This is a genomic window from Leptotrichia hongkongensis (assembly GCF_041538065.1).
GTDB classification, from domain to species: domain Bacteria; phylum Fusobacteriota; class Fusobacteriia; order Fusobacteriales; family Leptotrichiaceae; genus Leptotrichia; species Leptotrichia hongkongensis.
The window spans coordinates 1-57,671 of the sequence record NZ_JBGORW010000011.1; the positions used below are offsets into that span (position 1 = coordinate 1).

At 28.0% G+C, this 57,671-nt stretch carries 50 protein-coding genes and 2 pseudogenes (1 of these 52 running past the window's edge); 31 read left to right on the top strand and 21 right to left on the bottom strand.

The window, feature by feature from the left end:
• Nucleotides 1-845 precede the first annotated feature (845 nt).
• Complete coding sequence (locus tag ACEG17_RS08575; protein WP_372583383.1) at nucleotides 846-8,009, top strand: autotransporter-associated N-terminal domain-containing protein; 7,164 nt, start codon at nucleotides 846-848, stop codon at nucleotides 8,007-8,009.
• Between the two features lie 324 nt (nucleotides 8,010-8,333).
• Here ACEG17_RS08575 and mscL read toward each other — a convergent pair whose 3' ends face one another.
• The 4 genes from mscL to ACEG17_RS08595 all read right to left on the bottom strand — a co-directional run bounded on the left by mscL (nucleotide 8,334) and on the right by ACEG17_RS08595 (nucleotide 10,126).
• Nucleotides 8,334-8,735: a large-conductance mechanosensitive channel protein MscL gene (mscL, locus tag ACEG17_RS08580; RefSeq protein WP_372583384.1), complete on the bottom strand. Its 402-nt coding sequence runs from the start codon at nucleotides 8,733-8,735 to the stop codon at nucleotides 8,334-8,336.
• Nucleotides 8,736-8,922: 187 nt separating this feature from the next.
• Nucleotides 8,923-9,279: a hypothetical protein gene (locus ACEG17_RS08585; RefSeq protein ID WP_372583385.1), complete on the bottom strand. Its 357-nt coding sequence runs from the start codon at nucleotides 9,277-9,279 to the stop codon at nucleotides 8,923-8,925.
• Nucleotides 9,266-9,445 carry a hypothetical protein gene (locus ACEG17_RS08590; RefSeq protein ID WP_147005586.1) on the bottom strand — a complete coding sequence of 60 codons (180 nt, stop codon included), beginning with the start codon at nucleotides 9,443-9,445 and terminating at the stop codon, nucleotides 9,266-9,268. The genes ACEG17_RS08585 and ACEG17_RS08590 overlap by 14 nt, the downstream gene beginning before the upstream one ends.
• Before the next feature lie 21 nt (nucleotides 9,446-9,466).
• A complete protein-coding gene (locus ACEG17_RS08595) occupies nucleotides 9,467-10,126 on the bottom strand; it encodes an XRE family transcriptional regulator (protein ID WP_372583386.1) in 660 nt (219 codons plus the stop codon).
• A gap of 223 nt (nucleotides 10,127-10,349) precedes the next feature.
• On the opposite strand from ACEG17_RS08595, the gene ACEG17_RS08600 reads away from it, so the two are divergent.
• The 15 genes from ACEG17_RS08600 (at nucleotide 10,350) to ACEG17_RS08670 (ending at nucleotide 21,245) form a co-directional block, all read left to right on the top strand.
• Nucleotides 10,350-10,856 carry a PH domain-containing protein gene (locus tag ACEG17_RS08600; protein WP_372583387.1) on the top strand — a complete coding sequence of 169 codons (507 nt, stop codon included), beginning with the start codon at nucleotides 10,350-10,352 and terminating at the stop codon, nucleotides 10,854-10,856.
• Nucleotides 10,857-10,970: 114 nt separating this feature from the next.
• Entirely contained in the window at nucleotides 10,971-11,513 is a 543-nt protein-coding gene (locus ACEG17_RS08605) for a hypothetical protein (RefSeq protein ID WP_372583388.1), read from the top strand.
• Between the two features lie 46 nt (nucleotides 11,514-11,559).
• The gene (galU, locus tag ACEG17_RS08610) at nucleotides 11,560-12,462 is read left to right on the top strand and encodes a UTP--glucose-1-phosphate uridylyltransferase GalU (protein WP_372583389.1); all 903 of its coding nucleotides are present in this window, start codon (nucleotides 11,560-11,562) and stop codon (nucleotides 12,460-12,462) included.
• 128 nt (nucleotides 12,463-12,590) lie between these two features.
• The gene (gene folB, locus ACEG17_RS08615) at nucleotides 12,591-12,941 is read left to right on the top strand and encodes a dihydroneopterin aldolase (RefSeq protein WP_372583390.1); all 351 of its coding nucleotides are present in this window, start codon (nucleotides 12,591-12,593) and stop codon (nucleotides 12,939-12,941) included.
• 29 nt (nucleotides 12,942-12,970) lie between these two features.
• Nucleotides 12,971-13,459: a 2-amino-4-hydroxy-6-hydroxymethyldihydropteridine diphosphokinase gene (folK, locus tag ACEG17_RS08620; protein WP_372583391.1), complete on the top strand. Its 489-nt coding sequence runs from the start codon at nucleotides 12,971-12,973 to the stop codon at nucleotides 13,457-13,459.
• Between the two features lie 416 nt (nucleotides 13,460-13,875).
• Nucleotides 13,876-14,466, top strand: a complete 591-nt coding sequence (folE, locus tag ACEG17_RS08625; protein WP_372583392.1) for a GTP cyclohydrolase I FolE — start codon at nucleotides 13,876-13,878, stop codon at nucleotides 14,464-14,466.
• Between the two features lie 165 nt (nucleotides 14,467-14,631).
• Nucleotides 14,632-14,973 (top strand): SMI1/KNR4 family protein, encoded by a 342-nt coding sequence (locus ACEG17_RS08630; RefSeq protein ID WP_372583427.1) that lies wholly within the window; start codon nucleotides 14,632-14,634, stop codon nucleotides 14,971-14,973.
• An 89-nt stretch (nucleotides 14,974-15,062) separates the two neighbouring features.
• Nucleotides 15,063-15,203: a T6SS immunity protein Tdi1 domain-containing protein gene (locus ACEG17_RS08635; protein ID WP_372583393.1), complete on the top strand. Its 141-nt coding sequence runs from the start codon at nucleotides 15,063-15,065 to the stop codon at nucleotides 15,201-15,203.
• Nucleotides 15,204-15,270: 67 nt separating this feature from the next.
• On the top strand, nucleotides 15,271-16,650 hold the full coding sequence (locus ACEG17_RS08640; protein WP_372583394.1) for a bifunctional folylpolyglutamate synthase/dihydrofolate synthase: 1,380 nt from the start codon (nucleotides 15,271-15,273) through the stop codon (nucleotides 16,648-16,650).
• A gap of 67 nt (nucleotides 16,651-16,717) precedes the next feature.
• Nucleotides 16,718-17,800 carry a dihydropteroate synthase gene (folP, locus tag ACEG17_RS08645; protein ID WP_372583395.1) on the top strand — a complete coding sequence of 361 codons (1,083 nt, stop codon included), beginning with the start codon at nucleotides 16,718-16,720 and terminating at the stop codon, nucleotides 17,798-17,800.
• Nucleotides 17,801-17,940: 140 nt separating this feature from the next.
• Nucleotides 17,941-18,477: an NUDIX domain-containing protein gene (locus ACEG17_RS08650; protein WP_372583396.1), complete on the top strand. Its 537-nt coding sequence runs from the start codon at nucleotides 17,941-17,943 to the stop codon at nucleotides 18,475-18,477.
• Nucleotides 18,478-18,674: 197 nt separating this feature from the next.
• The gene (locus ACEG17_RS08655) at nucleotides 18,675-19,874 is read left to right on the top strand and encodes an ATP-binding protein (protein WP_372583397.1); all 1,200 of its coding nucleotides are present in this window, start codon (nucleotides 18,675-18,677) and stop codon (nucleotides 19,872-19,874) included.
• A gap of 39 nt (nucleotides 19,875-19,913) precedes the next feature.
• The gene (locus ACEG17_RS08660) at nucleotides 19,914-20,636 is read left to right on the top strand and encodes a hypothetical protein (protein WP_372583398.1); all 723 of its coding nucleotides are present in this window, start codon (nucleotides 19,914-19,916) and stop codon (nucleotides 20,634-20,636) included.
• A 174-nt stretch (nucleotides 20,637-20,810) separates the two neighbouring features.
• Nucleotides 20,811-20,999 (top strand): hypothetical protein, encoded by a 189-nt coding sequence (locus ACEG17_RS08665; protein ID WP_372583399.1) that lies wholly within the window; start codon nucleotides 20,811-20,813, stop codon nucleotides 20,997-20,999.
• Nucleotides 21,000-21,038: 39 nt separating this feature from the next.
• A complete protein-coding gene (locus tag ACEG17_RS08670; protein ID WP_299575840.1) occupies nucleotides 21,039-21,245 on the top strand; it encodes a hypothetical protein in 207 nt (68 codons plus the stop codon).
• A gap of 220 nt (nucleotides 21,246-21,465) precedes the next feature.
• Here the strand turns inward: ACEG17_RS08670 and ACEG17_RS08675 are convergent.
• Nucleotides 21,466-22,677, bottom strand: a pseudogene (locus tag ACEG17_RS08675) (ATP-binding protein).
• Nucleotides 22,678-23,398: 721 nt separating this feature from the next.
• Here ACEG17_RS08675 and hisH point away from each other — a divergent pair.
• The 13 genes and pseudogenes from hisH (at nucleotide 23,399) to ACEG17_RS08735 (ending at nucleotide 34,223) form a co-directional block, all read left to right on the top strand.
• Nucleotides 23,399-24,028 carry an imidazole glycerol phosphate synthase subunit HisH gene (gene hisH, locus ACEG17_RS08680; RefSeq protein ID WP_299574833.1) on the top strand — a complete coding sequence of 210 codons (630 nt, stop codon included), beginning with the start codon at nucleotides 23,399-23,401 and terminating at the stop codon, nucleotides 24,026-24,028.
• 80 nt (nucleotides 24,029-24,108) lie between these two features.
• Nucleotides 24,109-24,963: a hypothetical protein gene (locus ACEG17_RS08685; protein WP_299574836.1), complete on the top strand. Its 855-nt coding sequence runs from the start codon at nucleotides 24,109-24,111 to the stop codon at nucleotides 24,961-24,963.
• A 193-nt stretch (nucleotides 24,964-25,156) separates the two neighbouring features.
• Nucleotides 25,157-25,879 (top strand): annotated as a pseudogene (hisA, locus tag ACEG17_RS08690) (1-(5-phosphoribosyl)-5-[(5-phosphoribosylamino)methylideneamino]imidazole-4-carboxamide isomerase).
• 69 nt (nucleotides 25,880-25,948) lie between these two features.
• Nucleotides 25,949-26,137: a HisA/HisF-related TIM barrel protein gene (locus ACEG17_RS09970; RefSeq protein WP_443674898.1), complete on the top strand. Its 189-nt coding sequence runs from the start codon at nucleotides 25,949-25,951 to the stop codon at nucleotides 26,135-26,137.
• Between the two features lie 5 nt (nucleotides 26,138-26,142).
• On the top strand, nucleotides 26,143-26,694 hold the full coding sequence (gene hisF, locus ACEG17_RS08695; RefSeq protein WP_299574659.1) for an imidazole glycerol phosphate synthase subunit HisF: 552 nt from the start codon (nucleotides 26,143-26,145) through the stop codon (nucleotides 26,692-26,694).
• 556 nt (nucleotides 26,695-27,250) lie between these two features.
• On the top strand, nucleotides 27,251-27,463 hold the full coding sequence (locus tag ACEG17_RS08700; RefSeq protein WP_372583400.1) for a hypothetical protein: 213 nt from the start codon (nucleotides 27,251-27,253) through the stop codon (nucleotides 27,461-27,463).
• Between the two features lie 62 nt (nucleotides 27,464-27,525).
• Nucleotides 27,526-28,161, top strand: coding sequence for a M15 family metallopeptidase (locus ACEG17_RS08705; protein WP_372583401.1), 636 nt, complete (start codon nucleotides 27,526-27,528; stop codon nucleotides 28,159-28,161).
• A gap of 35 nt (nucleotides 28,162-28,196) precedes the next feature.
• Nucleotides 28,197-29,714 (top strand): NAD(P)H-hydrate dehydratase, encoded by a 1,518-nt coding sequence (locus tag ACEG17_RS08710; protein ID WP_372583402.1) that lies wholly within the window; start codon nucleotides 28,197-28,199, stop codon nucleotides 29,712-29,714.
• A gap of 173 nt (nucleotides 29,715-29,887) precedes the next feature.
• Entirely contained in the window at nucleotides 29,888-30,406 is a 519-nt protein-coding gene (locus tag ACEG17_RS08715) for a bactofilin family protein (RefSeq protein WP_372583403.1), read from the top strand.
• 191 nt (nucleotides 30,407-30,597) lie between these two features.
• On the top strand, nucleotides 30,598-31,599 hold the full coding sequence (locus ACEG17_RS08720) for a bifunctional riboflavin kinase/FAD synthetase (RefSeq protein WP_372583404.1): 1,002 nt from the start codon (nucleotides 30,598-30,600) through the stop codon (nucleotides 31,597-31,599).
• A gap of 7 nt (nucleotides 31,600-31,606) precedes the next feature.
• Nucleotides 31,607-32,341, top strand: a complete 735-nt coding sequence (locus ACEG17_RS08725; protein ID WP_372583405.1) for a segregation and condensation protein A — start codon at nucleotides 31,607-31,609, stop codon at nucleotides 32,339-32,341.
• Nucleotides 32,341-33,855 (top strand): murein biosynthesis integral membrane protein MurJ, encoded by a 1,515-nt coding sequence (murJ, locus tag ACEG17_RS08730; protein ID WP_372583406.1) that lies wholly within the window; start codon nucleotides 32,341-32,343, stop codon nucleotides 33,853-33,855. The genes ACEG17_RS08725 and murJ overlap by 1 nt, the downstream gene beginning before the upstream one ends.
• Nucleotides 33,856-33,857: 2 nt before the next feature.
• Nucleotides 33,858-34,223 (top strand): PBECR3 domain-containing polyvalent protein, encoded by a 366-nt coding sequence (locus ACEG17_RS08735; RefSeq protein ID WP_314115226.1) that lies wholly within the window; start codon nucleotides 33,858-33,860, stop codon nucleotides 34,221-34,223.
• Between the two features lie 396 nt (nucleotides 34,224-34,619).
• Here ACEG17_RS08735 and ACEG17_RS08740 read toward each other — a convergent pair whose 3' ends face one another.
• The 5 genes from ACEG17_RS08740 to ACEG17_RS08760 all read right to left on the bottom strand — a co-directional run bounded on the left by ACEG17_RS08740 (nucleotide 34,620) and on the right by ACEG17_RS08760 (nucleotide 42,946).
• Nucleotides 34,620-35,729, bottom strand: coding sequence for a tyrosine-type recombinase/integrase (locus ACEG17_RS08740; protein WP_372583407.1), 1,110 nt, complete (start codon nucleotides 35,727-35,729; stop codon nucleotides 34,620-34,622).
• Between the two features lie 413 nt (nucleotides 35,730-36,142).
• Complete coding sequence (locus ACEG17_RS08745; protein ID WP_372583408.1) at nucleotides 36,143-39,415, bottom strand: DUF3427 domain-containing protein; 3,273 nt, start codon at nucleotides 39,413-39,415, stop codon at nucleotides 36,143-36,145.
• Between the two features lie 63 nt (nucleotides 39,416-39,478).
• Complete coding sequence (locus tag ACEG17_RS08750; protein ID WP_372583409.1) at nucleotides 39,479-40,117, bottom strand: 3'-5' exonuclease; 639 nt, start codon at nucleotides 40,115-40,117, stop codon at nucleotides 39,479-39,481.
• 42 nt (nucleotides 40,118-40,159) lie between these two features.
• A complete protein-coding gene (gene lepA / locus ACEG17_RS08755) occupies nucleotides 40,160-41,956 on the bottom strand; it encodes a translation elongation factor 4 (RefSeq protein WP_021768582.1) in 1,797 nt (598 codons plus the stop codon).
• Between the two features lie 324 nt (nucleotides 41,957-42,280).
• The gene (locus ACEG17_RS08760) at nucleotides 42,281-42,946 is read right to left on the bottom strand and encodes a YdcF family protein (protein ID WP_372583410.1); all 666 of its coding nucleotides are present in this window, start codon (nucleotides 42,944-42,946) and stop codon (nucleotides 42,281-42,283) included.
• Between the two features lie 247 nt (nucleotides 42,947-43,193).
• Here ACEG17_RS08760 and ACEG17_RS08765 point away from each other — a divergent pair, with 247 nt between their 5' ends.
• Both ACEG17_RS08765 and ACEG17_RS08770 read left to right on the top strand, forming a co-directional pair.
• Nucleotides 43,194-43,448: a type II toxin-antitoxin system Phd/YefM family antitoxin gene (locus ACEG17_RS08765; RefSeq protein ID WP_372583411.1), complete on the top strand. Its 255-nt coding sequence runs from the start codon at nucleotides 43,194-43,196 to the stop codon at nucleotides 43,446-43,448.
• Nucleotides 43,438-43,695 carry a Txe/YoeB family addiction module toxin gene (locus tag ACEG17_RS08770; RefSeq protein ID WP_328586175.1) on the top strand — a complete coding sequence of 86 codons (258 nt, stop codon included), beginning with the start codon at nucleotides 43,438-43,440 and terminating at the stop codon, nucleotides 43,693-43,695. Before ACEG17_RS08765 ends, ACEG17_RS08770 begins: the two co-directional genes overlap by 11 nt.
• 75 nt (nucleotides 43,696-43,770) lie before the next feature.
• Here the strand turns inward: ACEG17_RS08770 and ACEG17_RS08775 are convergent, their stop codons facing one another.
• The 11 genes from ACEG17_RS08775 to ACEG17_RS08825 form a co-directional block, all read right to left on the bottom strand.
• Nucleotides 43,771-45,666: an ABC transporter ATP-binding protein gene (locus ACEG17_RS08775; protein WP_372583412.1), complete on the bottom strand. Its 1,896-nt coding sequence runs from the start codon at nucleotides 45,664-45,666 to the stop codon at nucleotides 43,771-43,773.
• The gene (locus ACEG17_RS08780) at nucleotides 45,666-47,405 is read right to left on the bottom strand and encodes an ABC transporter ATP-binding protein (protein ID WP_372583413.1); all 1,740 of its coding nucleotides are present in this window, start codon (nucleotides 47,403-47,405) and stop codon (nucleotides 45,666-45,668) included. Before ACEG17_RS08780 ends, ACEG17_RS08775 begins: the two co-directional genes overlap by 1 nt.
• Before the next feature lie 154 nt (nucleotides 47,406-47,559).
• Nucleotides 47,560-48,297 (bottom strand): esterase family protein, encoded by a 738-nt coding sequence (locus ACEG17_RS08785; protein WP_372583414.1) that lies wholly within the window; start codon nucleotides 48,295-48,297, stop codon nucleotides 47,560-47,562.
• 27 nt (nucleotides 48,298-48,324) lie between these two features.
• Complete coding sequence (locus tag ACEG17_RS08790) at nucleotides 48,325-49,530, bottom strand: ATP-grasp domain-containing protein (RefSeq protein WP_372583415.1); 1,206 nt, start codon at nucleotides 49,528-49,530, stop codon at nucleotides 48,325-48,327.
• A gap of 222 nt (nucleotides 49,531-49,752) precedes the next feature.
• Nucleotides 49,753-50,961, bottom strand: coding sequence for a pyridoxal phosphate-dependent aminotransferase (locus ACEG17_RS08795; RefSeq protein WP_372583416.1), 1,209 nt, complete (start codon nucleotides 50,959-50,961; stop codon nucleotides 49,753-49,755).
• Nucleotides 50,962-50,990: 29 nt separating this feature from the next.
• Complete coding sequence (locus ACEG17_RS08800; RefSeq protein WP_372583417.1) at nucleotides 50,991-51,959, bottom strand: N-acetylmuramoyl-L-alanine amidase; 969 nt, start codon at nucleotides 51,957-51,959, stop codon at nucleotides 50,991-50,993.
• Nucleotides 51,960-52,000: 41 nt separating this feature from the next.
• Nucleotides 52,001-52,630 carry a hypothetical protein gene (locus ACEG17_RS08805; protein WP_372583418.1) on the bottom strand — a complete coding sequence of 210 codons (630 nt, stop codon included), beginning with the start codon at nucleotides 52,628-52,630 and terminating at the stop codon, nucleotides 52,001-52,003.
• 3 nt (nucleotides 52,631-52,633) lie between these two features.
• Nucleotides 52,634-54,619: a tetratricopeptide repeat protein gene (locus ACEG17_RS08810; protein ID WP_372583419.1), complete on the bottom strand. Its 1,986-nt coding sequence runs from the start codon at nucleotides 54,617-54,619 to the stop codon at nucleotides 52,634-52,636.
• Between the two features lie 384 nt (nucleotides 54,620-55,003).
• Nucleotides 55,004-55,909 (bottom strand): hypothetical protein, encoded by a 906-nt coding sequence (locus ACEG17_RS08815; protein WP_372583420.1) that lies wholly within the window; start codon nucleotides 55,907-55,909, stop codon nucleotides 55,004-55,006.
• A 60-nt stretch (nucleotides 55,910-55,969) separates the two neighbouring features.
• On the bottom strand, nucleotides 55,970-56,854 hold the full coding sequence (locus ACEG17_RS08820) for a DUF7847 domain-containing protein (protein WP_372583421.1): 885 nt from the start codon (nucleotides 56,852-56,854) through the stop codon (nucleotides 55,970-55,972).
• A gap of 23 nt (nucleotides 56,855-56,877) precedes the next feature.
• On the bottom strand, nucleotides 56,878-57,671 hold the 3' portion of the coding sequence (locus ACEG17_RS08825) for a hypothetical protein (RefSeq protein ID WP_372583422.1). It continues 109 nt past the right edge of the window; only the last 794 of its 903 coding nucleotides appear in the window; its start codon lies off the right edge, out of view — the gene reads right to left on this strand; the stop codon is at nucleotides 56,878-56,880.

Consider the following 57,671-nt stretch of genomic DNA (forward strand, 5'->3'; position numbering starts at 1 on the left):
AGTGGACAACACAAGATTCGGAGTGACAGTAAATGGAGGATATGACACTAAAGGTAAGAACGTGAGAGCAGGAATAGGATTCAGAGCTATTTACTAGGCCTATATAATTTTGAAAAATAATAGCTTTAGGTAAATAAAAAATTAAAAAATTAAGAACAGCAGAATTTTGGTTTTGCTGTTTTTTTATTTAATTAAAGTTTAAACTAAATGAGTTATAATTTAAATAAAAGATTTATATAATGTTTTCATAAAAAAGTTGTATTTTTTTTAATAATCTGATATAATAAAACAGAAATAAAATTTGATTAAAATATAATCGCAACTATAATAAATTTATAAAAAACAGATGTAATTTAATATTACAATTGGGTTAAATAGATAAACTAAAATTAAAGAATTACGGCGATTTTATAATAACTATTTTAACTAAATATTTTTTTGTTATGAAGTAAATGCATAAAATTAATAAGACATATTGTATAAAAAAATTACTAATTTGATAGAATTTCCTATAAAAATGATTTATTAACAAAAAAGGAGAATAAAACGGCTAATAATTTGAGAAAAATTAAACAAGAAATTTAAAAATAATTTTAATTTATTTTTGTAATTTAAATATATTAATAAGAAATATGTTTGATTATGAAATAAAAAATAAAAATATTTTTAAAATTGTATTGATTTATCTTATTGTTTCTGATAAAATAAAAAAAAGAGCATATTATTTTATATCTGTAAAATATAAGAAGTACAAAAAAATAATAAATTTAATCTAAATATTAATTTTTGGAGTTAATTTTTTAGTCACTAGGTACATTAAAATATAAAAAGAAAGGAATAAAAAAATGACAAATAATTTACGAAAAGTTAAGCAGGATTTATGTTCATTAGCAAAAAGAACAAAAGATTTTAAATATACAGATTCTGCACTATTTATGTTTTTGCTAACAGGACTTGTTATGGTAAGAAATAACTTGTTTTCGACAACAGCAAATAAGGAGATTAAAACTCAAAAAGAAGAAATATTTACATCAATTAAAAATATACATCAGAAATTCAAAGAAACAAGAAAAGAAAATGATAAATTGTTAAAAGATGCAAATTTAGAATTAATTCAATTGATGGAGCAAGGAGACCATGTGGTAAAATCTCCATGGAGTTCATGGCAGTATGGAATGAACTATTTTAATAACAATTGGAATGGCACATATAAAGGGCGTGGAGATAAGAAAGAAAAATACCCTTATGAAGGCGTATTCCAGAGAAGTGATGATGCATTTGAAAGATACACTTCACTTTTAAGTTCAAAATATAAAGAGTTACCAACTTCAACAAATCCATATTCTGCATCTTCAAATGCAAGATTGGGATTATCAAACAAAGGATATGGAATTTCAAGTACTTCACCTAGACAGGAGCCATTATCTACATTAAACGTAGACGCTTCAATAAGACCAAAAGATGTGTCTAGAGATCCTGTGGAAGCACCAAGAGTATCTGTACCTGTACCACAATTAAGTGCGATTGGTGTGCCAAACTTATTGCCACCTTCATTGAATATACCAACGCCTGCTACACCGACAATAAGTCTAAACTTACCAACACCAAACACAAATCCATTTACGGATTTCTGTTTTACATGTGGAACGCAAAATGGAGTTCACCAAGTTGATAACACTAAGTCTTTTAATGATGCACGGCATAACAGTTCTGATGGAAATGATCCTGATAAAACGCCTAACTGGACGGATGGAGGTAACAATAAATTCTGGACAGGGTTTAATCCAGTTACAGGTTTATTAACTCCTAATTCTGGAATAAACGGAAATATAAGAAATTTTTCCTATTCAAGTGGAGGAAGAACTAACTGGACACCAAGAACTGCAGCAACACTGTATTTTAATAAGTCTTATGATACAAGAGCAAGAGCTAATACAGCTCAAGGACTATCAGCTGCAAATATGAAAAAACCAAAACCTGATCCAGTAGGATTTGAAGCAAGAAATATTGAAGTGTATGTTGCTGGAAATGTATCAGACAACGCTGGAAATAATGCAGGGAAAACTAATGGCAATCACGATGGAGCAATAGGAATACATACAGTTTGGGATGGAACACTTTCAAATATTAAAGGGCATCTATATGGAAGAGCAAATTTCCTTTCAATAGAGACTTGGCATTCAGGAAGGCTACAATTTAATAATGTATCAGTAAATATTGAAAGAGATGACAGCAAAGGAATAAAAGCAAATGAGAACACTTTATTCTATATCTATCCAGCAACTTATGATACAATAGCTTCTCATAACTACTGGGCAGGAGCACCAAAGCAACGTGGAGGATTTATTGGAAAAGTTGATGCAAAAATTACGTCAAATAAAAACATTGTATACTCTGTACTTGGGGCTCAAGGTTCGTTTGAAATAACTAGTACAGGTAAATACGAGTTAGAAGGAGCAGATAATATTGTTTATTCTGGATTGGGATATTCTCCTAACTTTAATAATTTAAAAGGTAGTGGAATAGTTCAAGATTTATACAACACTGGTTTAACTCCTTCATTAAAACTTGATAAAGCGCCAGAATCTTATGGTGATGGAAATGTTGTAATGTTATTCAATAATAGAATTAGTTTAGCTGGAAAAGCATTTTATGATTCTCCTACTAACAGTTCAAATCAATATATATCAAACGATGGAAATGGACCTGTTAGAAAAGCCAATTGGGAAAAATCAGGAGTTGGAATATATCAAGGGGAAATAAGAGCAAAAGCAATTATTGGTAATCAATTAAATATGGCAAATTCTGGAACTCAAACAGCAGCAGGAAATACAACTACTATAAGAAATGGTGGTATTGAAACAGAAAGAACAGGTGATGCCAACTATGTTGAAAATAATATAGGAATATATGCAAGATCTGGTCAAAGAGGAAAAGAAACAATTAATGGACAGGTAGCTGAAATTAAGCCTTCACAAGATTTAGGAGCTATAGATGCTGCAAGAGGTACTGACTTTAATAGAGATGAAGTTCATTCCTTACAAGTTAATGATATTGATATCAGTTTTGGTAAATATGCTAAAAATGGTATTATGATGGTTTCAGAAAATGGAACTGTTTTAGATGCAGCTATGAGTACTAATAAACATGAGGGTAGCGATACAACAACTGTACCTATAATGACAGGAGATATTAAAGATTACGGAACAGCAAATCTTAATGGAAAAATTTCATATAATGATGCTAGTAACGAGGCTGCAACTGGAACAATAATAGCTTATTCAGATGGAAAATGGCAAAATAGCGTTCACGGAATGATTTCGAATGAAGCTAAAAGATTTGAAGGAAAACCTAGTGAAATTAATATAGGACGTAATGTTGTTCTTACTGGAAGATATAAAAAGTTTGCTGATGGAACAGAGTCTACTCCAGTAGCTTATGTAGCGAAAAACGGCGGAGAAATTACTGCTCATGAAAAAACTTCAGCAAAAGGTTTTGGAGGATTATTAGCTTATGCTGAAGCAGGAGGTAAAGTTACATTAAAGAAAGAAGCTGACTCAGTAAGTGAATGGGCTAAGAAAGACCAGGAAACAAAGCCTTATCTGTATGAAAATATTGGAGGATATGCTAAAGGTTCAGGTTCGACTGTTACTTTTGAAGACAATCTGAAAATTAATGGTATGGCAGGTTTTGCTGATGGAACTGGAGCAGTTGTAAACTTGAATAAAAATGCAAATAAAGTGCAGACAGGTAAAAGTGGAGCGTTAGTAGCTCTTAATGGAGGATTGGTTAATTTTGGCGGTGGAGATATCTACCATGAAACTGAGGTAACAACTAACAGTGTTGGAACAGCTAATCAAGGTGATAATGCAGGAAATCATGCACAATCAACACCATTTTTTGCTGGAGCTAACTCAAAAGTAAACTTCACAGGCGCTACAACAATAAACATGTCAGATGGTATTTTAAAAGCTGGAGAAACTTCTGATTATACTGCAACAGCAGGAACAGCTACTAAATATAACGGTATGCAGAATGTTAGTGTTAAACTTACTGGAGACAATGTAGTTTTAGCTGCATATGATGGAAATACAACAAACTGGACTGGATCATCAGCAGGATCATCACAGGTTATGACTGAAATGAAAATAAATCCTTCCAATTTTAATTCTAACGGGAAAAAGTATAAAATATTCTATATTAATGGAATATTCAATTTAAATACTAACCTAGATTTAGATGATGCAACTAATGAATTTAACAAGAGTCTTGGTTTATCAAATGAAAAATTTAATATAGCAAATGGAATGACAGTAAGCTCTCTTACAGGTAAAGGGCTTGTTATGGGATCAAATACCAGTGCAACTGATAATACAAGCAACATGTATAACAATGAAGGAACTGTTGATATAAAAGGCGGAAATGTAGCGTCAACAACTGCGTTAAATGTAAGTTATGGAACAATTCATAATAAAAATCTGATAAATGTTGACAAAGGTATTGGTGCATATGGAATAAATGGAAGTAAACTGATAAATGATCAGAATGCCAATATAAATATAACTGGCGAAGGTGTAGGAATGGCAGCCTTTACTTCAGGAACTTCTTTACAGGATTATGGAACAGATAAAAATATTGCTAACGGTACATTAGGTACAGCAAAAACATTAGAAATATTAAATAAAGGAACGCTTACTGTAAACGGAGATACTTCTGTAGGAATTTATGGTAAAACTGATAAGTTAGCAGGTGCTCATGCAAGTACAAATATAACTAGAGCAAACGGGCTTATCAGTAACGAAGGAAAAATTATTATGACAGGAAATAAAGCTGTTGGAATTGTATCTAACGGATTAGGTAATACTGTTACATTGAATGGAACAGGAAGTTCTGACATAGTAATTCAAGGTACAGAAGGAATTGGAGTATATGCTGAAAATTCAGATGTTAACTTACTGACAAATTACGGAATAGAAGTTAAAGATAAAGGAACAGGAATATTTATAAAAGATGGAAGTAACGTTAGTGCAGGAACACTTGAACTGAAATATAGCGGATCAAATACTGAAACAGGAGTAGGATTGTTTTATGACAATGCATCTGGAGGAGTTAAGGTAAATAATACAAATGTAAATCTTGTCGATACAGTCGGAACAACAGGAGGCGTTGTAGGACTATATGTAAAAGGAAATGGTGGACTTCTGACAAATAATGGAAATGTATCAGGAGACAGGGGTTATGGATTAATTACAGAAGGAACAGAACTTGTAAATGCGGGTATAATTACATTGAATAACCCTGTTGATGCAGCAACCAAGAAACCAAGTGTAGGAATTTATACAAAAGCAACTGATAAAATAACAAATAACGGAACAATAACAGTGGGAGATAATTCAGTTGGGATATATGGACATGCAGTTGATAATAACGGAACAATAAATACTGGTGCAGGTGGTACAGGTATATATAGTTCAGGTGGAGATGTAAATCTTAATTCTGGAAGTATAAATGTAGGTACTGAAAAAGCTGCGGCAGTCTATACAAACGGAAGTGGTCAAACTGTAAGAGCACATTCTGGAAGCAATTTATCAATAGGAGATAATTCGTTTGGATTTATCAACGAATCAAAAACAAGTGGAACAGGAAATAAAATTATAAGTGATATTTCAAGTATAAGTAATCTTGGTAATGAAACAGTTTACATATATTCAGCAGATGCTAGAGCAGGTGCAGAAGTAATTAATAATACAAACTTAACTTCTACAGGTTCATATAACTATGGATTGTATTCAGCTGGAAAAGTAACAAACAATGCAGATATAAACTTTGGAAGCGGATTTGGAAATGTTGGAATATATAGTACTCATGGAGGAGAAGCAACAAATGCTGCAGGAAAGAATATTACAGTAGGCGCTTCGTTTATAGATGATAACAATCCATTGAATAATAGATATGCAGTTGGAATGGCTGCAGGATTTACTCCAACACAAAGTGAAATTGCTGCAGGTAAAAGAGCTTATACAGGAAATATTATAAATAATGGGACTATTAATGTGACAGGTCCATCTAGTATAGGGATGTATGGAACAGGTCAAGGAACAAAAGTAATTAACGCAGCAGGAGCAACAATAAATCTAAATGCAAGCAATACTACAGGAATGTATTTAGATAACGGAGCATACGGATACAACTACGGAACAATCAGATCAAATGGTACTGGACTTGAAAAAGTAGTTGGAGTGGTTGTTAAGAATGGTTCAACAATTGAAAATCATGGAGACATAATTTTAGATGCAAAATCTGCAGTTGGAATACTTGCTAAAGGAGATGTTGCAGGAAATAACCTTGGAATAATCAAAAACTATAAAACAATGATTATACAAGGTGAAGGTTCTATAGATGAAAAAGCAGATGGAAATCAAAGCAGCCTCGGAAAAGGATTGATGGGAGTATCGATAGATGTACCTAAGGGATCAAGTGTAGGAACAATAACAGTAAACGGAAATCCTGTAGTGCCTACGATTGCTACTTCATCAGCTGAAGAATATAAGGCAATGCAGACTTCTACAATAGGAATGTATATAGATACTTCGAGCAAGAGATTTACTAATCCTATTCAAGGATTAAGCGCATTAAGCGGCTTAGCTAAAGCGGATCTTATTATAGGTGCAGAAGCGGCAGAAAACACTACAAGTAAATATATTCAGCTGGATAAGAAAATACTGGATCCATACAATGAAATGATAAAGAAAAATCCTCAGATAAAAGACTGGAACATATACTCAGGATCATTAACTTGGATGGCAACAGTTGCACAAAATCAAACAGATGGAACAATAGAAAATGCATATATGGCTAAAATTCCTTATACTTTCTGGGCTGGAAAAGAACCTAATCCTGTAGAAGTTACAGATACATATAACTTCTTAGACGGACTTGAACAAAGATACGGTGTAGAAGGACTTGGAACAAGAGAAAAAACTTTATTTGATAAAATAAGCGGTATAGGAAACAATGAACAGGTTCTATTCTTCCAGGCAATAGATGAAATGATGGGACATCAATATGGAAATACTCAGCAAAGAATCAATTCGACAGGAAATATGCTAGACAAGGAATTCAACTATCTGAAAAAAGAGTGGAGAAATCCTTCTAAACAGAATAACAAGATTAAAGTGTTTGGCATGAGAGATGAATATAATACAGATACTGCAGGAATCATTAACTATACAAGTAATTCTTATGGATTCGCATATGTTCATGAAGATGAAGCAATCAAGCTTGGAAACAGTTCAGGATGGTATGCAGGAGCTGTGACTAACAGGTTCAAGTTCAAGGATATTGGAAAATCAAGTGAAAATCAGACAATGATTAAAGCTGGAGTGTTCAAGAAAATGTCACCTAAGAAAGACTATAACGGAGCATTGCAATGGACAATAGGCGGAGATGTATTTGCGGGACTTAATGAAATGAGACGTAGATATCTTGTAGTAGATGACATATTCGAGGCGAAATCTGACTATCATTCTTATGGAGCGGCAGTTAAGACAGATTTAGGATACGATATAAGAATGAGCGAGAGAACACATTTGCGTCCTTACGGAGCATTAAAGATGGAATATGGAAGATTCAACAATATCAAGGAAGATAATGGTGAAATGAGACTGGAAGTAAAAGGCAATGATTATTTCTCAGTGAAACCAGAAGTTGGTGTTGAATTTAAATATGTACAGCCACTAGCGGTAAGAACAAATTTATCAGTAGGATTGACAGCATCTTATGAAAATGAACTAGGAAAAGTTGGAGAAGTTAAGAATAAAGGAAGAGTAAGATATACGACGGCAGACTGGTTTAACATAAGAGGAGAGAAGGATGACAGACGAGGAAATGGTAAATTTGACTTAAACATAGGAGTAGACAATACAAGATTTGGAGTAACAGTAAATGGAGGATATGACACTAAAGGCAAGAATGTAAGAGGTGGAATAGGATTTAGAGCTATTTACTAGAATTTAAATAAGATATGTCTAAATATCTAAATAATAAAAAAATCAGGAGTTAATCTTTTTTGGATTTGCTTCTGATTTTTTTCTAGGGATTGTTTATTAATTTAAATATTTTATAGTAAAACTACTTTAAAACTAAACTCAAAAGTTATGACTATTTAACTCAAACCCTAAATTTATATAATTTTTATTAGTTAGATTTTAAATAAGTTTGAGTATATATTTAATTTTTTTTAATAAATTTAGTATTTTATCAAAAATTATGTAAAAACTAGAAACAAAAATCGGAAGTAAATCTAATATGAATAACTTCCGATTACTATTTTATTATTTATTTTTTAAAATATCTCTAATTTCAGCCAATAATGTTTCTTCTTTTGTTGGAACAGCTTCAATAACTTCTTCTACAGTTTTGGCGGCAGGTTTTCTTAATTTATTTACAAATTTTACCATTAAGAAAATAACAAATGCCATAATTAGAAAATTAACTATATTCTGAATAAATAATCCATATTTTACTGCAGCTTCTGGAGTTGTTCCAGTAGCAGGAGTAATAACTATTTTTAAATTTGAAAAATCAATTTTTCCTAAAATAATTCCAATAATAGGCATAATTATATCGTCAACCAATGAAGTTACTATTTTTCCAAAAGCAGCACCAATAATAACTCCAACTGCTAAATCCATTACATTCCCCTTTGAGATAAATTCCTTGAATTCTTTAAACATTAAAGTAATTCTCCTTTCAAAATTTTATACCGTTTATTATAATGTATTTTTTTTAAAATTGCAACTATTTTATTTAGAAAATAGCTAAAATTTTGAAAATTTTATTTATTAAATAGTTGGAGTTCAATAAACAGAAGATTCATAAGATTATTAAAATTAATTTATGCTATATAAATGGGAAATAGCATTAAGCTTCTTTTATATTTAATTTTTTATATTTTGCATTTTTTCTTATATCCAAAGCACGGAAAAATACTTTGTTAAGTGAGATTAAAAGTTTTTTTCTGTCTTCATCTTTTAGAATACCGTTATTGTTATATACAAAGCTATCAGAAATTAGACATTTGATATATTGGAATGTTTCTGACTTGTCTAGTAAAGCAACTCGTTTATCATTAGACAAATTGTATTTTTGGGCTTCCTTGCTTAACTTGTCAATACTATATTTTTTTATTTCTTTTAGATATTCTAATTTATCCTTTTTGAAATCAAAATTACCGTTTTCATCTATAACTGCAGAAATAGGACCTTTAACTAATGTCATTTTTCTTATCCTCCTTTATTTTATTATTTAAATTTTCAAGATATTCTTTTGCTCCGTCAACAAATGAGACTGTATCAGTCTCAGAATCTAAAGTGGATAAAATGGGTATTTTAATTCCATTTATCTCTATATATTCAAATTTTTCCTCTTGATTTTTATTAGACATCTTTATACCTCCATTTTATTTTTACCATTGATTTTCTACAAAAGTTCTGATTACTCTGCCTTTACAATATAATAATTCTGTATTCAAAACAATAATATCATCATAACCAGGATTAAATGAACGTAATCTGATAATTCCCTGCTTGTCTATTATTAACTGTTTTATATATGTCTCATCATTATATTCAAAAACACAAATTTTACCATTTAAACTTATTGGATTACTGCAAAGTTCAGGATCAACAATTGCAATAGCGCCATCAGGAATACTTTTATCAAGACCAGTCATACTTTCACCAGAAACTTTAATTGCAAAAATTCCTTTTCTATAAATGTTTTGCGGTACCGGATAACTGCCTATCTCTTCTGAAAGGTTAATATATCCTGTACCAGCACTTGCTTTTCCATACATTGGAATCTCCAATATTTCAATAGGAGTTAAAGACTCTGGAGCTGGATTTTTTATATCTGTAATTCCAGCTAAATAATTTAAGTCAATATTAAAAAATTTTGCATAAGCTGTAATAAACTTGCTGCTTGGCTCAGATAAATTGTTTTCCCAACGTGAAATCATACTTTTAGTTATATTAAGATTATATTCCCTATTTAATTTCTCAACAAGGGAATCCATTGATAGAGAATTTTCTTTTCGCAAATCCTTTAATCGTTTACCAATATTCATATTAATTCCTCCACATCTATATTTTTATTATAACATATTTGTTCCTAAAATGCAACAAAATATAAAAATTATATTTGAAATCATTGTTTTTATAAAATTAGTTGCTTAATAGGAATTGTAATAGTAAAATTTTTTATAAAAATTTAAATTTTCTTTGCGTAATTTCTAAAAACATAGTACAATTAATTGTATAAAATATTGATTCAAGAAAGGAAACATAGATATGAAAAGCTTGAAGGATATAAAGGAAATGCTTTCAAAATCAGGGTCATTAATTTTAGGAACAAAAAAAGAAGTTAAAGAGCTGACAAATATTATTAATAATGATGAGATTATTACTTATGCGACTTCAGGAGTGTATGATGGGCATACATGGCTTGTTGTTTCAACTAATAAGAGAATTATTTTTTTGGATAAAGGAATGCTTTTTGGAGTTAATCAAATTGAGATTCCTCTTAGCAAGGTAAATGCTGTGAAATATAAAAAAGGTTTATTTATAGGCGAGATAGAAATATGGGATGGAGCTTCTATGTTTAGAGTAAAAAGTGTATTGAAAAAAACACTTATTCCATTTATAAACGCTGTAAATAATTCAATAGAAGAGATGAAAAAAACACAAAATTCTCCAAAATTATCTGTAGCTGATGAAATTATGAAATTTAAAAGATTACTTGATGAGGGAGCAATAACACAAGAAGAATTTGATAAGAAAAAGAAAGAACTCTTGTAATAGTAAATGTTGAGAATTTTAATAATTTTTCAAAAAATTTATTACAATTATTTACTAAATTATGATATAATTAGACATATTGATAAATTAGAGATGTGGAAGGACGTAGATAAAATGAAGAAACTAATATTTTCACTTATATTTTTAGTTGGAGTGCAAGGGTTTAGTGATACGTGCAGTTTTGCTCCTAATCCTGATACTTTTTTAGAAAGAGTTATAAAAAAGATACAATCTGAAAAAAGAACAAATGATATTTTTTGCGATAGAGATAAAGTAAAAATGGCATATTACACAATTGAAGATGAGGATTATAATGCAAATGTAGGAGTTGCCATAAAAGTGGCTCCAACAACTACCAATGATGATTTTAAAAAAGAATTTTATAAAAAATTTAACGATTATAAAGATTTTTTTGCAAAAATTGATACCAAAAATCTTGGAAAAACTCCATTGCCAGATAAAGAGATAGTGCGTTTCTACGTACAATTTCCAGATGAAAAAAGTATCATTATAATTGGAAAATATGAATATAATTTAAAGACAAAAGAACATCAATTAGTAGCTAATTTAAAAGCAAAAGATTATTTCGAAAAATTAAATTTATTTCAGCCATTGGCAGTAAAAGTTACATATTCTGATGACGGACATATATTTTAATAAAAGAATGATAAAAGTAATGTTGAAAATATTTAGGAGGAAAATTATGAGTATAAAAAAGGTAAGAAAAGCTGTTATACCTGCAGCAGGACTTGGAACTAGAGTTTTACCAGCAACCAAAGCACAGCCTAAAGAAATGCTTGTAATAGTTGACAAACCTGCATTACAGTATCTTGTAGAAGAACTTGTATCTGCTGGGATTGAAGAAATTCTTATTATTACTGGAAGAAATAAGGGATCAATAGAAAATCATTTTGATTATTCTTATGAACTGGAAAAAACATTAGAAGAAAAAGGGAAAAAAGATTTATTGAAAATAGTAAACAATATTTCTGAAATGTCAAATATTTATTATGTTCGTCAGAAAAGACCATTAGGTTTAGGACACGCAATAAGCTGTGCAGAAGCATTTGTGGGAGATGAGCCATTTGTTGTACTTTTAGGAGATGATATTATTTATACAGATAGTGAAAAGGGGCAGAAACCCGTTACAAAACAGCTTGTAGATAAGTATAATGAATTACAAGGCGGTACAATTTTAGGAGTACAGGAAGTTCCACATGAAAATGTCTCAAAATATGGGATAATAAAGCCATTAAAGCAAATTGATGAAAAAACAGTGGTAGTAGAAGACTTTATTGAAAAGCCGTCAGTTATTGAAGCTCCGAGTAATCTTGCTGCATTAGGACGATATGTTCTGGAACCTGAAATTTTCTCATATTTAAAAGAGACAAAACCTGGAAAAGGTGGAGAAATTCAGTTGACAGATGCAATTTTGGCAATGAAAAATAATGGAGAAAAATTGTATGCGTATAATTTTGATGGATTAAGATACGATACTGGAGATAAATTTGGAATGTTTGTTGCAAATGTCGAATTTGGATTAAGACACGAGGAATTGAAGGATAAAGTAAAAGATTACTTGAAAGATTTAGTAGAAAAACTATAATTTTTTATATTAAGAGCATAAGTTTAATAGCGTTATGCTCTTTTATTTTTGTATGAATGCTATTTATTTTTAAGATTTTATATGTTAAAATATACACAAATTTTAAATCGAAAATGAGGGAGATTCAATTGTATAAAATAAAGATTAATAACATGAAATTTCATTCATATATAGGTGTTTATGAAGAAGAAAAAAAAATGGGACAAAATATTGAAATTGATTTAATAATTTCACTTTCAAAGGAAATCATTAAGAATGATGACATAAATAGTACATTGAGTTATGGAGATTGTTATAGAAAAATAGAGAAAATTGTTAAAGCAAGCAGAGTAGATTTGCTGGAAACATTGGCTTTGGATATTATAAAAGAGATGAAAAAAATGAATGAAAAAATTGAATATGTGCAAGTAAATATACGAAAATTAGCAGTTCCGATTAATGGAATTTTTGACAGTGTCGAAATTCAGATAAAAGATTAGGTAGGAACTAGGAAAGGGATAAAATAAAAATGGCTAGAAACAAAGTTTATTTAAGTTTGGGCAGTAATATTGGAAAAAGAGAAGAATATATTCAAAAAGCTATTAAAGCAATTGAAAAAACTGAAGGAATTGAAGTATTGAAAAAATCAGGATTATACGAAACAACTCCTGTTGGATATATAGAGCAAGATTTGTTTTTAAATGCAGTAATTAAGATTGAAACTGATTTTTCAGCAAGAGAAATATTAAAAATTATAAATAAAATTGAAGCTGAACTAGATAGAAAAAGGGAAATTAGATGGGGACCAAGAACTATTGATATTGATATTTTGATTTTTTCAGACAAAAAAATTAATGAACCTGATTTGATTGTTCCACATAAGGAAATGCTGAATAGATTATTTGTACTAGTTCCATTAATTGAAATTTACGATGGAGAGTATTTTGACAAAGAAGAAATTGTACAAAAAATAAACGAGTTAGTTAAAGCAGGGGATCAAAAAATTCAAAAAATTTGAAAAAACTAATTAGTAGCTTATAGTACCCCAAATTAGAAAATAATATAAAAAGAATTGTAATAATTCTTATATTTTTTTAAATTTTAAAATTAAATTATCGGACGTTATTTATTATTTTATTTTATTATTTTATTTATAATTATTAAGTTACTATAACAACTAACAATTAATAATATAATTGAATAAATTTAGAAATATAATTAAATAACTATTATTTATAAAAGAATTAATCTTCTTTACTAAAGATGAATAATGTTAAGTTAGTAATCATTTATTGTAATTAATAATTCACAAAGATAAAATCATGTAATAAATATAGACTAAACTTATTTAAGAGCATATAAATATGAGAATAAAATTTGTCAAGAAATTGAAGGGTACCATTTGTTACTGAAATGAAAAGAAAGGTTAAGAAAATGAAAAAAAACAAAAGTATAGATAAAGAAACGAGACTAAAAAATATTGAAAATGCAGTACGTGAAATTTTAATAAATATTGGAGAAGATGCAGATAGAGAAGGGCTTATTGAAACTCCTAAAAGAGTTGCAAAAATGTATGAGGAGATTCTGAGTACAAAAAGTGTAGATGATTTTGAAAATTATAAATTATTTGATGTAGATTTAGGAGATTCTCAGGAAATGGTGCTTGTGAAAGAAATACCTTTTTTTTCAATGTGTGAACATCATATGCTGCCATTTTTTGGAAAAGTGCATGTTGCATATATTCCGAGGGAGAATAAAGTTATTGGACTTAGTAAGATACCGAGACTTGTGGAATTTGTTTCACGAAAATTGAGTGTTCAAGAAGAAATTACTGTAAATGTTGCAAAAAAATTGATAGAAATATTAAATCCATTGGGAGTTGCTGTTGTGGTTGAGGCACGACACATGTGCATTGAAATGAGAGGGGTTAATAAAATTGGTTCTGTGACTAGAACTTCATTTTATAGTGGTGAATTTAAGGAAAATGCGGATAGGAAGAAGGAATTTTTGGATGGGATAAAATAAAATTTTAAGGATATTTTTTTCGTTTGGAGAAAAAATATGATAGAGTTAATATATGATAAATAGAAGGATAACATGAAAATAAAAGAATTTATAAATTTTTTAGAAAATGAAATGTAAATAAAGCCAAATTTATTTTTATTTAGGGACAATGAACCTAAAGCTACAATAGAAGATGTAAATAATATTGAGAAAATTTTATTAGGAAAACTACCTGAGTCTTTTATTGAGTTTCAAATGAAATTCGGTGGTGGAACATTTGCATTTGCAGAAATATTCTCTGTATGTGAGAAAAGTGATTTTTATGTACTTAATTATGAAAATATTTTTGAGAAAGATTTTTTTCCAGTAAGCGATGATCAATGTGGAGGAGTTTATTGTTTTAAGAAAAATAACGGAAAATTTGAAGATAAAATTTATTATTTGGACTTATCAAATTTAGAAATAATTGTTGAAGAAACAGAATTTAATTTTATTCAAATATTTATGAAGTTAGCCTTTAATAAATAATCTTATATGCTAGAATTAAGAAATGAAAAAGGTAAAACGTATAAAAATAAAAGTTTAGGAGAATAATATGAAAAAGTTGTAAAAAAAATATGGAAAATCAAAGTTTTTGTTTTGTTCCATTATTAGGGTTAGGTGGGAAGAAAAGTGTTGATAATTTAGATAAAGGGGATACTTTGACGCATATTTACTTGATTACGAAACTTGTGGGGAAAGTGGGAATGGATGATTAGAATTAAGCTGGAATATCAAAATAAACTTAACAAATGATAATTTTTACAAAAATAGGAGAAAAAAGTGATGAAACAATCATTATATGGGGAAAAGAAAAGAGTAAGATTACTTGCGGAAATTTTAGACAAAATGAATAATCCAGCGAGTGATGTTCATGTTATTCATGTTAGTGGGACGAATGGGAAAGGTTCGACTTGTTATATGATTAATAGCATTTTGTGTGAAATGGGATATAAAGTTGGATTATTTACGAGTCCTCAAATAACGACAATTTATGAATTGATTAAGGTTAATGGGGTTGAAATTACAGAATTGGAATTTGAAGATTGCAAAAGTAAGTTAAGACAGGTTTTGAATGAGCTGGGTTTAAATTTAGAAAATGATTTGTCGTATTTTGAAATGGTGTTTTTGATTGCGATGATACATTTTAAAAATAAGGATGTGAATGTTTTGATTTTAGAATGTGGGCTTGGAGGGGAACTGGATGCAACGAACGCAGTTTCAAAAATTGATTATACTATTTTTACAAAGATTGGAATTGATCATAAAAATATTTTGGGAAATACAATTGAGGAAATTTGTCAAACAAAGTCAAAAATTATAAGAAAACAGAGTAATGTTATAATTGCTCCAAATCAGAGAGATGTAGTTTATAAAATTTTGGAAAAAGAAGCAAAATATAAAAATTGTGATATTTTTTTAGCTGAAAAAAATATAAAAATTGAAAAAGTAAAAAATATAGAAGATGATAGCCAAAATATTTATGAAAAAGAAAACTTAACATCTGAAAACGGTTTAGAATTTCAAGATAAAGTTAGAGCTGAAATAATCGGAAATTATGATTTTGAGAAAAATTTTAAAAATAATGAGTATTTTTTTAGATTTGGGCTAAAAGGCAATCAACAGCTGGAGAATCTAGCGACAGTTTTAACGTGGTATTTTAGATTTTGTGATGAAAATATTCTAGAAAATACAGAAAAAATATTAGATAGAGCTTTGGGAACATTGCAAATTGAAGGACGGATGGAAAAAGTTGAGAAAATTAAAAATGTGTATTTGGATGTGGCACATAATGAAGATAGTGTCGAGGCTTTTGTAGATTATGTTAAAAAGAATTTTGGCAATAGAAAAAAAAATTTTGTAGTTGGATTTTTAAAGGATAAGGAAGTGGAGAAATGTGTGAATCTTTTAAAAATGGCTGGAAATAATTTTATATTGACAGAGCCGAATAACGAAGAAAGAAAATTGGATTCAGAGATTTTGGAAAAATATTTTGAAGATAAAAAAATTGAAAACTCTAAAAATATTATAATTTCCGAAAAGAATATTGAAAAGGCTTTTTTGAAAGCATTGGAATTGAGAGAGAATGAAGATGAGTGTATTTTTGTAGTGGGATCATTTTATTTGTTAGGAGAAGTAAAAAAAGTTATTGAAAAATATTTTTAATTTAATCAGAATAAAGATTAAAACAGAAAAAACAGTCATACGATTTAAGAAGGGAAAGAAATAAAAAATGATTAAAATCAATGAAATTAAGAATGGAGATTCAAAAAATATTGTTATTGAATTTAATGGAAATAAAGAAGAATTACGTAAATTTGAGAATTTTTTGGAAGAAAAGAATATTTTTTCATTTAATAAAAATGAAGGGATTACAGCTATTTTTAAATATTCAGAATTAAAACAATTAGTTGAGATTTTGAAAATAGAAAATAGTTTTGAATTTGAAAATGGAATTGAAAAATTGGAAGAGATTTTACAAGAAAATAGATTGATTTGGAAAGGGAATAGGTTTGAGTTTAATTTGACAACTGAATCAGTTATTTATTCGATTTTGAATATTACACCAGATTCATTTTATGATGGTGGTAGAAATTCAAGTGTAGATAAGGTTTTGAAGCGAATTGAGGAAGATATTAGGAATGGGGCTAAGATATTTGAGTTTGGAGGGAAATCGTCTAAGCCTAATTTTGATGATATTTCGGCAGAAGAAGAATGGAATCGTATTGAAAAATATATTGAGGCTGTGAAAAAGGAGTTTCCAGATATTGTGCTGGCTTTAGACAGTGATACTGAGGAAGTTATTGAAAAAGGACTGGATGCAGGTATTGATATTATTAATGATTTTAATGGATTCACTTCGGAAGGAAAATTGAAATTGGTTGAAAAATATAAACCTGCGTTGGTTGTTATGAATAATGGACGGTTTGATGAAATTCCGAACTTGAAAAATTATTTGGAAAATTATTTTGATGATCGGATAAAATCAATTTTAGAAACTGGAATTGAAAGAGAAAAAATTTCGATAGATCCAGGAGTTGGATATTCTTCAAATAATAGCATGAATACACCTGAAGATATGGAAAGAATTAAGTCGATAAAATATTTGAGGGATATGAGATTACCAATAATGATTGCAATTTCAAGAAAAAGTTTTAATGAGAAAATATTTGGGCTGTCGCTGGAAGAAAGACTTATGGGAACATTGATGTTTGAGAGTCTAATGGTGCAAGATGGCGGAAGAATTTTGAGAGTTCATGATGTGAAGGAAACTAGGGATATTTTGAATATGCTGGAAGTTTATAATAAAATTTAATTTTATACTCGAACCCGTTTAAAATTAAACTATTAAAAATTATACAAACTTAGGGTTTGAGTAAATAGTCATAGCCCTTGAGTTCTGTTTTAAAGTGGTTTTACTATAAAATTAAAGAAAATATTCAAAAGGAGAACATTTTGAAAATAGAAAATATAAATTTCTTAAAAAAACATTTACAAAATTTAGCAGAATCCGAGCCTGAATTGAAAACAAAAATAGAAAAAATTTCGGAAATATTATCACAAACGAAAATAGAGGATTTAACGAACAGAAAGTCCAAAGTTCATTTATCAGCAAGTGCTGTAGTTTTTAAGAATGCGAAATGTTATTTTATAAAACATCCATATCTAAAAACGATTTTACTGCCAGCAGGACACGTAGAAAATGTTGAAATGCCTATAGATACTGCTATCCGTGAATTTGTAGAAGAAACTGGCTTTTTTGCAAAAATTGATGAAAATATGCAGAATTTTGGGCTTATTGATGTGAATGTGATTGAGATTCCTGAAAATCCTGTGAAAAGTGAAGGGGAGCATATTCATATTGATTTTCGGTATAAACTTGTTTTGGATGAAGTAAAAGAGCAAAAAGAGGCTGAATTAGAGTGGTTTTTGTTGAGCGAAAATGAGACTAATCATGAATTTAAAAGGTATTATAAGTATTTGAAAAAATAAAAAAATACTGAAATATTTCAAATTTTGGTGTAAGTAGAAATTTTTAAATTTTTTCTTTTATAAAATAATAAGTTTTTGAATTTTAATTTTTTTATATTTAAGAGTAAAAAATTAAAAAAATTAAAAAGTTTTTTGAATAGAAAGCAAAAAATTGATTATTTTTCTTTTTTTTGATATACTTTGTATGAGGTGATTTTGTGGTTAAAAGAACTGAATACTTGGAAAAATTGAAAAAAATAAAAGATATGCAGATAATAAAGGTTATCACAGGAGTTAGACGATGCGGGAAATCTACATTGCTATCTCAATTTAGAAATTTTTTGATAGAATCTGGTGTCTTGGAAGAACAGATAATTTCCATAAATTTTGAGGATTTAAAGTTTGAAGATTTAAAAGATTATAAATTATTATATCAATATATAAACGAAAGACTTGTACCTAATAAAAAAAATTATATATTTATTGATGAAATTCAGGAAGTTGAGAATTTTCAAAGGGCAGTGGATTCTTTGTTTATAAAGGCTAACACAGATATTTATATAACAGGCTCCAATGCGATGATGTTATCTGGCGAATTGGCAACACTGCTTTCAGGCAGATATATTGAAATATCCATATTGCCCTTGTCTTTTTCTGAATATCTTAAATTGGATGAAACACAGGATATGAGACAGGCTTGGAATAAATATTTTGAAAATGGCGGATTTCCTTATGCGACACAAATAAATGATGATGATATAAGAAAAGACTATTTAATGGGAATATACAACACAGTTTTGCTAAAAGATATAGTTGCAAGAAATAAAATACAGGACATTACTTTACTTGAATCTGTAGTAAAATTTCTATTTGAAAACATTGGAAATATTGTTTCGCCTAAAAAAATAGCTGATACACTTGTTTCTTATGGAAGAAAAACAACATCTTCTACCGTTGAAAATTATATAGAAGCCTTGAAATCGTCGTTTATATTGTACAAAGCTGGACGTTATGACATAAAAGGAAAGCAGCATTTAAAATCGCTGGAGAAATATTACATAGTTGACATAGGGCTAAGAAAATTGCTTATAAATAAAAAACATAGTGACATTGGGCATATTTTGGAAAATATAGTTTATTTGGAATTAATTAGACGTGGATATACTGTGTATATTGGTAAAATTGGAGATTTGGAAATAGATTTTATAGCAGAGCGAAATAACGAAAGAGAATATTATCAAGTGTCAGCAACGATACTTGATGAAAATACATTCAAGAGAGAGATAACGCCGTTAAAGAAAGTTAAGGATAATTTTCAGAAGTTTATAATTTCGATGGATGAAATAAATTTGAGCGAAGATGGAATAAATCATCTAAATATTTTAGATTTTTTACAAAATACAGTACAAAATAAATAAATTAAAATAAAAAAATAATAATAAAATATCGGAGGATAAATGAAAAAAATACTACTAGGATTATTTATTTTAGGAACATTGGGAATGGCACAAAGTAATTATGAGGTTTATGTGAAAAGTGGAGTTAAAATTTCACAAAGTGAAGTTGATAGGGATAGCAAAGAAATTGAGAATCTTATAAATAAAGAAATTATTCAAAGATATAATACAGAAGGTAAAAAAGCTATATTTGAAAAAACAGCAGAACTTTATAATGAAACTGTAAATAACGAAATTAATAATTCTATAAATGAGATTCCCAAAAAGCAAAGAAAAATTTTTAGAGAATTTTCAGAAAAAATAACTTCAATTATAGGTAGGAATTTGATAAATGAACTTAATAACACTGAGATTAGTGTAAACGAAATTTTATTTTCAGAAAAAAGTAACGCAAAGGTTAAAATATTAATTAAGTCTAAAAATCTGGATAATTTTGATACTAATGAGATTCTTGATGAAATTCAACAAAAAACTGGCATTTCAGATAAAGAATTTGAACATATAGAAAAGATTAACAAAGCAAAACTTGATAAATTTTATGAATATCTTGAAAGTAGAGTTAAAGAAGAAATGAAAAATACTGATTATAATGAAGAAACCTTAGAAATTGAAACAAAAAAAGTTAATGGGAAATGGAAATTAGAATTTGATTTTAATACTTTTGTAGATGAAACCATAAAATATATAGAAAATAGTTCTAATAACACAGATTTTAATAAATAACAACAAATAAAAAAATAAAAGAGGTATTTTAAATGAGTAAATTTTGGAATGATAAAATAAAGGAAATAGAGCCTTACACGCCGGAGAACAGTCAAAAGATAAAAAATATATTAAACTTAATACAAATGAAAATCCTTATTCCCCATCAGCAGAAGTTATAAAAAAATAAAATCTATGGATTTGAAATATTTGAAATTGTATCCAGATCCAGATGTAACGGAGCTTGGAAAAGTTATCGCTGAATATTTTTCTAATAAAATAAGCGATAAAGTTACACATAAACAAGTGTTTATTGGAAATGGATTGGATGAAATTTTGGCATTTATTTTTATGATATTTTTCAATGTGGGATATATTTTTTGAATTTTGATGTGAGTATTCCGACTGAAAAAGTTGGGACTTTTGGATACAGAATTAGTGGAAGAATTTTTCATTGGCTTTACACGGCATTTGAATACTACGTTGCATATAAAGAATATGGCTGGGATAAATTCACATCATATAATTGAGTCAATTTTTAAAGGTGTTGCTAGAAATTTGGCAGAAGCTGTGAGTATTGATGAAAAGTATAGAGATGAGATTCCATCGACTAAAGGGGTTTTGGTTTAGTGAGAGTTAAGAAGATACTATTTATAAGTCTGTTTTCTTTGGTGTGTTCAGTAAATTCGTTTACTAAACCATTATTTAATGAAAATGTAACAAAAAAATTAAAAGAAATCATAATAAATTTATTTATTTTGAAAAAAATATTAAAAAATCAGAAATAAAAATTTAAGGGGAATAATATTAATTTATTTCCCCAAATAAATTATCTAATTTTTTAAAATTATTATTTCAATAGAAAGTCTATAATTTTTTTTCGCTCAATTCCATTTATGTTGAATTTAGTTAAATTATCCATAGAAAGAACATATTTGGGATAATTATCTTTAATGTCTTTTAATGGTGCAAATTCTCTTTCAATAGTATCGTCAGAAGCTAAAAGATAAGTAACTTGAATGTATAATTTTTCATTTTCTTTTTGTCCTATAAAATCAATTTCTTTTGTCTTTAGCTTTCCGATATTTACATTGTACTTTCTTCTTAATAATTCTAAATAAATAATGTTTTCAAGATGTCCAGCAATATCATTTGCTCTATATCCTAATTGAGAATGTTTTAATCCTAAATCAAGAAGATAAAATTTTTCTTGCGTTTCTAAAATGGATTTTCCTTTTATGTCGTATCTTTGAACTTTTGAAATAATATAGGCATTTTCAAGTGCTTTTAGATAATTGTAGATGGTTTCAGTGCTTAACTTTCTGCCTTGATTTTTTAAAAAATCTGAAATTTTTTTTGCAGAAAAAGTATTTCCGATATTATCAAAAATAAATAAAATAACTCTTTCCAGTAATTCAATATCTCTTATATTATTTCTTGAAATAACATCTTTTAATAAAACAGAATTATAAATATCAGTCAAATATTGATAAATCGAAGTTTTATCTTGACTAAAATTATGAATGGCAGGCAGTCCTCCAAACTTCAGATATTGTTCAAAATACTCCTCTGTAGTGTAAATTTTCTGCGGATTTTGAATTTTAGAAAATTTTATAAATTCTTTAAAGGATAAAGGAAAAACTTTTATTTCAACATATCTTCCCGCGATATAAGTGGCAAGTTCAGAAGATAATAAATTAGCACTAGAACCCGTAATATAAATATCACAGCTCAAGTCTACCAATAATGAATTTATTGCTTTTTCCCAAGAATCAACTTCCTAAATCTCGTCAAGCAATATATAAATTTTTCCAGTTATATTTTGGGATTTATCAATAATATAACTGTATAAATTTTTAAAATTTGTTAATTCAGCAAACATTAAAGACTCAAAATTAATAAAAATAATATTTTCCTTGTTTATTCCGTTTTCTTCAAGTTCTTTGGATATTAATTTTAATATCATAGATTTACCACTTCTACGCATACCAGTAATAACTTTTATTATAGGTTTATCCATAAATTTTCTAATTTCTTTTAAATACTGTTCTCTTTTTATCATTTTATCACCGCCTATATAAGAAATTATAGCACTTATTTTAAAGTTTTTCAACTTATAAGAGAAAAAATATAGAAATTTAAAATTTATTTCTGTTATATAAGAAAAATTATCAAAAGTATATCCCTATCTTTTTTTGAAATTATATGGTAAGATAAAATAAAACAATATTATAAGAGGAAAAGTATAAATATAGAAGAAAAAATATTAATGAAAATAGTAAAGAAAAAATATGAAAAAAAGAAAAAAAGGAGTAAAGGAAATTGTGTATACGGGAATGGCATTTTATGGGAAAAAGTTAAAGTGGAGTGTAAAATAGTTATTTATATTTTGCTTCTTTTTGTTTGTATAGTATAAATTCTAAATTTAATAAAAAGTAAAAAATTGTTTTTATAGTAATTTTATGGTATAACAAGAATAAAGAAATATATTTGGGAAAATAAAATGCAGAAGCAAGCAATGATAACTTCTATTCAAAATATAAAATGGGATTCGCTACAAGCAATAAAATTTTATAAAAGTAATTAATGAATCAAAGGATATTTCAAAAGAAAAATATGAAGCACAAAAAATAATGAATGAGATTTTAAATACTGGGAATAATATAAAAGAAATAGAAACACTAACTTTATTTGGTAAATTGAATAATAGAAGGATAGAATTGATAAAACAAAATAATGAAGTGTATAAATAAACAATAAAATAGAAAGGGAAATTTTAAATTATGATAGCAGTGATTGATTATGGAGTAGGAAACCTTTTTTCCTTGCTTTCTTCTTTAAACTATGTCGGACTGGATACGAAGCTGACTAATGATATTGAAGAGATAAAAAATGCCAAGGGGATAATATTGCCAGGAGTCGGGGCTTTTAGAGATGCTATTGGGAATTTGGAAAAATATGGGCTAAAAGAGACTTTGATAAGTGAAGCGAAAAAAGGAAAGACGTTTTTGGTAATTTGTCTTGGTATGCAGATGCTTTTTGAAAAAAGTTATGAATATGGTGAATATGAAGGACTTGGTCTTATAAATGGAACTGTTGAGGAAATAAAAAAATATATTCCTGAAAACTCTGATTTGAAAATACCTCATATGGGATGGAATAGTTTAGCCATAAATGATGGATTTAAAGATGATAAAATTTTAAAAAATGTAGACAATAATGAATATGTTTATTATGTTCATTCATATTTTGCAAAAACAGATATGAAAAATATTGTCGCATATTCAGAGTATGGAACAAAAATACCTGGAATTGTAAAAAATGAAAATGTCTATGGAATGCAGTTTCATCCTGAAAAAAGTGGAGATACTGGATTGAAGTTATTGAAAAACTGGGGAGAATTAATAAAATAAAAGTAACATTACGATTATTTTACTTAGTTTATTGATTTTTTGATTTTGATAACTTATTTTTTAATTGAGAAGAGGTATTTATGAAAAAAATAATATTACTGATAGGTCTTCTTGCATCAGTGAATATGAATGCTAAAAGCCGAAGTGAAATGATAAGGCAGGATTTGTCAAAATTAGGAGTTTCTCAGGAAATAATATTAAAAACAATAGAACTGGATAAAGAAATACCTAATGTAGTGAGTGAACCTGATAGGGAAAAAGTAAAAAATTTGGCATTAAAAATTGAAGCATTGCTGAAAAAGAATGAGAAGAATTTTGTGTTATCAGAAAATTTGATAAATATTTATAATGCACTTGGAAAAAGTGATGCTGAAAAATTAAATAATTTTAAGCGGTATGAAAAATATAACCCTTATGAAGTGTCAAAATTATTTTTTTCAAATATGTATTATGCTAACAAAGGAGATACAGCAGCGTTTGATAAAAATTATGAAAAACTTAAAAGGGAATATCCTGATTATTTAATCACTAGAATTGCTGTAACATATACGATAGGAAGAGATGCAATCTGGAATGTTATGAAAAATGATGAAAAAGCGGCCCTTGCAAGTTTAAATTCCATTATGAAGATGTGTGATGATAAAATAAAAACGGAAGAATCACGTATTTCTGATGAGCAGGCGTGGGCATACAAATTGACGATGGGATGGTTTGCAATAAGCTTTTATTTAAATGAGAATCGTACGCAGGATGCAATTGATTTTTATTATGAAAATTTTGAAGGGAAAAATAAGCCAAGTGAAGAAATATTGTATTACAACAGGTATCAAAACTGGTATATAAAATCGGAGCTGGCAAAGGCAAATAAAACTGATTTTTACAATAATAAGAAAATATTTCAAAAAAATTTGGATAAAATAAGAATGTTTGATTAGTATTTTTGAGATTTTCTATCAAAGTTAGAATTTCGAGTATGATTGTTGAAGCAGATATTCCAAATATTAGGATTTTTATATTAAGATTTTTCCTTTGTGTTTTGGAATGACTTAACTTTTTTGAAAAATTTTGCAGTACATAAAAAAATAGAGTTATAGAATAAAGTATATAATATTTGAAGGAGATTAAATTATGATAGAGATTTTTCCAGCGATAGACTTACATAACGGTCAGGCAGTGCGATTGAAACAAGGAGATTATAATCAAGTGGAAGTGTTTTTTAAAAATCCTGTTGAAGTTTTGGATTTTTTTAATAAAAATAATTCAAAAAATCTTCATATTGTAGATTTGGACGGAGCAAAAGACGGAAACACTAAAAATTATGAAGTTATAAAAGAACTGGTTGAAAAAAGTGATTTTTTTGTTCAAGTTGGCGGTGGAATCCGTGATGAAGAGAGAATAAAAAAATATATTGAATTGGGTGTAAATAGAGTTATTTTAGGAACGATTGCTGTTGAAAATGAAGAGTTTTTAATAGAAATGGTAAAAAAATATGGAGATAAAATTGCAGTTTCTGTGGATGCGAAAAATGAAAAAGTAGCTGTAAAGGGATGGACAGAAACCGTTGAATTAAATTCAGTTCAGTTGAGTTTTGCAAAAAGTTATCGGACATTGTAGTAAAAAACAATAATTTATACCGACATTTCAAAAGATGGAATGTTAAATGGTACAAATCTTGAAATTTATAAAAAGTTGTCCAAAATAGTAAAATCAAATATTATAGCTTCTGGTGGAATTACATTTTTAGATGAAATAAAAGAACTTAATGAAAATGGAGTTTATGGAGCTATTGTTGGAAAGGCGATTTATTCTGGAAATCTTGATTTAAAAGAAGTATTGGAAGTTAGCAAATAATATTTTAAAAATTGTTTAAATGAAATTGAAAATGTAAATATTGCATATTAAAAGAAAGTGGGTGCAAAAATGCTTGCAAAGAGAATAGTTCCCTGTTTGGACGTGAGAAACGGGAAAGTGGTAAAAGGTGTTAATTTTACCGAGATAAAAGAGGTTGAGAATCCCGTTGAGTTAGCAAAGTTTTATAATAAATCTGGTGCTGATGAACTTGTTTTTTATGATATTACAGCAACTGTTGAGGAAATACTGATATTTTAAAGGAAGTGGCAAGTCAAATATTTATTCCGCTTACTGTTGGCGGTGGGATAAATACACTAGATGATTTTGACAGAGTGCTAAAAGCGGGGGCAGATAAAGTAAGTGTCAATTCAGGTGCAATAAGAAATTCAAAACTAATTGAAGAAGCTGCAAAAAAATATGGAGATCAGTGTGTAGTTTTGTCTGTCGATGTAAAAAGAGTAGACGGCAAATTTAAAGTTTTTGCAAAAGGCGGTAGAGAAAATACTGGAATTGATGCAATTGAATGGTTTGTGCAGGGGCAGGAAAATGGAGCTGGAGAAGTTGTTGTGAACAGTATCGATACGGATGGCGTTAAAACTGGCTTTGATTTGGAATTATTATCAATTTTGGCTAAAAAATTGTCAATTCCAATAATTGCGTCAGGTGGAGCTGGTAACATGGAACATTTTAAGGAATTATTTAAAATACCAGGAATTGATGCAGGACTAACAGCTTCGATTTTTCATCTTAAAGAAGTGGAAATTATGGAGCTGAAAAGGTATTTGAGGGATAATGGAGTGGAAATGAGGATTTGATATAGTTGAATAAAAAAGGGTCTGTCTCATAAAGTAAATAAAATTACTAAATCATAAATTTTATATATTTTACTATATTTATAAAGTCAATAAAAATAATATCTGTTAATTTTTAAAAATATATAACATTTATGTTAGTAAAATTATTTTTGACTTATGAGACACCCTCATTGGTTTTCATTTTTAAAAATAGAGTCTATATCTCTATGGCTAAAAATAATACGCAAAATAATTATACTTTTTAAATTATCATTTACAGAATAATATAAAATATAGTTGTTAATCAACTTTTTTCTAATAATCAATAATGTACTCTGGTAAAAATTTATTCGTAACTTTTGGATAACTCTTTGGAAATAACTGAATGTTCGTAACAGATTCTTGAAATTTATTTATAAAAGAGGTTGCAGCTGTTGAATTATTTAATTCTACTTTGAGATTTAATAAAAAATATAGAGCGAGATATTGTCAATAAATTTTAAAATACTTATGGAAAAAAGTAAGATGAAAGAAACTTATTTTATTTACCGAGATAAATAGGCATCAGAAAGACAAAGTGACGGAGTTGAATTTTGTAAAATACCTGAATTTTATGATAATAAAATTTATTTTTATTGTGCAGAATTATATGATTTTTTTGACTTCGATTGAAGATATTGGAGATTTGAGTAAAGCAAAAGATTTTAAATTAAAGAATAAAATAATCCCAGCTACTTTGAAAGAAATTTGTAGTAATGAGTTAGTTGATTATATTAATTTTATTAAGTAGTATGATATTCAAAATAAAAAAATTTTAGGTGTCACGTATATTAATTTATAAGGAGGTTATATATGATAATTTTGAAAAAATTAAGGAATAAAACAAACTATTTAGCTATTCTAGCTATTTTAATATGTATCGCAACAACTATAAGCACAGCAAATAATATTTATGAAAATCTATATTCTTTTAGATCTAAACGAAAGGTTGAGAATCCTGATCCAGATTTTGAATTAAAGCAAAAAGTCAAAGATAGGATAAAAGATGTTTCTACAAGAGCAGAAGCTGAGTCAAGACTAGTTTGGGTGGAAGTTCCTGTCTGGAGATTAAAAGACGGGAAAAAGGTGTCTGATACAGAAAGATTTCAGATTTTGGACGTACTTGCTAATGATGTAAAGGAAATTTTTCATGAAATACATAAAGGAAAAGAGAAATTTCCAATAAAAAACTTAATTGGCTATTCGTGGAGAGGAAGTTTTAAAAGTTTGCACAGCACAGGGCGGGCGATAGACTTAAATCCTGAAGAAAATCCACAGGTAAACAGCAACGGAAAGGCTATTGTCGGAAAAAGCTGGCAGCCAGGAAGCAACCCATATTCTATAAAACCTGATGGCGATGTAGTGAGAGCATTTACAAAAAGAGGCTGGATCTGGGGAGCGAACTTTAGAACACGAGATTATATGCATTTTGGCTTTGCAGAAATGTAATTTAAATAAATACAGAATAAAAAGAGGCGAGAAAAATGTTGCTTGGTGGAAATAAAACTACGAGAAAGATTGATAATTTTGCTATAAATAATTTGAAAATTCCAAGTATCGTGCTTATGGAAAATGCTGCAATTTCATTTGTAAAACATATTGATGAAAATGAAGATAATTTTCTTATTATTTGTGGTAAAGGCAATAATGGCGGAGATGGTTATGCAATTGCACGCCAGTTATTTTCAAAGGGAAAAAATGTTAAAATTTTTTGTATTAGCAATGAAAATATGAGTAATGATTGTATGATAAATTATGAAATTTGTAAGAATATGGGAATTGAGATATTTTATAAAATAGAAGAATTGGATAAATTGTTTTTTGAATGTAATGTTGTTATTGAAGGAATTTTTGGAACAGGATTAAATTCAGAAATAAAAGGAATTTATCAGGAAATCATTCAAAAAATCAATACAGCAAGCAATAATAAAAAAGTTTATTCAATTGATATTCCCTCTGGAATTAATGGCGATACTGGTGAAATTATGGGAATTTCAGTCAAAGCAGATATTACAATTTCATTTGTCACTTACAAAAAAGGATTTTTAAATTCAAAAATAAAAGATTTTTTAGGAAAAATCATTATTGAAAATATTGGATTGAACGAAACTAGTATCAATCATTTACTCAAAGAGTATTATTTAACACCTGACATGATAAAAAGTTTTCGTATAAAAAGAAATGAAGATTCCCATAAGGGAGATTTTGGAAAAGTATTGATTTTTGCTGGAAGCAGTGGATTTTATGGTGCAGGAAATATAGTTGCAAAATCGTGTGTGAGAACAGGAGCAGGACTAACTACTGTAATTACTGATAAAAATAACTTTTCATTAAATGTATTTGTGCCAGAAGCTATGAGTTTTCCAATTAATTTTGATAATATAAATGAAAATCTCGAAAAATTAGAAAATGAAATCTTAAACAGCGATGTAATTGCAATTGGGCCAGGAATTGGAAAAAGTGAGCAAGCATTTTTAATTTTCGAAAAATTGATCAGTATTAAGAAAAACAATAAAGGGAATACAATAAAACTGATATTAGATGCAGACGCTTTAAATTTGCTGTCAGAAAACAGGAAACTTTTTGAAAAAATAAGAAATAGAAGCATTTTGACACCACATTTGGTTGAATTTTCACGACTGACAGGATTTTCTACAGATGAAATTAATAAAAATCGATTTGAAATAACAAAAAATTTTGCAAAAAAATACGAGATAATTTTACTATTAAAAGGTAAAAATACCATTATTACAAATGGAGAAGAGCTTTTTGCAAATAGTACAGGAAATTCACATATGGCAAATGGCGGAATGGGAGATTGCTTAACAGGAATTATCTGTTCGCTTGTGGGACAAAAATATGATTTAATGAAGTCTGCTGGAATTGGAGCATATTTGCATGGTAAAATTGCAGATGAATTGGTAAAAAAACAGTATATTGTTAATGCTTCACATATTATTGAAAATATTTCAGAGTGTATTCTAAATATTTTTCAAAATTGATTAAATAGAAAATCTAGCTATAGAACGAAATTTATTATATTTTAAGTTTTGAAAAATAATATTAAAAAAATATTTGAAAAATTAGATAAAATGTAGTACAATAACATTATAAAGAATCTATTTATAATTTTATAACACAAAAATTTAATACTTTTTTAAGAAAGGAATCAAAAATGGCACTATTTTCTAGTAACAATGATAAAAAGTCGAGAGAAAGAAGAGAAAACGAAGACAGACTGAGCAGACAATTTTCTGCAAACAATGACGAAAACGTAAATGGTATCAGCACAATTTCAATGGAGACAACTATAACAGGTACTATCGAATCAAATTCTGTATTTAAAATGGAAGGAGTTTTAAACGGAGATATTAAAGGAAATAAACTTGTTCACGTTGGAAAGACAGGGCAAGTAAAAGGAAACATTACTGCTGAAACAGTGGTTGTAGATGGAGAAGTTTCTGGAGAAATCATAGCAGATAAAGTTGAAATAGGAGGTACAGGTAAGGTTTATGCTACAATAACTTCAGCTGTATTTGTAATACAAGAAGGTGGAATATTCGAAGGAAGAAAAAAAATTAAAATAGCTCTTATAAAAGAAGAAGATACTAAAGCAAAAAAAGAAAAAGAAGAAAAGAAATCTAAAGAGCCAGAAATAAAAGTAAATGAAAATAAAGAAAATGTTCAATTATAAAAATTTGTAATTTAAATATAAATTTAGTCATAAATTCATTTAACATATGAGTTTATGGCTATTTTTATGTATTTTTTATGTTATATAATTTTCAAGTTAAACAATTTTTCCATTTATACTATACATTAAAATAAAATTGTGATAAAATCTAATAAGCAGAGATAAATTAAATAAAAAAGGAATGAAGTTTGATGAAATTCATTGTAGAGAATTCAGCGGAAATAAAGGATATTATCGAATATCATAATGATATAGAGATTCCTGATTATAGTAAAAATCTTAAAGAAATAAAACAAAATAAAAATATTGTAATTTTGGGAAATTTTGACGGTGTTCACAAGGGGCATCAGATAATTTTAAAAAAATCTGTAAATAAAGCTAAAGAAGAGAATTTAAAAACAATTGTCTATACATTTAATGAATATCCGAAAAATAAACAGACTAAAATAACAACTTGCTCTGAAAAAGCATATTTATTGAATGAAAATGGAATTGATTATCTTTATCTGGAGCAATTTGAAAAAGTTAGGAATTATACACCGAAAGAGTTTGTAGAAAAAGTACTTGTGAATACTTTAAATGCTAAAGAAGTTTATTGTGGGTTTAACTTTACTTTTGGAAAAGAAAAATCTGGAGATGTAAGTACGCTTGAAAAACTTTTAAAAGAAAAAAATATAAAGCTTAATGTTCAAGAACCTGTACGAGATGAGAACAAAGAAATAATAAGCAGTACAAGAGTTAGGAATTATATTAAAGAAGGAAATTTTGAAAAAGTTAGAGAACTTCTTGGACATAATTTTATTATTCTTGGAGAAGTTGTTTATGGTAAACAGTTGGGACGTGTTTTGGGCTTTCCTACAGCAAATTTACGATTTGAGAACAAAATTTATCCAGAATTTGGAGTTTATGGAGTAAAAGTTTATATTGAAGATGATGAAAAAATTTATAATGGAGTAATGAATATTGGTAGAAATCCAACGGTAGATATTGGTGTATTAAGTGTAGAAACAAATATTTTTGATTTTTCAAAGGACATATATGGGAAAATAATTCTAATTGAAGTTTTGGAAAATATTAGAAGTGAGAAAAAGTTTGATTCTGTAGAGGAATTAAAAGAACAGATTGGAAATGATGTAGATTATTGGAAAAACAAAATCTCGTATTGGCGTAAAAAATATCAAAAAGAAAAATAGGTAAAATATGGAAAATATAATACAAATTAAGATTGATAATTTTGAAGGTCCATTAGATTTACTCATTCATTTAATCGAAAAAAAGAAAATGGACATTAATGAAATAAATATTTCACAAATAATAGATGATTATTTAGGATATATTCATGCTCAAAAAGAGTTAAATCTAAAAATAAAAGTTGAATTTTTGATAATGGCAACTGATTTAATCGAAATTAAGGCTTATTCAGTATTAAATAGGGACAAAAAATTAGAAAAAATTGAAAATCTAGAGAAAAAAATAATAGAATATCAATTATTCAAAGAGATTTCAGAATTATTTTCAAAACATGAAAATGAATATAATATTCCTTATACAAGAACAGGTACTGAAAGTATGGGAGATGAAATAATAGAATATGATATCTCAAGCCTAAATTTAGATAATTTATTTAAAAGTTTAAAAAACTTGGTCAATACAAAGCTAAGAGAAAAAAATGATTCTCAAGATAGAATGATTTTAAATTTGGAAGAAGACAGTTATTCAGCAGAGGATGCTTATAACGAGGTTTCAGATATTATAAAAAATGATAAAAAAGTGGAGTTTAATCAGCTGTTAAGGAATAAATTCTCAAAATCTAGAATAGTAACCTTGTTTCTTTGTATTCTAGATATGTTTAAAAATGGAGAAATTGACATAATTGTCGAAGAAAAAAACTTTTTTATTAAGTCAATGCAAAATTCAAGAAAGGAAATTAATTAATGTTTAAATCTAGTTTTATAGTAATGATTATAAATATGCTAAGCCGTATTTTAGGCCTTGTCCGTGAAATGATTATCGGAAGCGTGTTTGGTGCAACAGGAATGACAGATGCATATTTTAGTGCCACAAAAATCCCCAATTTTTTTACAACATTGTTTGGGGAAGGATCTCTCGGTACAGTCTTTATCCCAATTTATAATCGTGGAATCGAAGAACAAGGAAAAGAGAGAACGGATGAATTTGTCTTTTCAGTATTAAATTTAATAGTTGCATTTACATCAACAATGTCAATATTAATGATTTTGTTTTCAAGACAAATTTTAAAAATAACAACAGGTTTTGCAGATCCTGAACGTTTTGAAACAGCTAATATGCTTTTAAAAATAGTTGCTTTTTATTTTTTATTTATTGCACTTTCTGGAGTAGTATCATCGTTATTAAATAATTATAAAAAGTTTGCGGTGGCTGCATCAATGGGAATTGTTTTTAACTTAACAATTATAATCGGAACACTTCTTTTAAAAAATAAAATGGGAATTTATGGATTAGGGATAGCTTATTTGTTGTCAGGATTTTTTCAGCTTGCTATGATGCTTCCACAATTTTTTCAAATAATGAAAACGTATAAATTTACATTTAACTTAAAAGATGAATATGTTATTGAAATGTTTAAGTTAATGATTCCAACATTAATAGGAATTTTTGGATACCAAATAAACGAAATTATAGACAACCGTTTTGCCACAATGTTGCCTGCAGGAACAGCAAGTGCCTTAAATTATGCAAGCCGTCTATATTTATTGCCAATCGGAGTTTTTGCTATTTCATTGGCAGTAGTGATATTTCCTACATTATCAAAGGCTGTAGTAAAAAATAATATGAAAACAGTAAGAAAAGTAGTTCATCAAGGTTTGTACATGTTAGCATTCTTAATTGTTCCTTCTTCAGTTGTATTATTTGGTTATGCGCAGGAAATTGTGACATTAATTTACAAAAGAGGGCATTTTAGTGAAAAAAGCGTAGTAATAACTTCTGAAACATTGCAATTTTACGCAATCGGACTATTATTTTTCTCAACAATACACCTTCTTACAAGAAGCCATTATGTATTCAAGGATAGAACTTTGCCAGTAATTTCTTCATTTACAGGAATTGGAATTAATATTCTTTTAGACTGGCTGCTATACAAGCAATACCGACATGTTGGACTTACGTTTGCAACATCATTTGCAGCAATGGTAAATTTCCTTATACTATATATATCTTTAGCAAGACGATATGTGAAATTACGAACATTTAAATATCTTGTAATACTTATAGTTACATTTGCTACATCAGGAATCTCATTTTATATTTCAAAAATGATAAGACTAAACATAATAGGAAGATTTAGCATTGCAATTAATTTAACAGCATTTGCTGTAATTTATCTTCTAATATGGTTTATCTTGATTTCAATTTTTAGAAAAGATTTAATTGAAAAAATGCTAAAAAGAGTTTTAAATAGAGGATAAGTATGATACAGGAAAAAATTAGATATACAAAGACAGGTAAACGAATAGAAGTTTACGAATTTAAAGCTAAACTACATCAAAAAGTAGTAATGAGCAAAAATCAGTTTGAAGAACATATTTTTCCAAAACATCCTGAAATCTCGCTGGAAATAATAAAAGAAGTATTAGAAAATCCAGATTTTGTAACAAAACAGTCAAAATCTCGAAAAGAGCATTTTTATCAAAAAAAAATTGGGAAATTGAATTATTTTGTAGTAATTTCCCAACATAAAAATGTAAAAAATTTAAGATTTGTGTTAACAGCCTTTATGGCAAAAGATATAAATTTTTTAAAAGAAAAAAATATACATTACAGATACAAAAAATAAAAATATCAACTTATGGAAAAATTATTAATATTAATCCTTTTTTTAAATAGAAATAAAGTTTTGTAATTAGATAATTCAATATTCTTTAACAGAAAAGCTTGTAATAAATTCGTTATTTAAACAAGATTTAGTATAATCAAAAAATTGAATACAATATAAGAAAAAAATCATCGTAATAGAGAGCGTATAAGAGCCTAAAATTAAGTTAGCCATACTTTTTTATTGTCGATGATTTTTTATTGCTTAAAATCGCTTATTTAGCTTTTTTAGATTTTCTATTTATGTAAAACATAAATAGAATTTTTATTATAATGCACTATAAAATATATAATAAATGGTATTCTATAAATTCATAAAGTTCTATAAAAGTTCTGTTTTTTAAATAAATTTTTGAAATTATTTGTTCAATTTTTCCATTAACTGAATGTTCGCATCCTTATATAAATGAGAATATGTATTTATAGTAGTTTGCAAATTATCATGTCCTAGTCGCTTGCTGATAGCAGTGATGTCAGCTTGGATAAATAATAAATATGAAGCATGAGAATGCCTAAAGTCGTGAAGGCGTATTTTAGGTAAATTTGCTTGTAAACTGTATTTCTCCAAAATGTATCTAAGTTGTGAACTTTTTAAATTAAAAATTCTAGCACTATTTATATTTTTTTTATTTTGATTTATTTTTGAAGTTTCAGAAAAATATAATTCTAAATCCGAAATAAGAGTTTCTGGCAATAAAACTTTTCTTATAGAGCCTAAAGTTTTCGGAGTAGTGATATAATCCTTTTTATTTATACGTGAAAAAGTTTTATTCACGTCAATAAATTTTTCTTCTAAATTAACATCATTTTTAGAAAGAGCCAAAAGTTCACCAATCCTAAGTCCAGTCCAAAACAAAATTTTAAATATAATAATAGAATCAGAATATTCTCCATTTTTCTCTTTATTTTTTAACTCTAAAACTTCGATAAACTTTTCAAAATCGTTTAAAGACCAAATTTTCATTTCCGAACGATTTTTCTTGCTTCCAAAAGATCCCATATTTTTACAAGGATTTTCATTTAGTCCTTGATATTTCGTAGCCCAGTTAAACATGCTTTTCAATGCTGCATAAATATTAGACTTAGAATTTTCACTAAACAGTTGTGCATTTTTATGTTCCTTTTCTAACATCTCGTTCTGCCATTCTCTAATCATAAAAGGAGTAATCTTATTTATTTCAATTTTATCAAAAAATGGTAAAATATGCAAACGGAAATATGTTCCTATAGTATTGACTGCAGTAGACTTGTGTCTTTTACTATAATCTTCAAAATAAAGTTCATATAATGATTGAAATGACATATTCATAGACTTGGCAATCTTTTTCTTAAATTCGTATTCGTATTCTTGAGCCTCTTTTTTCTTCTTAAACCCAGTCTTTTTGTACTTTTTATTTACGCCTTTATAGTCTTTGGCATAAAACATCGCATACCAAGTCTTTTTATCCGCATTGTAATAAACCGGCACTTTAAAGTTCTCCTTACTTTTATGATTTTCAATATAATTATATCACATTTTTATATTAAATAAAGTTTTTTTATTAGTATTTTTAGATATTAGATATAGTATAGATATAGTATATAAAATAAAAAAATTTTATATAACATGAAGAGTAAGAGTATAAAATACTAGAAGAAGCAAAAGAAATATAAATCTAATGAATATAATAAGGTAATAAGGGTGTATAATTTATCATTTAAATTACATAACATACATTATCGGACTATAAATTAATTTAAAATATAACATTATTTTTTTAATAATTAAATTAATTAATACGTCCGATAAAATACTTTATATTAATTATTGTGTTAATATTTCCAATCATTATATCATTTCATTTAATATATCATAATATATATATCATGCGTATCTTCTTTTTAACTTAAATTATACAATTCATATATCAATTCTTGTGGTATTTTCTCATCTAACTTCCACAAAATCCTCATTGGTTTATCTCCATAGCTTTTATAATAATTGGCTTTTCCTAGATAAATAAATGGATTTGTTTTATTATTATTCATAAACGCATATTTTCTTATAAATATGTGGACATTATACCCTAATTCACTATGGTTTGTGAACATTTTCCCGACACTTGAGTTATGGGCTGTTTTAGGTTGGCTTATCCATTGAATTAAGTTGTCAGCAAATAAAGAATTATCGTATTTTAAGTTTTCTTGTAAAATATGAGTTTTGTCAATTGTTGCAAAAAGACAAATATCCTTGTCTGTATTTGCATAACCTGCTCTCCAGCTTCCTTTTGGTACTTTGGAATCCAGTAAAATTTGGAGTTCTATTCTTTTATATTTTTTGTATGGAATCAGAATATTCTCATTAAATATCGATAAATTATTACTTCTCTTAAATTCTGACAATCCTAGGTATAGTAATTCTTTTAGACGAATCTTGAAATTATAATTTGAATTTTGAGAATTATCTAAATTTATAAGTTTTAAGTTTATTTCATTGTTGTTATCAATTTTATTTATACTTTGAAATACTTTTCTGTAATTTTCAGAGATTTTAAATAAATTATTATTTTTTGAATTTTGTTCTAAAATTTTATCTTCAACTAATTCTTTAAAAATACGATTTACAACGTATTCTTTTTCAAAATTGTCTTTAATATTAAAATAATTTTTGTACTCATTAATAATGATTTCTGAAGTTATGAACTCATTATTTATCAAATAATTTATAATTAAATACGTAAATGGCTCTACAAGTGTCAATTTTTTTTCTAAATATGCCAAAAATTCAATTTCTTCTGAATTTAAAGATATTTTATTCATTTTTAGAATTTCAGGATTTTCAAATTGTAACTGTGCATTATAAAATGAGCCTAATTTTAGGGATAATTCTTGAAATAATTCGATATTTGTATCAAAATCACTTACTTTTAAAATTTCATTTTCAGATTTGCCAATTTCTTCTTTATAATCTAAATACAAGTCTTTTAAAATATTTTTAGAGCTAAAGTTAATTTTTTCGATTTTTTCAATAATACGATTTTGACAAACTCTATCCAGCTCTACATAGCATGATTTTGGAATATTTGAAAATTGATTTTTTATTTCGTTTATAATTTTTTCTTTTTTAGTAAATAAAGTATCCTTGTTGTCAACTTCGTTTGAAAAATAATTTATTAGCAAATAATCTTTCTTATGATTTCCAATAAAATCAATAATTGTAACAAAATCTTTATTTTCAGCTTTTCTTAATCCTCTTCCAATTTGCTGTATAAAAATTGTTGAGGACATTGTGGGACGTAAGAATAGCAGTAAATTAATTGTTGGGATGTCAATTCCTTCATTTAAAATATCTACTACACATAAAATTTCAATTTTTTTATTTTTAAATTTTTCTAAAATTTCTGCTCTTTCGTTTGAGCTTGTATTTGCTGTGATTACAGCCGATTTATAGCCTTTGTTTGTAAATTCTTCTTTCATGAAAAAAGCATGCTCTATATTTTGGCAAAATGCGACAGCACTTAATTTGTCGCCATCAAAACCAAACTTATTGATTTTTTCAACAATATAATCGGTACGTGTGTTCAGTAATAAATTTTCTAATAATACCTTTTCATTATATTTCCCATTTTTGTAAGGAATATTATCATAATTAATCATGTAATCATTCACGCCAAAATAATGAAAAGGCACAATCAAATCCTCTTCCAAAGCCTCTTTTATTCCAATTTCATCCACAACATTATAGTCACAAAGTGAAAGAATATCCTTGCCATCCATACGTTTCGGAGTTGCTGTCAAACCTAGTAAAAATTTACTCTGAAAATACGATAGTGTATTTAAATAACTGTCTGACATTGAATGATGAAATTCGTCAACTATGATATAATCAAAAAAATTATATTTAAATTCATTGTAACAATTTCTTAATGATTGAATAGAAGCAAAAATCATTCTTTTATTAGTTTCTTTTAAGCCACCGTAAATTCTTCCAAATTCATTTTTATCGATTTTGAGAATTCTCGAAAAGACATTCATTGCATTTTCCAGCAATTCTTCACGATGAGCGATAAACAAAAACTTTATATTTGAATTTTTGGACTTTCCATCATTTGTTTCAAATATAAAATTTTTATTGTTAGAGTTAATTTCAAAAAATTGTTTTATATCCATTGCAGCAAGGTAAGTTTTTCCCGTACCTGTTGCAGAAATCACAAGACCCTTTTTATTTCCGTTTTCTCTTGTTTCCTTCAACTTTTCTAAAACTTTTTTTTGCATGCTGTTTGGAATAAATTCATCTCTTTGTGTTATTTTTGTTTTTCTATAATCAAATGTATTTTGTGTGTTTATAGATTTTTTATATTTTTCATATTCATCAATAAAATCTTCTGTTAATTCTATCGCTTCATTACTGTGCCACAATTTCTCAAATTGATTTAGTGATTTTTCATAAATATTAAAAAAACTGCTATCTGTCAGTTTTACATTCCATTCTTCTGCCGAATACAAGGCACTTTGGCTAATATTAGAGGATCCGATTATAACACTATGATATTTTTCTTTTTCAAACAAATATGCTTTTGTGTGAAAACTCTCGCTTGAATTATTATAAATCTTTACTTTTATATTTTTATACGACAATAGTTTTCGTAATGCCTTCGAGTCTGTAATATTCAGATAAACAGATGTTATAATTTCTCCTTGAATGCCTTGTTTTTCTAGTTCGTCCAAAGTGCTTATTAAAAGCTGTATACCTGAGTATTTTATAAAACTTACTATAAAATAGAATTTTTTACAGTTTAATAATTCCTGTTTTAAATAAATAAAAAAATTACGAAACTTTACTTTTTCGTTTATAATTAGTTCATTTATATTTCCGATTATATCGCTATTCTTTCGTTTTAACGGTAATTCAAAGTGAAAATCAGTATTTTGAATTTTTATTTTTTCTGATTCATCTGTAAACGCCCGATTTAATAAATACAACTGTTTTTCAGTAAATTCAATAACTTTTTGATAATCATTTTTTCCAATAAAATCAGAAATTTTTTCTGAAAAAGTTTCCAGAACTTCAAATTCTAAATTTTCCTTGTATTCAGTTATTTCTAAAAAATTATTATTTTTTTCTTCTGTATTTATTAAATTATTTGGCTCAGATTTTTTTACTAAAATACTCATTTTCACTCCATTTATTTTACTTTAATTATATTTTTTGACTTTACATAAATATTTTTTCAAAAATTATTCTTTTTCTAAAAATTCTAAAATTCGTTTATTTCCAGTCTTATGCTTCATCATCTTGAAGAAAATTCTAAACATTATAAGAACATCGTAATAACTACCGTGAAGCTGACTTTCTTCAAATGGGATATTATAGTAATTGGCACATTCCATAAGTTTTGGCCATTTGTAATTTCCGTACGAAGAACCGTTTACTTTAACGATGTCTATATTTGTTAGCATTGTATCAAATTGATTTTGCAGAGGAAAATCTACGAAGCTTCTGTCAAATTTTATGTTATGGGCTACAAAATGGTTTGTATCCTGACAAAACAAAAAGAAATTATCCATATCTTCCTTAAAAGTTAAAGGATATTCAATTCCTGTATTTTGAATAATATTTTTTCTTTCACTTAAAATTACATCATCTGTCAATCCGTTTACACTAACTGCCCCTTCGTTTAACTCCTCACCTTCATTTCTGAAATAAAATCTGTTAAATTCAGATACTTTTTTCCATTTATTTCTTTCTTCTCCAGAATTTTCAGAATTATAATTCACTTTTATTGCAGACATTGACAAAACAGAACTTCCCTGAAATCCATTTGTTTCCACATCAAAAAATATTATATTCTTATTTAGTTTTTTTTCTTTGTTCACTTTTTTCTCTTTTCCTTATATTTTTACACAAGATATAAAAAATTAATCATTTAGTTTTAATACTGATAAAAACGCCTCTTGCGGTATTTCTACATTTCCGATTGCCTTCATACGTTTTTTACCTTCTTTTTGTTTTTCTAATAATTTTTTCTTACGTGTAATATCTCCACCATAACATTTTGCAAGCACGTTCTTTCTAAGTGCCTTAATTGTTTCCCTTGCAATTATTTTTGTACCCAATGCAGCCTGTAATGGTATTTCAAACTGCTGTCTCGGAATTACATCTTTTAATTTTTCAACGATTGCACGTCCTCTGTAATAGGCATTATCTTTATGAGCAATGAATGAAAAGGCATCTACTGGATTTCCACTTACCAAAATATCCACTTTTACCAAGTCTGATTCCTTATATCCAATCATTTCATATTCAAATGAAGCATACCCTTTTGTACGTGATTTCAATTTATCATAAAAATCAATTACTATTTCTGCAAGCGGCAAGTCGTAACTTATCATTGTACGAGTTTCATCAAGGTAATTCATATTAAGGAAAGTTCCTCTTTTTTCCTGACAAAGCTCCATTACGTTTCCAACATAATCCTTTGGAACAATAATTGTCCCTTTTACATAAGGCTCTTCAATGTACTTTTTCCCTTCCGGAAATTCCGCAGGGTTGTCAATTACAATCATTTCCCCTTGTTCAGGTGTTACGTTATATTTAACCGACGGTGCTGTTGAAATCAAGTCAATGTTAAATTCACGACGTAATCTTTCTACAACTATTTCCATGTGTAAAAGTCCTAAAAATCCACATCTGAATCCAAATCCCAATGCAAGAGATGTTTCTGGAGCATAAGATAATGAAGCATCATTCAACTGTAATTTTTCTAATGCTTCCCTTAAATCTTCATAATCATCTGTTGAAACTGGATAAATTCCCGCAAAAACCATACTTAATGCAGGACGGTATCCTTCAAGAGCTGTATCTGTCGGATTTTTTACGTGCGTAATTGTATCCCCAACTTGTGTATCTTTGATTGACTTAATTCCTGTTATAATATATCCAACTGAGCCAACTGTCAATTCATCAACTTCCTTCATTTTAGGCGAGAAAATTCCAACTTCCAATACGTCAAATTCCTTTTCAGTAGACATAATCTTAATTCTGTCTCCTTTTGCAATTTTCCCTTCAATTATTCTAATGTATGTTATAACTCCTCTAAAATCATCGTAATGCGAGTCAAAAATTAACGCCTTCAAAGGATTGTTAATTTCACCTTTAGGTGCAGGAATATGCTCAATAATTGATTCCAGCAAATCTTCAATTCCAAATCCAGTTTTTCCAGAAACAAGAACAGCATCGTCTGCTGGAAGCCCAATAACTTCCTCTATTTCCAGCTTAACCTTGTCAGGATCAGCTGAAGGTAAGTCAATCTTGTTTATAACAGGCAATATTTCCAAATCGTTTTCCAAAGCCAAATACACATTTGCCAATGTCTGTGCTTCAATTCCCTGTGCAGCGTCAACTACAAGCAAGGCTCCATCACAAGCGGCAAGCGATCTTGATACTTCGTAAATAAAATCGACGTGTCCCGGCGTATCAATTAAATTTAACTCATAAGTCTCGCCGTTTCGAGCCTTATACTTCAACGTAACTGCTTGTGCCTTAATCGTTATTCCTTTTTCTCTTTCTAAATCCATACTATCCAACAGCTGATCTACCATTTCCCTTTGCGTTACAGTTCCTGTCTGTTCCAAAAGCCTGTCCGCAATAGTTGATTTTCCATGATCAATGTGTGCTATTATCGAAAAATTTCTTTTATTTTTTTGATCCAACATTTATATTGTTTCCTCCGTTTACTCGTTTATTATCTTCTTTATTATATTTTTAAAATGAGTAACTATTCTATCCGAATCTAGTTACTCAGCAATATGTATATTATATAATAATTTTGCATTTTTTCATAGTCTTTGTGAAAAATATTTTACCAAAATTCAGTTATTTTTTATATTATATTTTAATTTTTCGTAAAATTATAATAAAATCACTTTAAAACTGAACTTCAAGACCATGACTATTTTATTCAAACCTAGAGTTTATATAATATAGTACATTTTAAAATGGGAAATAAAAATTATATTAGTATCACTTAAATTATAAATTTATTTAACTTTTAACTGATTCCCAGATTGAAAAATAAAATAATTTATATTTGACAAAAATTCTCTAAAATATGATTTTGGTATTGAAATAAGCGGTGTTTTAGCAGGAAGTCCGTAAATTTCATAATTTTCATTGTTAAATCCAACTTTTCTAGCAATATTTTTAGAACGGAAAATATGATAATCATTCGTTACAATCAATACTTTAATTTTTCGATTTTTTTCATTATTATTTAGAACATTTTTACTATTTTCAATATTTTTTATCTTCTCAAGGCCAAATCTAAAATTCTCAACAGTATTCTTGGATTTATCTTCTAAAACTATTCTATCTGCACTAATTCCATTTTTCAAAAGTTCCCTTTTTATCGCCAATCCTTCTGCAACACCTTCATTTTTCCCTTGTCCACCAGTCGCAATAACCTTAACTTCTGGATTTTTTTTTAAATACTCCGTTGCAGCCTTTATTCTTTCCATAAGTGATTTAGTCGGATTTTCTCCTTGTACTCTTGCTCCCAGTATTATTACATAATCTACTTTTTTATTTTCATTTACGGCTTTTCTATCGGTTGTATATTCTTTTATTATAAAATATTGCACAAAGCAAAATAAAAAAACAAATAAGATAATAGAAATTTTTATTATTGTTATAATCGTATTCTTCATAAATTCTCGATTTTAAAAGTATCCTTTCTTAAAATAAAGGCTGTTCCATTTCTGAAACAACCACTATAAAATAATTATTCTTTCACGATAGCTGTAAAATCACTATAGTCCTGAACTTTAAAAACTCTTTTAAATATTTTATTATATTTTACAATAATTGTCAATTTTTTGTTTTTATTTTTTAATTGACATTTTGTACAAAAAGAACTATAATAAATTGTACAAAAACTATAAAGGAGTGATAAATATGTTAGCTGTAAGTTTTTCAACAATGAGAAGTAATTTAAAAAGTTATTGTGATAAAGCAGTGAAAGAAAATGAAGATGTAATTGTAACAAGAAAAAATGAAGAAAATGTAGTTTTAATAAATCTTGAAAAATATAATCAATTTTTGAAAGCAGTCCAAAATGCTGAATATCTTGCAAAAATAGATAGAGGATTTTCTCAGATGAAAAGTGGAAAAGGACAAGTTCATGATTTAATCGAGGTCGATGATGAATAAATTATGGACTGATGATGGCTGGGCAGATTATTTATATTGGCAATCTCAAGATAAAAAAACTTTAAAAAGAATTAACGAACTCATAAAAGATATTGAAAGAAATGGGGCATTGAATGGAATAGGCAAACCTGAAGCTTTGAAATATAGAAAAGGATTTAGTCGAAGAATTGACGAAACTAACAGGCTTGTCTATGCCATTGATGAAAATGGGGTTTTATGGATAATTTCTTGTAGAGGACATTATTAAAATTTTAATTTTTTACAATAAATTAAAAAGAGTGACACTTAATCCACTCTTTATTTTTTACACAAATATTTTAATTTACTGATTTTCAAATCCACCCGTATAAAGCTGATAATAAGTTCCTTTTTGTGCAATCAGTTCATCGTGATTTCCGCGCTCGATAATTCTTCCTTGATCAAGTACCATTATTACATCGGAATTTTTGATAGTTGAAAGTCTGTGGGCGATTACAAACACTGTTCTTCCCACCATCAACTTATCCATTCCTTCCTGCACGATTTTTTCTGTTCTTGTATCAATGCTTGAAGTTGCTTCATCCAGAATTAAGACTGGCGGGTCAGCGATTGCTGCTCTTGCTATTGACAATAATTGCCGCTGCCCTTGTGAAAGGCTGGAACCGTCACCGCTTAAGTAAGTGTCGTAGCCTTGTGGCAAGTGTTTTATAAAATGGTCAGCATTGGCAAGTTTTGCAGCTGCATACACTTCTTCATCTGTTGCATCAAGTTTTCCATATCTAATGTTGTCGGCAACTGTTCCAGAAAATAAGTGTGTGTCCTGTAATACAATTCCAAGCGATTCTCTTAAATCCTGTTTTTTTATTTTTTCAATGTTAATTCCATCATATCGGATTTTTCCGGAGTTAATATCGTAAAATCTGTTAATTAAGTTTGTAATTGTAGTTTTCCCAGCTCCTGTTGCACCAACGAAGGCAATTTTTTCTCCCAGCTTTGCATAAAGATTAATATTATGAAGTATTGTCTTTTCATCATTGTATCCAAATGTTACATCTTCAAAAACAACATCTCCCATTAGTCTTTCATAAGAAATCGTTCCATCAGAATGCGGATATTTCCAAGCCCATGCACCTGTGTGCTTCTCAGTTTCTGTAATATTTCCATTTTCATCAATATTTGCGTTTACAAGAGTTACATAGCCGTTATCTTGTTCAGGTGTCTGATCTAACAGGCTAAATACTCTTTGAGCTCCAGCCGATGCCAATATTACTGACGTTAATTGCTGTGCAATTTGTGAAACAGGCTGGTTTATTACTTTTATAAACTGCAAGAACGATACAAGTCCTCCGATTGTAAAGCCTGCAATATTATTAAACACAATTATTGAGCCAAGAACTGCTGTAAGTACAAAGTTTATATTTCCAAGATTTCCAACAGCAGGACCTAAAATATTTGCAAATTTCATAGCATTGTTCGCTCTATTAAATAGTGCCGTATTCAGCTTATTAAAACGTTCATCAGCTTTTTTCTCGTATGAAAATACTTTTACAACTTTCAATCCTTCTATCATTTCTTCCACATATCCATTAACAATCCCGATATTTCTTTGTTGAGCAGTATAGTTTTTTGAACTTTTTGAAGAAATAGTTTTTGTTGTAATAATCATAATAATAATCATTATTACTACGAAAATTGCTAGTGGAATATTTAATATAAACATTGAAATAAGAACACTTACAATTGTAATAATTGAAGATATTACTTGTGACAGGCTTTCAGCCATCATATTTCTTAAAGCGTCAATATCACTTGAATAAACACTCATTATATCTCCATGTGCATTTGTATCAAAATATTTTATGGGAAGCGACTCCATATGTATAAATACATCATCTCTTAATTTTTTTAATGTTCCCTGTGCAGCATAAATCATAAATATTTCATAAATATATGTACAAATTACTGATGCACCATATACAACTGCCATTTTTAAAATTAGGTTCACAAGCTCTTTGATAAAGTTAGGATTATTTTTACCAATGTTAGGAATAATGATTCCATCAATCAATTCTTTTGAATACATTGTCCCAATAACCATTCCAAATGAACTCAAGCAAATAAATACAATAACAAATAGCGTCTGTATTTTATAATGCTTAAACATATATCCTAATAATCGGATTAATCCTTTTATCTGATTTCGTGATTGCGAATTTTCAGCTTTTTTATTTTTACTCATTATTTGTCACTCCCTTCTGTCTGGGATTCATAAACTTCACGATATACTTTACTTGTTTTAAGTAATTCATCGTGTGTCCCTACTGCTGTTATAACTCCGTCTTCCAGAACCAATATCTTATCAGAATCTTTTATTGATGATACTCTTTGTCCGATAATAATTTTTGTAATGTGCGGTAATTCATTTTTAAATGCTTCTCTTATTAGTTTGTCTGTCTTTGTGTCAACTGCACTTGTAGAATCATCTAAAATTAATATTTTGGGAGATTTTAGCAAGGCTCTGGCTATACAAAGCCTTTGTCTTTGACCTCCAGATACGTTTGCTCCTCCACGTTCAATACGGGTATCATATTTTTTAGGAAATTTCTGAATGAATTCATCAGCCTGTGCCAATTTACAGGCATGTTCCATTTCCTCATCGGTTGCATTTTCATTTCCCCAACGTAAATTATCCTTTATAGTTCCTGAAAACAGCACATTTTTTTGAAGAACCATCGCTACATTGTCTCTAAGCGTCTTTATATCATAATCCTTTACATTTACTCCGCCAACCAAAAGTTCTCCATCCAGAACATCGTATAGTCTTGGAATTAACTGAACAAGAGCTGATTTTGCACTTCCAGTTCCCCCAATAATTCCAATAGTTTCTCCAGACTTTATTTCTAGATTTATTTTTGTCAAATTCAGCACATCAGGATTATTACTGTAACTGAAATCCACGTTTTTAAACACTATTGAACCATCTTTCACCTCTGTTATCCCATTTTCAGGATTTTTAATACTTGGCTCTTCATCTAGAACCATCACAATTCTATCTCCAGATGCTCTTGAAAACACAATATTTACAAGCATCATTGCAAGCATAAGAAGACTCATAAGAATATTGGTTGTATAAGCAAAAAGGCTTGTAAGCTGTCCTGTCGTCAGCTCATTTACAACAATCATCTTTGCTCCAAACCATGAAAGCAGTAAAATACACCCAAATACTGTTATTTGCATTACAGGAGATACAAATATTATAATTCTTTCCCCTTTTAATAACATATTTTTCAAATTTTCAGTAGCCTTCTTAAATTTATTAGTTTCATATTTTTCACGAATATACGCTTTTACAACACGAATACCATTAATGTTTTCCTGAAGGCTGGAATTTATGTCATCATACTTTTTAATTGCAGCTGTAAAAATCGGATGTACCTTAAAAATAACAAAGACTAAAAAACTTCCTAAAAACAAAACTGCAACAATAAATATCATTGACAACTTTGGACTTATCATAAATGACATAAATATTGCTACGCACATCATAAGTGGAGCCCTTACAAATCCTCTGATTAACATTTGAAATGAATTCTGAATGTTATTAACATCTGTCGTAAATCTTGTAATCAGTCCAGCTGTAGAAAATTTATCAATATTAGTGAATGAAAAGGACTGTATTTTAGAAAATAAATCTTTTCTCAAGTTTTTAGCAAATCCAGCTGAAGCATAAGAAGCATATTTACTAGCTTGTATTCCACATAACAACGACAACATCGCCACTCCAAACGTTGCAAGTCCCATTATAACAATAAACTTCATATCTCCCTTGCCATCATTTCCATTCAGTCCACTGTCAATAATTACAGCCATAAGTGTTGGAATAAGCATTTCAAAAATAACTTCTATTCCAATAAATATTGGCGAAATTAACGCACTTCTTTTATACTCTCCAAGACGGGAAAATATTTTTTTTAACATATAAATAAACACCTCTTCCTTTCTTTATTTTTTCGTTTTTATTTAATACTTATACAAATTTAAAAGCACGAAACTTATTAAAGAAAATAAAAAAATCAATTTCATTAATAAATTTCAGTGCTTTCTATTTGTTATTAAAATCAAATAATTATGCTTAAATATCTAAATGTTCTATAAAATATCTTATCTGCAATTTCCACCAATACCAGTCATGAGCCACATCGTGTCCCCAGAAATCCGTCCATGCTGGAACTTGCTTTTCATAAAGAATATGAGCCAGTTCTCTGTTACTTGGCAGTAATTCTTCTTCCCATGCTCCCTGTCCAATACATATAATAATATTTCTCTTTCTATATATATCTAAATAAGGATGATTCCATGGCATATTTTTCAGAAAGTCAACAACAGAGTTATTATAAACCAAATCATCTTTATAATCTCCAAAAAACATTGAAGCATCAAACATTCCACTTAGTGAAATTAACGTTTCAAATAATTCAGGCCTACGGAAAAATAAAATTCCTGCATGTGCTCCTCCCATGCTGCATCCTGTAACAATAATATCACTTCTCCAAGAGATATCCTGTATTCTAGGAACAAATTCATTTGCAATAAAATTATACCATTTTTCCTGCATTTCTATTCTGTATCTTGGATTTCCATTAAAATCTGACCAGCTTTCCTTGTCAATACTTCCTACACAGAATAATTGCAACCTTCCTTGTTCAATATAGTCTGACAGCACATCTACCATCCCAAATTCTTCATACTGGTTACAATCTCCATCTTGTGAAGGAAATACCAGCACCGGCTTCCCAGCGTGTCCATATCTCTTGTATTCCACTTCCCGACCAAGATGATAGCTATATTCTTTTTTATATTCTATTTGCATTCTTTCTCCTTGTGATTTTATTTATTTTTATTCTTCTATTTTTTTGTGTACGAAATCTATAAATTCTTCCATTTCCTCTTTTGTTTTAAATTTTGCTGTGTACATATAGTTTCCCATTGCTCCTGAAAAAATATCTGGCATTCTTTCATCCATCACAATCGCATTTCCATATTTCTGCTTAATTTCATCGTGAGAATGAATATAATTTCTATTATCACGGCGACTTGCATAAACACAATAATTTTTTTCTATATCTTCATTTAATTTAGCCTTCTCGATTTTATCAAATGCAATCATATCAGCCCAGATTTGATAAACATCAGTATTGTTGGCGTAATTGTACATATCAGGTGTGTATCCTCCTGCAGGACGCATATTTGCTTCTAGTCCTACATAATCTCCTTTTTTACCGAGTCCTTTTTTATCTTTATTTAGTTTAAAAAATTCCAGATGCACAAACCTGCTTTTTACTCCAAAGCCTTTCACAGCTCGTCTTCCTGCATCTAGTAATTTTTCAGGCATTTCCTTTTCTACATAATAAAATACATCTAGTTTTTCATTTACAATATCCATAACAGCAGGCTCAACAATTCCTGTTTCAAAAATAGGATTTCCATTGGAATCAATAACTGCGTCATAAGATACTAAATCTCCGTCAACATATTCTTCCATAATATATTTTACATTTTCATTACGAGTTTCAAAAAATTCCTTCAATTCTTTTTCATTGTTAATTTTACGAGTATCGCTCGCACCGACACCATTATCAGGCTTAACAACTACTGGATATCCTACTTTATCAATAAATTTCTTTGCTTTTTCATACGTTGTAACCAATGAAAAATCTGCAGCTGGTATTTCTCCTTTTTTATATGCCTTCTTCATCTTAGATTTTTCTTTTATATTTTCAATTTTATCAGCTTTTATTCCAGTTCTAATATTAAAATCTGAACGAAGCCTTGCATCCTGTACAAGCCAGTATTCATTATTAGACTCAAGCCAATCTATTTTCCCATATTTATATGTAAAAAAAGCAACCGCTTTTAAAACTTCGTCATAATTTTCAAGGCTAGAAACTTTATAATACTCTGTCAAGTTATCTTTTAGTTTTTGATCCAATTGATCGTATTCTATATCTGCAATTCCTAATACATTTACTCCATTTTGTTTTAATCTATCGCAAAATTCACAGTTAGTTTTTGGAAATTGTGGTGAAATGTAAACAAAATTCATAATACTCATCTCCTTCGACTGTTAAAATAATTTAATTTCATAAACTTCTGTAATCCGCTTTTTTAGTGATTTGTATTATTATAACATAATTTTTGAAAAAATGTAAATACTAATCTTTTGTATTTTTTCTCATACTTAAAATAACAAATTTGCTTTTTGAATTATAAATAATAAAAAACTACACCTTTTATTTTGTTTTAGGTGCAGTTAACTTTTTATTTATTATTTTCCTTTATTATATTCTTCTAATGCTTTTTTTAACACTTTCATTCCATTTTCAATTTCAATCAGGTTATGTGTACAGAAAGAAAATCTCGCTTCCTTCGTACCTTTTCCTAGCGTTGTATAAAATCCAGGACCTGGTGCAAATGATAGTGTCTGATTTTCATATCTGAATTCTGTCAATAGCCAAATTGCAAATTTTTCAATATCATCTACTGGTAATTCAGCAATCAGATATAACGCACTGCTTGGTTTGTATGTTACAACTCCTGGTATTTTTATAATATTGTTATAAATCATATCACGTCTTACTTTATATTCCAGTTTCGTATTATCAATGTAAGTATCCAAAGTATTTATAAGATTTGTACTTGCATATTGCTCGATTGTTGAAACTGATAATCTTGCTTGGCAGAATTTTAGAGCTTGTGATAAAAAGTCTCTATTTTTTGAGGCAATCACTCCGATTCTTGCTCCACATGCACTATAATGCTTTGAAATACTGTCAACTAAAATTACTCTGTCTTTAATTTCAGGAATCGACATAAATGACTGATAACTTTTTTCGATTTCTTCATCATAAATAAATTGTCTGTAGACTTCATCAGTAATAATATACAAATCATGTTTTATTGCAATATCTCTTATTAGATCCATTTCTTCTTTCCTAAATACAATTCCAGTCGGATTGCTCGGATTTGAAAACATTATAGCCTTTGTTTTTGGAGTAATTAATTTTTCAATTTCTTCTCTTTTTGGCAAGTGATAATGATTTTCAATTGAAGTTTCAATCGGAACTAATTTTGCATCAGCAATTCTCAAAAAACTATCATAATTTGTATAATATGGCTCAGGAACCAAAACTTCGTCTCCCGGATTACAAATTGTTTGTAATGTAATCTGAATTGCCTCACTTCCACCTTGAGTAATCAAGATATCCTCAGGTAAAATATCAATTCCTACTTTTGCATAAGATTTTGAAAATGATTCTCTCAATTCCATTATCCCAGCCGAATTCGTATATTTAACAATTTTTTCCTTATAATTATTAAGTCCTTCAAAAAATGTATCTGGTGTCTCTACATCAGGCTGTCCTATATGCAGCTGATATACCTTCACGCCAGATCTTATAGCTTCATCAATATATGGAACTAATTTTCTGATTGGTGAATAATGCATATTTATAACTCTGTTTGAAAATTTTTTCATTTTTAATGTTCCTTTCTTATGTAATTAGATTATTTATTATTATATCTCTCATTCAATGCTTTTAAAATTGCAAATGTTTCTAAATCAAGTTTTCCATCATAGTTTGAAGGTCTAAAATGATACTGAAAAACTTTTATTACATTTTTTGTCTGCTCATCCCATCTTCCAGTAGAGCTAATTGTATATCCAAATTTAGAAAATTCAGCCTGCACTGTCGATGCTGGCAAAGTATTCCAAGTATCTGCATATTCAGACTCGTATGCTAATTTTCTTGCATTGTCATACCACATTCCTATATTGTATTTTTTGTATAATTCTTCCCAAGGGAATAGTGGACCTGGATCAGGCTTTCTTTGTGGGGCAATGTCTGAATGTCCTAAAATATTCGTTGCAGGAATTTCATATTTATCCGCCAAATATTTTACAAGCACTGCCACTTCCTTAATTTGAAAATCTTTAAATGGCTCAAAACTTCCGCTTACGTTTCCACTGTTAACAATTTCTATTCCAACTGAACTGTCATTTAAATTTTTACTTGTTTTCCATTCACTTACTCCAGCATGCCATGCTCTTTTGTTTTCATCTACCAAATAAAATACAGGATCATTTTTTTGATCAGATATTAAATAATGAGCACTTACCTCATTGTTTGTCAAAGCTCTTAAAGAACCATCTCTATTCATTGCAGTATAATGCAAAATTATGAATCTTTGTCTATAATTTTGACCTGTTGAAGTATATGAAGAGTCTATTGTTATTGAACCTGCTGTATTTTTAATTGTGTCAATTCCTCCTCTTGAAACATTTGTAGGATTCGTTTTCGGTTTATTATTCTCATTTCCGTTAGATTGATTTTTTGTCACATTTCCATTATCATCAACTTTTATTTCTATTGGCTTTTGAACGTCTTTTGAGACATTTTGATTATGTGCATTCAAAATATTTCCAACAGATAGTATTGATGCTAAAAATAACAATTTTGCTATATTTTTTTTCATTTTACTTATCTCCTCCTGCTTAAAAATTATTTTAATCAAATTTATTTTGTAACCTTTTCTTTGTAATGCCTATCATTATTATCTTTTAAAAGCAAGTAATAAATAATAGCCAAAATAGCAATAACAATTCTCATAATTGCAGTAACATTTCCGTCAAAATCAAGCCATATCATTATAGAAACTATAAAATTTATAACTGATACAATTATCAAAAATATATTTCTTCTGCTTGCAGCAATAAAACCAAATACTATTGATGAAAAAATAAACAAGACTCTCGTTCCACCAACAAGCCAAACATAAGAGTTTACAGTTGAAACTGTATCGTTAATATATGGCGAACTTTGCAAGATTACACGTGAAATATCTACACAAATTAAACTTATTATGAATATTGAAAAACAGATTATCAAATCTCTTATATCTTTTTTTACTTCTTTTTCTGCTATTTCTTTTTTATCATCAAATTTAATATCTTTATTTTCTAGATAAAAGACAGAATAAAATAGCATAATCCAAAAAATCACTTCCATTACACCAAGCCAAGTTGATATTTGGAAAAGCTTGTCATTTGTGTATTCATTGAAAATAGAATTATAAAAACTGTGATTTGCAAGTATATAGAAAAAAGATACTATTATTGCTACTACTTTTTTATAATAGAAAAACATAATTTATTCTCCTGAAAATTTGTTTATCCAGCTCAAATAATTTGAATCTGTAATGTTTAAAGCCTCTATATTTGCTTGAAAATTAACATCATCATCATATATTTTAAATATAATTGGTGCGAGTATTTTTAATGTCTGTGTCTCAAAAATACCGTGAATATTCATACTATAAATAAGAGGTTTCTGAAATTTTAATAATTGACTGTTAGTCTGTTTTATTTCATATAAAAGTGCTAATAAATTGATTTTCTTTAAATCATTGTTTCTATCTTCAAGCACTACATCAATTTGATCTGAAAGCAGTTTTTTATATCGCCAAGATTGATGCTCCTTGTGAGCCTTGCTTTGTATCAAGAATTTCATTTTAGGCGAAAATAAAATCAAATTATCCAAATTTTTCTCATATTTTATTGAAAAATCTCTTTCAAAGAAAGTGCTGACTGCTTTTAATAAATCATTTTGAACACTATAAATATTATTTCCATCATAAATTTTATTAATCAAAATAGATTTTTGTTCATTAAACGTGTCATAAAGATATATTTCAATCTCATATTTTTCTACATTTGGCATTTTTAAAATATTTCCAGCCAAAACAAAATTCAAATTATTATTCTGCTTTCTTATAAGTTTCATATAATCTGTACTATATCGTTTTTTAGATATAAATAAACTTTCTTTATTGTAAGCAATTGCTAACTGATAATTTAAATTTGTTTTATAATGAAGATTTTCATTTAAATGTAAAGGCAATGAAACTGCTAAATTTTCAGCCAGTTCTGATTTCTCACCTATTGATGTAAATGTCAGAATAAGAATATTGGGCTTCACACGTCTACTTTGATTTAGCATAAATTCAGGATGATTAAACTCATAATACCAGATAGGCTTGTTTGTTGAAAAAAAGTGAGTTACAGTATTTTCTTCTGTATTATTCCAAGTTTCAGCCTTTATTTTTAATTTCCAGAAATAATCTTCATAATACATAAACTTTTTATAATGTTCAATCCAAGGGAATTTAGATGTAAATTTACAAAGTTCCAGTCCTTCCTTATACATATCTTTTATTTTATAATATTTCAAAACATTTAAAGCAGTATAAGCATTGTGTTTTTCTGGATTATAATATGCCAGTACATACTGCTTGAACTCATCATAAAGTTCATTTAAAATATAAATACTTGATGTAATATACATTACTTCAGCATTATAACCAGATTCTTTCAAAGCATTTATCAAAAAATAATTACCACTTTCCTTATTACCTTTTTTAAAGTAAACTATGGCCTGCTTCATTTTTGCACGCCAATTTCCTGATATTTCAGAAAGTTTTTCAAGTTTGTTCTCATATTCTTCATTACTTCTATTTTTTACAATATCAAAATATTTTTTAAATGCTATTGATGAATTTGGGTTAATTTCAATTGCTTCATAATACTTCTTTTCCGCTTCAGCTGACTTGCCACAAAGCTCTAATGCTTCGGCATAGGCTATACAAAGTCCTTCAGTCAAATTATTGATATTTAGATTTTTTTCATATAGTTCAACAGCATTCTGGCATGACCCTGTTTTTATATGATAAGTTCCAAGTAAAATCAGTTTTCTCTCAAAATTTTCATCAGTTGCATAAAATCTTAATACTGCTTCTTTTACCTCTGGATAAACCCCTTTTGAAAATGCATCTTGAATTATCGGATATAATCCATCCATATTACTCCAATTTTTCTTTATAGCTGGATATAATTTTTTTTCAATCCAGTCTTTTTTGGGCATTTTAAATTCTTTTCCGAACTCATCATAGTAGGAAATATCTTTAAAGTCATCTGAGTAATTACCACTTTCAATCATTTCGGATTCATTATTTACAATATCGTAGATTGGTCTTCTAATCTGCTGATTATTGACGTTATTATTTATATTAACTTCTTGATTTACTGTCTTTTTATTTCTTTTTTTATCAGAAGATTTAAAAAAATTAAAAATCCCCATACATCCTCCTATCTAAAAAGTAATCTTTATAACTTATTTTATTATAGTTATAAAATTGTCACAGTAATAGTATAGCATAATTTATTTATTTTTGTTATATTTTTTTAAAATTTTTTCTATTCAATTTTAAAATAATCCAAAAGATACTTATTATATTTTAAATCTAACTTTAAAAATTAAGTAAAGCTCAAATTTTGTTAGAAAAACAATACCTTTCAGATTTAATTTTTATAGTAAAACTAGTTTAAAACAGAACTCAAAAATTATGACTATTTTATTCAAACCCAAAATTATATAATTTTTATCAGTTCAATTTTAAATGGGTTCTATTATATAATAAAAATAAAAAGTGAGATTATTAAAAATCTCACAATTAAAAAGTTTTTATTTTTCATTATTTTCATCTAAAAAATTATTAGAGATTTGACTATTTCTCAAATCAATTTCTTCTTTATCTTTAAAATTATATTTGCTGTCTTTTCCTTCGTTTTTTAAATAGTTATTTTCAACATTTAGATAAATCACAATTTGTAAAGCTTGAGAATATAGAAGGAGTAAAAAAATAAATACTGAAATAACAATAACTACCAAGAATACACCTATTCCATTAGAAAAACCTCTAACAATACTAGAAAGTGGCAAGATAATTATAATACTTCCTATAATAGCTACTATTACAAATATTATTCCAGGAATTATTTTCTTTAGCCTATTTCCTTTGGACAGTTTCAAGCTATAATCCAGTGATTCTGAAAGAGTAAGATTACGAATATAATATATATCAAAAAAGTAAAGTAGCGCCCATATAAATATAACTATCATAGCTATATTTGCTAAAAGGGCTAAAAAAGTCCCTATGAAAGGTAATCTTTCTAACACAGATAAAATTATCCTTAAACCTAAACTTATTCCAAACATTGCAAGACATTTAATAAGAATCCCTTTTGTTGAGAACTTATCTGCTTTTCCTTCCACTTTTAATGCAATTTTTCTCAAAAAATATGCCATAAAGTAATTATTTGCTATTATTACAAATGCAATGACTAAAATGAAACCTAATAAAGAAAACATAGAAATTAGCTGTGCATATCCTGAAAGAGCAAGCATGACCAACCAAAGGTATCCTAAAACAAAGCTTATAAGTGGAGCAAGTGTTAAAATATACTCTAAAAATGCAAGTAGCTTATTTTCTTTAAGAATTATCTTAAATAAATCAAATGCTGCACTAAAAGTTTCTCCAATTCCAAGATCTTTTTTAAAGATTTTTTCTCTTAAATTTTCCAAATACATAATTTATTTTTCCTTTCCATTTTTTATAATTATACACTAAGTTTAAGAATACTTCAAACTTTAAGCTTGCTTCTCTTTATCTTCAGCCTGTCTTTTCAAATAATCATACTCCACATTTAAAAATATTACCGTATTCATTATTATGCCCGCAATTCCTAATATACTTGAAATAAATCCGCATACTACAGCAATTAGAAATACAACATACGATGGCATAAAAACAAATAACTTAGTTGAAAATGGCAATACAAACACAAGATTTATCGCTGTAATAATAAGTGTTGGTATCAATATTCTCAATCTATTTTTTTTAGATAATGCCAAATTATATTTAAAAGCTTCTAAAACTTTTATATTTCTTATATATAAAGTTTGCATGAAATAAAGAATATTTAGAGCTACAACTATCACTATTATAAAATACACTCCATACATAATATATTCAAGAAATCTTGAATTAAAATTTTTCGTAATTAAAGAAAAAATTGTTACCATCACTGACATAATCACTATTATGACTCCCATTACAATACAAAACAATAAATATATCCCAATAAATGTTAAATATTTAAAAAATACATTCCTAAATTTATACTCATTTTCCCGACCTTCAATTTTATAAGCTACTTTTGTATAAATTGCACCTATCAATAAACCTAAACAAAGAGATACCAAAAGAATACCTGAAAATATCAAAAGTGCTGAAGCAACTGCTTCTAAAATAGCCTCTCTATCCTCAACTTGACCTGCGATTTGCATTTTTATAAGAATATTTTGCACTGTCGCATTAGAAAAAAATACCCATATCTTTCCAATAGCAAGCAAACTAGCACATAATTTATTTTCTTTTAAAAATATTTTCAAAATTTCAAATGTTTTTTTGAAATATTCTACCATTTTTAATTTTTTATCAAATAATTCTCTTTGTAAATTTTCAAAATCCATAATTTTAATTCTCCTTTCAAAATTTATTGTAAATTTTTATCCTGTTTTTTCAAATAATTATATTCCACATTCAAAAATACTATAACTGCTATTGTTATCATAAAGATAAGTAAAAAGCTTGAAATAGCCCCAAAGATTACTGATAGCGGAAATGCTACAAATAACGGCAGTTCAAAAATTTCTAGTGAAAATATCGTAAAAGGCATCAGCAAAAAATAATTTAAAATTCCAAATAAATCTGATAAAAATGGAATTTTTACAATAAAATCTAAAATTGCAAGAATAATAACAGGAGTTAAAATTCTTAACTTATTATTTTTAGATATTTGTAAATTATACTGGAATGCTTTAGAAAATGACATATTTCTTATGTAGTATGCTTGAATAAAATACGCCACTTTCGATAAAAGAAATAATATTAATAATGTTAATGGTATTATTAAAATTCCCTTTATTACAAGCAGTATTGTTATTGCCGCTGTATCACTAATACCCCCTCCTGAACCAATCATCCATATAAGAATAAAATTAGCCCAGCCTAAAACAATTAATATTCTAAAGAAAATAGCTAAAATTGCAGTACATATTCCAAATATAATCAAATATTTAGTAACTATATTTTTTAAATCGTATTCTTTAGTATTTTCAATTCTTTGTGCAACTTTTGTAATCAGAACTGCATAAAACAAGCCAATATAAACTACAATCAAAAACATCATTATTAGTACCAAAAAATTATCATTTGAAATTGCTCTTATAACAATACTATTAAGAAATAACAGAAAAATATTTGCAACTAAAAAGAATATCGTCCATA

What these genes read in the sequence shown, in the direction of transcription:
- murJ (WP_372583406.1), top strand. Translation starts at nt 32,341, where the DNA reads ATGTTTAAATCTAGTTTTATAGTAATGATTATAAATATGCTAAGCCGT.
- ACEG17_RS08805 (WP_372583418.1), bottom strand. Translation starts at nt 52,630, where the DNA reads ATGTTTTTCTATTATAAAAAAGTAGTAGCAATAATAGTATCTTTTTTC.
- ACEG17_RS08775 (WP_372583412.1), bottom strand. Translation starts at nt 45,666, where the DNA reads ATGAGTAAAAATAAAAAAGCTGAAAATTCGCAATCACGAAATCAGATA.
- ACEG17_RS08720 (WP_372583404.1), top strand. Translation starts at nt 30,598, where the DNA reads ATGAAATTCATTGTAGAGAATTCAGCGGAAATAAAGGATATTATCGAA.
- ACEG17_RS08810 (WP_372583419.1), bottom strand. Translation starts at nt 54,619, where the DNA reads ATGGGGATTTTTAATTTTTTTAAATCTTCTGATAAAAAAAGAAATAAA.
- ACEG17_RS08795 (WP_372583416.1), bottom strand. Translation starts at nt 50,961, where the DNA reads ATGAAAAAATTTTCAAACAGAGTTATAAATATGCATTATTCACCAATC.
- galU (WP_372583389.1), top strand. Translation starts at nt 11,560, where the DNA reads ATGAGTATAAAAAAGGTAAGAAAAGCTGTTATACCTGCAGCAGGACTT.
- ACEG17_RS08780 (WP_372583413.1), bottom strand. Translation starts at nt 47,405, where the DNA reads ATGTTAAAAAAAATATTTTCCCGTCTTGGAGAGTATAAAAGAAGTGCG.
- hisH (WP_299574833.1), top strand. Translation starts at nt 23,399, where the DNA reads ATGATAGCAGTGATTGATTATGGAGTAGGAAACCTTTTTTCCTTGCTT.
- ACEG17_RS08585 (WP_372583385.1), bottom strand. Translation starts at nt 9,279, where the DNA reads ATGACATTAGTTAAAGGTCCTATTTCTGCAGTTATAGATGAAAACGGT.
- ACEG17_RS08815 (WP_372583420.1), bottom strand. Translation starts at nt 55,909, where the DNA reads ATGTATTTGGAAAATTTAAGAGAAAAAATCTTTAAAAAAGATCTTGGA.
- ACEG17_RS08770 (WP_328586175.1), top strand. Translation starts at nt 43,438, where the DNA reads ATGATGAATAAATTATGGACTGATGATGGCTGGGCAGATTATTTATAT.
- ACEG17_RS08665 (WP_372583399.1), top strand. Translation starts at nt 20,811, where the DNA reads ATGGATTTGAAATATTTGAAATTGTATCCAGATCCAGATGTAACGGAG.
- ACEG17_RS08785 (WP_372583414.1), bottom strand. Translation starts at nt 48,297, where the DNA reads ATGCAAATAGAATATAAAAAAGAATATAGCTATCATCTTGGTCGGGAA.
- ACEG17_RS08575 (WP_372583383.1), top strand. Translation starts at nt 846, where the DNA reads ATGACAAATAATTTACGAAAAGTTAAGCAGGATTTATGTTCATTAGCA.
- ACEG17_RS08660 (WP_372583398.1), top strand. Translation starts at nt 19,914, where the DNA reads ATGAAAAAAATACTACTAGGATTATTTATTTTAGGAACATTGGGAATG.
- ACEG17_RS08745 (WP_372583408.1), bottom strand. Translation starts at nt 39,415, where the DNA reads ATGAGTATTTTAGTAAAAAAATCTGAGCCAAATAATTTAATAAATACA.
- folE (WP_372583392.1), top strand. Translation starts at nt 13,876, where the DNA reads ATGAAAAAAAACAAAAGTATAGATAAAGAAACGAGACTAAAAAATATT.
- ACEG17_RS08725 (WP_372583405.1), top strand. Translation starts at nt 31,607, where the DNA reads ATGGAAAATATAATACAAATTAAGATTGATAATTTTGAAGGTCCATTA.
- ACEG17_RS08710 (WP_372583402.1), top strand. Translation starts at nt 28,197, where the DNA reads ATGTTGCTTGGTGGAAATAAAACTACGAGAAAGATTGATAATTTTGCT.
- ACEG17_RS08590 (WP_147005586.1), bottom strand. Translation starts at nt 9,445, where the DNA reads ATGTCTAATAAAAATCAAGAGGAAAAATTTGAATATATAGAGATAAAT.
- ACEG17_RS08760 (WP_372583410.1), bottom strand. Translation starts at nt 42,946, where the DNA reads ATGAAGAATACGATTATAACAATAATAAAAATTTCTATTATCTTATTT.
- ACEG17_RS08705 (WP_372583401.1), top strand. Translation starts at nt 27,526, where the DNA reads ATGATAATTTTGAAAAAATTAAGGAATAAAACAAACTATTTAGCTATT.
- ACEG17_RS08640 (WP_372583394.1), top strand. Translation starts at nt 15,271, where the DNA reads ATGAAACAATCATTATATGGGGAAAAGAAAAGAGTAAGATTACTTGCG.
- ACEG17_RS08820 (WP_372583421.1), bottom strand. Translation starts at nt 56,854, where the DNA reads ATGGATTTTGAAAATTTACAAAGAGAATTATTTGATAAAAAATTAAAA.
- ACEG17_RS08685 (WP_299574836.1), top strand. Translation starts at nt 24,109, where the DNA reads ATGAAAAAAATAATATTACTGATAGGTCTTCTTGCATCAGTGAATATG.
- ACEG17_RS08765 (WP_372583411.1), top strand. Translation starts at nt 43,194, where the DNA reads ATGTTAGCTGTAAGTTTTTCAACAATGAGAAGTAATTTAAAAAGTTAT.
- ACEG17_RS08715 (WP_372583403.1), top strand. Translation starts at nt 29,888, where the DNA reads ATGGCACTATTTTCTAGTAACAATGATAAAAAGTCGAGAGAAAGAAGA.
- ACEG17_RS08800 (WP_372583417.1), bottom strand. Translation starts at nt 51,959, where the DNA reads ATGAAAAAAAATATAGCAAAATTGTTATTTTTAGCATCAATACTATCT.
- ACEG17_RS08600 (WP_372583387.1), top strand. Translation starts at nt 10,350, where the DNA reads ATGAAAAGCTTGAAGGATATAAAGGAAATGCTTTCAAAATCAGGGTCA.
- mscL (WP_372583384.1), bottom strand. Translation starts at nt 8,735, where the DNA reads ATGTTTAAAGAATTCAAGGAATTTATCTCAAAGGGGAATGTAATGGAT.
- folP (WP_372583395.1), top strand. Translation starts at nt 16,718, where the DNA reads ATGATTAAAATCAATGAAATTAAGAATGGAGATTCAAAAAATATTGTT.
- ACEG17_RS08635 (WP_372583393.1), top strand. Translation starts at nt 15,063, where the DNA reads ATGGAAAATCAAAGTTTTTGTTTTGTTCCATTATTAGGGTTAGGTGGG.
- ACEG17_RS08790 (WP_372583415.1), bottom strand. Translation starts at nt 49,530, where the DNA reads ATGAATTTTGTTTACATTTCACCACAATTTCCAAAAACTAACTGTGAA.
- ACEG17_RS08605 (WP_372583388.1), top strand. Translation starts at nt 10,971, where the DNA reads ATGAAGAAACTAATATTTTCACTTATATTTTTAGTTGGAGTGCAAGGG.
- folK (WP_372583391.1), top strand. Translation starts at nt 12,971, where the DNA reads ATGGCTAGAAACAAAGTTTATTTAAGTTTGGGCAGTAATATTGGAAAA.
- ACEG17_RS09970 (WP_443674898.1), top strand. Translation starts at nt 25,949, where the DNA reads ATGCTTGCAAAGAGAATAGTTCCCTGTTTGGACGTGAGAAACGGGAAA.
- ACEG17_RS08595 (WP_372583386.1), bottom strand. Translation starts at nt 10,126, where the DNA reads ATGAATATTGGTAAACGATTAAAGGATTTGCGAAAAGAAAATTCTCTA.
- ACEG17_RS08735 (WP_314115226.1), top strand. Translation starts at nt 33,858, where the DNA reads ATGATACAGGAAAAAATTAGATATACAAAGACAGGTAAACGAATAGAA.
- lepA (WP_021768582.1), bottom strand. Translation starts at nt 41,956, where the DNA reads ATGTTGGATCAAAAAAATAAAAGAAATTTTTCGATAATAGCACACATT.